Below are 51,313 nucleotides of genomic sequence, written 5' to 3' on the forward strand. Positions count from 1 at the left end.
ACACCTCTGCATTTGAGCCCGTACTTCGCTCTGCAGATGAGCTAGTACGCCGACACCTGTAAGAGAGCTTGATGACACGCATGCGGTGGACCACCTCGGGGTTCACCGCAGTATCGATCCCGGTCAGCCGCCCCTCAGCTCGTTGACGCCCTATATCCGCCGGAAGCACGATCTCCGTCTTGCGAAGATCGGCAAAGCAGCGCAGGCCTCCAGTCAGATGGTGGTGCTGGTAGGAGACTCGTCGTCAGGCAAGACGCGTGCGCTACAAGCCTTGCTCCTGCTTCGCGAGCTCGCAGAATGGCGACTGTGGCAGCCGCATTCGCCTGAGCGGCTCCTTGAGGCGTACCGGCGGCAGGAGATCGCCCCGCAGACCGTGCTCTGGCTGAACGAGACACAGCGCTATCTCACGGGCCCTCTAGGGGAGGAAGTAGCTTGCGTGCTGCGGGTGTTGCTGACCGATCCGCGGTGTTCGCCGATCCTCGTGCTGGGAACGCTGTGGCATGAGCACCATTCCCTGCTGACTGTGCGGCCCCCGCCAAGGGAGCCCGACTCGCATGCGCAGGCGCGTGACCTCCTGGACGGGCGATGTATCACGGTCCCGGATGCTTTCACTGACGAAGATCTGGAGCACCTGGCCCAGCTCGCCCCGCATGACCGGCGGTTGGGCCTCGCTCTCGAACGTGGCGGCCGGCATATCACTCAGTTCCTTGCCGGGGCTCGCGAACTCGTGCAGCGATTCGAGACGGCTCCGGCCGAGGCCCGAGCCGTGATCCTGGCGGCAATGGACGCCCGCCGCCTTGGGCACAACTCGCTGCTGAGCACAGACCTCCTACGGGCGGTTGCTCCTGGCTATCTCAGTGAGCAGCAATGGCAGCTGGTCGCCGACGACTGGTTCGACCAAGCACTCGACTATGCGCGCCAACCATGTAAGGGAGTTCCCGGTCCACTGACACCATGGCGGCCCCGCCCTGGGGAGACCGCTTCGACGAAGCCCGTCCTACACCTCGCCGACTACCTAGAGCAATACGGGCGGGACACGCGCCGCTACACCGTGCCTCCGGCCGCCTTCTGGGATGCGGTCAGAGGCCACTCGGGCACGGGCGCTGACCTGATGGAGCTCGCCGCCGCAGCCCAGGACCGTCTGCTGCTGCGCCACGCCTCGCTCCTCTACCGGGCTGCCGCCGATGCAGGCCTGCCAGATGCTTGGACTGACCTAGGTAGCGTGTATACGCGTGTCGGCCATATCTCCGCGGCTGTCCGCTGTTTCCAAGCAGCTGCCGACGCTGGTGAGGTCGAAGGGCTCATCCGCCTCGCTCACATGCGCAACGAGTCCGGGGATGCCACTGAGGCCCTGCGGTTGTACAGGTCGGCGGCTTTGCAGGCCGAGGCCATCGAGGAGCCTGTGCCAGATCCGCCGCGCTTCGTCTTCCTCGTGGCCCAGCCTCTGGTGGATGCGGGAGACTCAGATGCAGCTGAGCGGCTGTGCCGGGCGCTGACCGAAGCGGGAAACGACCACGCGTGGCTGTGGGCCTATCTCGCTAAGTTACGGATGCGCGTTGGGGACTTGGAAGGTGCCGAGCCGTACTCTCGCCGAGCGGCTCAGCACGGCGACTACAACGGAATGATGGACTTGGTCGAAGCGTGGCGAGCAGCTGGTGATGGAGCCCGCGCTGATCTTCTGTTCGAGCAGCTGATTGAGATCAGTCCGACGCTGAGTCTTGGAGAGTTGGCTTCCTCACCATCGCGGCTCACTCCAGCGCAGGCCGAACACCTCCATCAGGCAATGGAGGAGCGCGAGGATACCGACGCCTTGTGGTGCAAGGCCACGCAGCTGTACGAGGCCGGAGACTTCGCCCGCGCCGAACCGCTGTACCGAGCATGTGTCGCGGCTGGCGACCTCACAGCCCTCGGGGATCTGGCGGCGCTCCGCATGGGCGTCAAGGATTGGGATGGCGCCGACCAATACGTCCTGCGCGAAGTCGCTGAGACCGGCAGCTGGGCTAGCGGACACGACCTGGCCCTGGCCTACCGTGAGTATGGCGAGCTCGACCGACTGCACGCTCTGTACCAGAACATCGCTGATCAAGGATTCACAGAAGGCATCGTTGGTCTGGCAACGCTGCGCGAGGAGTCCGGTGACCACGCGGAAGCCGAACGTCTCGCCCTCAGGGCCGCAGCGGCCGGGGACGATTCCGCCTTCTGGCAGTTGAGGCAACGTGTCGACGATCCTCGCCGCCATCAACTCCTCCGGTACGGGCTCGAACCAGACGGCGGCATCGCAGACTCCTGGAGCCCCACCCAGCTCTGACAAGGGGCGATGCGAAATGTATCCACGCGCTGCGGGGAGCAGACCAGCCTGGCTTCGCCTCCCTCCCTGCTCGTTCCCAAGACCGAGCTGGAGGCAGCCATCACGCTCCGCACCGTCATTTGGCCCTTCAGCACAGCCGTCGGCGTCGGCTTCCAACCCTCGTTACAGGCTCACCGCAACGAAGGCAGCACCCGCCACGATCGCGCCGACGCAGCCCCCGGTGACGGTCTGAGCAATGGTGTGGGCTCGAAGGACGACGCGGGACCAGGCGATCACGCACACGATGGGGGCCGCGAGCCAGACCAGGGGACCGTACGCGCACGCAAGAATCGCGAGAGAACCAGCCGCAACACTGGTGTGCACGGAGATCTTCCAGAATGCAGTGACCGGCAAGAGCACGGCGAGCGTGCCGAGCATCGCGACGACCAGGGCGAGCATCTGCCGGGGGGCGCCGAGCCAGAGCATGCCGCCGATTCCGATACCGACGGACGTCATGATGACGGGGATCAAGAGGAGGCGTCGTTGGCGGTTCCCGACGTGTCGGTCGGCCCACTTGCCGGACCTGATGCCGTACTTGATGTAGGCGATGGGGATCACCGCGGCGAACAGGATCGCCTCGAAGCCCCAGGCGAGTCCGGTCAACGGCTGGGCCTGAGCCAGCCCGGTCAAGAGGCTCACCGCGATGATGACGTTCTTCGGGTCGAGTCCGTCAGTGATTCGGCGAGCCGTACGTATCCGGCTGGTGTCGATCGGGACGGCTGCATCCTGTAGGGAAGTCACGCTGTTCCTACCTTCTCGTCCACAGTCGTCAGGGCCTTCTCGACGCCGTCCAGTCGAGTGGAGGTGTACACGGCGCCGACTCGGGTCAGCCACCGCGCGTTGGCCTCCTGGTCGTCGCGCAGGGTCAGCAACGGCTCGACGGTTGAGGGGAAGGCGTGCGATTCTCCGTCGACCGCGCGGCGGCGGGCGATGCGCAGACATACGGCCTCGGCGGCAGCTTCTGCGTCGTCGCCGGTGAATCCCTCAGCACGCACAGCGGCCAGTGCACGGGTCGGCAGGTCCTCGTCGACCCACGGCAGCAGCTCGTAGGTGGCGTCCCAGACCTCGACCACGCGTTGGTCGAGCCGGTTGTACATGCTGCACATGCCCCAGCGGTCGCGGATCAGTGAAGTCCCATCGACCAGATGCTTGCGGACGGTATCCGGAGAGAGCACACACACAAGATCGACCCACAAGGGGCGCAGGCCGATCAAGGCTCGGCGGTTGCGCAGTCCGCGGGCGACGATGTCGATGGCGCGGATGCTGGATCCTGCGACGACGGGAAGGATCGTCGCGATCTGAAGGAGGTTGCCGCCCATATCGAACTGGTCCTCGGTTAGGGGGAATTCAGCGCCCGCGAGGCCGTAGCCGAGGTAGGTGAGGCGGTAGAGGGGGTAGGTGACTCCGAGACCGCAGCCCAGGGCCATCATCTGCATGCAGCGGCGGAATGCGCCTGCGGGGCTGCGATTCGCTGCCGCTGCGCACAGGGCAGCGGAAAGGGCCAGTGCAACGCCGATCGGCAGAAGGTAGACGCAGAGGTAGATGGTGCCCCAGCCGTCGCCGAACTGACCGTTGATGAAGTCCGTGTCTCCGTTGGGGGCCAGCCGGGCGGGTGCGGCCCCTGGGAACGTCGCAAGGGCGGCGGTAGCGGCGACGGCGCCGAGGATGAGGCGCGGCTTGAGGTCGGCGAGGCGCCGCCAACGCGGTTCCGGGCTTCGGGCCGGTACTGCGGAATTGACCCATCCCACCAAGAGAAGGCATGCCGTCACGATGGAGAGGTGTTTCGGCAGCACCGCACAGTCGCGCAGTCCCGTGACGGAGGCCAGGGCGTGTTCGAGCGGTGACAGTCTCAGGGTGGTGCCGATGGCCAGTGCGACAAAGGTCCACAGCAACGCGTCCTTGCCCGGATTGGGCTCGGTGTGCCCACGTCGGGCGTTGGCTCGGACAGCGACGACCACCCACAGCGGGATGATCGTCAAAAGGGCTATGTAGTCGTCGGAGGTCAAAGCAAGGAGTTTCTGAGTCGGGGCGGCAGAGAGGGGCTCAGAGCGCCTTGTACAGGCGGTCGAGGAGCGGGTCGCCGCTGTGCTGGTTCTCGCGCGCACGGTCGAGCGCCTGGCGGCGCAGGGCGAACGCGAACTTCTCCGCCTGGTCCTCGACCTTGACGTGCTCAGGGTCGTGAGGTCCGTCTTGGGACCGAGTGCGGCCGATCAGGCAGCCACCGAGGAAGTCGGGGCTGAGGAACTGGTACGGCTCGGGCTCCGGTTCAGGCGGTGTCGAGGGCAGCACGAGGGGTTCGTGCCCGAGCGCTATGTGCCCGGCTTCGTGGGCGAGGGTGTGTACGGCTGCGGCGCCGTTGAGCTCGGGTGCAACCCAGATGGCATCGCTTTCGGCCTCGGGACGGGTCAGCCACAGACCGTTGGCCCGCAGGCCGGCGAGTGGCGGGTCCTCGCGCCACAGGTCAAGAGGGCGCGGGTACCGATCCCGGATGACGTTGAAGAGCGTCTCGACCGTAAGTGGGTCCGGGATCGGGAAGGTCGCGAGGGTGCGGCGTATTTGGCTGTCGGCAGAGTGGATCACCGGAGTCGTGCACCTTGCGTGGGGGGTGTTCGGTCAATCGTGTTTGGGCTGCTTCGTCTCTCCTTCTCCGGCCTCGTGTTCCAGCTCCTCGACTTGCTGAAGTGATTGGGCGTACTTGACGACACGGGCCTGGCCCTGCGGGGACAAACGGCTGGCAGAACGGGCGAGCACGGCCAAGGTCTCGTTTCCGTCCCGCTCTTGGCGCTGGAGTCGCTGATCGAGAAAGTGCTCCAGCTCGGCGATGACTTCGTTCGCGGTCGTGCTCGCCGCTGTGCTGGTCAGGTTGAAGACATCAAGCGGCACTCCGAAGAAGTCCGCCAGCACCGACATGTACGGCGCGGTCGGCTGAGGGCCACCTTCCTTGCGAAGGCGGCGGATGTACTCCGCGGTGATGGTGCCCGCGCCGTGGCGGCGGTTGATCTCGTCTGCCACCTGCTGGTTGGTGTATTCGACGTACCGACCAGGGGTCTCTGCATCTTCCGGTGCGGAAGCCTCGAACAGGAGGTTGAGGCGGGCGGCGAACGTCTGCTGCCCAGGGTTTGGGACTGGGGTCACGGGTAGCGGTCTTTCTCGACGAGTGGTGAGGGCTCCACTGTAGCTGGCGGCCCAACGATCGGTTGACGCCTCCTTCATCTGCAAACAATCGTTTGACTACTGATCGTTTGCAGACTTTCATGGATGCATGCAGGGCGCAGCGATCCGATCGCAGTCGTCCTTCACCCTGCATGCCCTTCACCGATCTGGGCTGCCACCCAAACAGGGAGTTCAACATGCCCTTCCTCGCCGCCAATTCGACAGCTGCGCCCTCAATCAACGCCCGCCCCACCTGTTGCCCACCACGTACAGCAACGAGCCACGACTGATGGCGCGTCAGGACCCTGCTCCCTGACGCTTGGTGTTGACGTTCTCGCGCCAGCGCTCCGCCGTCACCCGGCAAGCATCAGCCAGTCGGTCCGGCGACACGTCATACAGGGCAGACAAGACAGCCCCCCACTCGCCCCTCACGCGCCCGACCCCCAACTCCAATTCCGAGACGTCCGACGCCTGGACCCCCAGCCGCTTGGCGACGTCCTCCTGCCGGAGGCCAGCGCGCGTCCGCAATACAGCGAGGTCCGCGTCCGGGGATAGAGGGAGCAGGAGTTGCGACCGGGGTACTGCGAGCTTCTCGGTCAGGGCGGCGAACAAGCGAGGACTGGGGGCACCCTTACCCCTCACCCATCGACCAACGGTATTCACCGTCACGCCGATGGCCTGCGCCACCTCGGCCTGAGTCAGACGCCGCTCTTCATAGGCGGCGCGGAACCCAGTCGGGCTGAAGTCCTGGACGCTTTTCACGCGGCCAGTATCCCAGCCGCCCCCACCCGTAGATCGCCGAGAAGAGTCAAGAGAAGAAAATGATGGGTCGGAAATGATGGTATAGTGATCATGTTATCGAGACGGGCAACCGTTCAGATGATCTCGATCCGGGGCTGTCGCCAAACAGCTCCGGAGAGCAGATTCGGCCCACCAGTCGGAGCGCCAACTCCAGGCCGGTGAGCCGAACTTGGGAGGCGTAGCCCCCCGAAGAAGCAGTGCGAACCGCACGGGCCTAGTAATCCTCGCGGTCGCACTTCGGCAGTGACACCGGAGCGATGCTTCGCTGTCACCTGATGCAGACGGGGCGATGCCTCGTCTGCTCAAGGAGTGATTGTGTCATGGGACACCCAGCAGGGGCACCTACCGTGAGTACAGCCGCTCATGGCGGCCTTGACCTCCAAGGGCTCACCGCGGTTCTGAGGCTACTCACCGGCGGCGAGGACGTCGATGCTCTTGCGCGTCGGCTCGACACCCTTCACGTCGACTATGCCGAGGCTGCCCGGCGTCTGAATATTCCGGAGAAGTGGCTGCGTGAGCGCATAAGTTCGCTCCCCCACCGGAAGATGGGAAAATTCGTCGGCTTCGCCGAAGAGGATCTCAGGGCGATTTCCGAGATGTATGCCGTCCGGCCTGCTCTCGGCACGCCCGGCACTGGCCACAGTCGCAGCGAAAAGTTTACGGCACTCACGCCGTCACGTCGCTCACGCGTTCGCTCGACCAGCTGACTTCCATCTCGGGACTTTCGCGCACACTGGTGCATTTCCCTGAGTTCCTCCAGGAGTTTCGATGGCAAACCACATCATCTTTGAAGACCTTCCCTCACCTACTCGCAGGTCAGCCACATCCAGCTTCCGGCATTCACAGGCCGCCAACAAGCTCAAAGCAAAACCCCACTCTTGGGCTCGAATTCAAGAGCGCGCAAAGCGGGGCGACGCCGCTACCGCCGCCTACCAGATACGCAGGGGAGTCCTGTCCGCTTTCCGCCCGGCCGGTTCGTTCGAGGCTAAGTCGGTAACTGTGGGCGATAGGTTCTTTGTATATGCGCGGTACGTTGACCCGGGATCGGAAACTCCCGACTTGGCTCCGGACGGCTCCTGATGACGCCGGGCATAGAGGCGGCTGTGCACGCTGCCCTTAGCGGCGATTGGGCCCCTCTTCTGGAAGCGGCATCTGAAACACCGGGAAAGAACTGGGCCGAGAACGCTCGATGCGCCGGACAAAGAGTCGAGATCTTCTTCCCTGACGCAGAGGAACCGTGGAGTGACCCCGATCAGGTTCGACGCACACAGGGAATCGCTCTCAATCGCCCTCTAAACCTCTGCGCAGCCTGCCCATTGGCTGTCGCCGCGCGGTGCCTCATCGAGTCCCTGCGGAACGACGAGGAGTACGGAATCCGGGCGGGGCTGCTGGCATCGGAGCGGTCCGAACTCCTGAGCTGCTGGAAGCGCCGCGTCGACGACACAGCCGTCTCAGCCGCGCTACGTGGTGTCACCACCCTGCTCACCGCCCGAGAACGTGAGGAAGTCGTGGCCCAGTTCGTTGCCGATCCCATGCTCGGCGCTACCCGGGTAGCTCGCGGACTCGGCATTTCGAGCAAGTACTTGTGGCAACTGGCCCGAGAACATCGGCAGCGACACACGCCGGCTGCTGCCCCGTCCTCTGTTTCCGTGGCGAAGGCTGCCTGAGACGTCCCGCCCGGACGGGTACATCCATTCTTCCGCAAGGACTCCCTTGCGTGCGTTTACGGGAGATTCCCCATTCCCAAAAAGCCTTCTTTCCTCATAGCCCAGACAAGTGCCTATGGGGACACCCAAATCCTGGACCATTCAACCGCGCTCGTTCGCGTTCACCCGGCTTCCCAGGGCACTGCCCATTTGTACACCGGCCAATTCTCCCGCCTCCTGGTGGGATACGAGATCGAGCAGGAGATAGCCAGACTAGTCCGTAACTACTTTCCCGATGAAGCGGACTGGCGACGAGCCCATGACTTCCACGCCCCTACGGGTTTTCTGTATCTAGCTCCGGAACCGGACCAGCTGGGATTTATCCCGGAGGACGACGAATCTTTCGGCATCTCCTCTTCTCGGTTCATCGCCGCAACCGAGGACGGCCTTTGTGAGTGACACCGTGACTGATCTGGTATGGAATTCATCGCGGTCGAAACGAGGTGCCTTTACCGTCATGCTTGCTCTTGCACGCGAGTCCGACGAACTCGGGAAAACGGCGCTATCCCTGGAAGAGATAGCCGAACTTACCCGCCTCTCTCCGCGGTCGGTGACAACCTGCCTTAGGGACCTGTCGGGTCTCGGAGAGCTGATCTACGTGCCTGGAGGCGGCAGGGGTCACCAGAACCAGTACTCGATACGCCTTGGAAACCTGGCCGAATCGACTTCATGCGACAGTTCCACACCAGCAGATGCAGGAACTGGTTACTCGGAAGTTTCTTCACAAAGCAGGAAGCCCGAAGCGAAAAGCGGGAAGCTCCTGCCACAGAATGCGGAAGTTTCTTCCTCGGACGTACGAGGTGTTATTACTCCCGTAGGGAGTAATAACACCTCTCAAGAGCAAGCTAGCCCGGATCCCTCCCGCGTTGCGTCGAAACAGCAGAGCCTCGAACCCGTCGACGTTCCGGCTGACGCCCAGGAAGTCGTCGCGGCGATGACCCACGCAGGGATGCTCGTGGGCTGGCGGCTCTCGGCGGACGAATGGGATCGGGTAACAGCCTTGTCAGCCCGTTGGGGCACTGAACGGCTGGTGGAGGTCATCGCACGACGGTGGGATCCTGCGCGGCCGCCGCAGTCGGCTCGCTATCTGCTCCGTATCTGGGACGACCTGCCGTCCCATGTCCCCGCTGAGGCCCCGCAGGGCAACGTCGTCCCGCTTCGGCGTGAGTCCAGCGGCTGGAAGCCCTTCCGCAACTCGGCTAAGCCCAGCGCCTACCAGAACGGATTCTGACCATGGCCGAGCCCCAACGCGCAGGTCAGGCCCGGTCAATGGGCGCCATCGAACGAATTCTTGCTGCGAAAGGTCTTCCTCGCGTGTCCAGCTCCGGATCGCTCCCCGACGAAGTGGGCCCTGGGAACCCAGGTTGGCATCACGATGCTCGTGTCGAGTACGCGTTGGCGCGCTGGGAGACTGCTACCCCGCCCCGGTTCCGCACGGCTGAGGCGACGTTCCCGGAAGTCAGGTCGTGGGCGGATCGAGCTCTTGCTGACCCTTCGTCGGCGGGTGCGCTGCTCCTTACCGGCTTGACCGGTACGGGCAAGACACATCAGGCGTACGGGGCCCTCCGCCGTATTGCGACAGGTGGCCCCGACCGGTTCGAGCTGCTCGCCGTGAACAGCGCGGACATGTACGGGCACCTGCGGCCAACGCATGTGGTCGGGTCCTCGGAGCGAGGGCTGAGGCGGTTGTCCACCGTGCAGTACCTGTTCCTCGACGACTTCGGGACGTCCAAGACGTCCGAGTGGACCGAGGAGATCACGTACCGGCTGATCAACTACCGCTACAACCACTGCCTCCCGACGATCATCACGTCCAACCTCCCCGCCCGCGACGCAGACGGCCCGGACCTGACCGACTTCGTGGGTGACCGCGTGGCCAGCCGCCTGGCCGAGATGGTCACAACGCTGGTCCCGATGATCGGGGACGACCGACGCCGGGATCGGGGAGCCGCGTGATGCCGGTCCGCCTCCAGGGCTCCGCTCGTACCGCCTGGAGGTCGCCCGCCTCCTGCATCTACGTCGGCGGGGGCACCCGCTACGCCAACCCCTTCCGGACCGATCATCCAAGTCCCTCCGGATACCGGAGTTCGATGACTGCGCAGGAAGGCGTGCACCTCTTCGACGCCATGCTCCGCGGGCCTGTGGGGCGCTACTACGCCGAGCGGTTCGCCCGCTCCCTCTACGGCCTCGACCTCATGTGCACCTGCCCCCTCGATACCCCCTGCCACGCCGACGTCCTGCTCCGCCTGGCCAACCGCGCCGAACCCCGCCCCGCCACCTGCTCTCTGGAAGGACCTGCTCGATGACACACCCGCTCATGTATGTGGCGGCCAAACGGCACACAACGGTGCGAGAGCAAGCCCTCCGCTCCTGGGCGCCACGCTCGGTCACAGCGGCCTCGCAATACGCCCGCCGTGTCCTCGGAGACGACGCCGCGACCCTCACATGGGAGGCGCTCGGCGTTCTGCGGCTGGAGGAGCACCTCCAGGCGTTCTCGTCGCTGGACACGGCATCCGGTCAGCACCTGGTGCTCCACTACAGCGGGGACGGCGAGGGGGATGAGCGGCTCGTGCTGCGGCGCACCTGTGACTCGTGCACAAGTCAGCAGGCGGACGTCGTGACCTCGCTCGAACAGCTCGGTCTGCTGCTCACGCGCACGGCCGCGTGGGCCGACATCAACGCCCGGAACAACGGTGACCAGGCATGAACATGGAGCACACAGCAGTGGCCCAGGCGACGTTGGCGAGGGGCTCGCGCGAGCTGCGCAGGATGTCCGTCTGGGACCGCGCAGCGATCATTCTGCTCGGTGCGGCTGGCTTCGCCTTCTCCTATGACGCACTGCGGCAGGTGGCCATCGCGATACACGCTCGTCCTTCGCTCTCCTACCTGTTCCCGGTCTTCATCGACGGGTTCATTGCGTATGGCGTGCGGGCGCTCGTGCTGCTTCGTCACAGTGGTTTTGGTGCGCGCATGTACGCCTGGTTCCTTTTCCTGGCGGCCACGGGATCGAGTCTGTGGGCCAACGCGTTGCACGCGATCACGCTCAACCGCGGTCCGCAGTCCGGCTCGTCCGCGCTGCACTTGGAGGACCGTGTTGTCGGTGTCCTTTCGACGCTCGCGCCGCTGGCACTCGCGGGTTCGGTCCACCTCTACATCATCATGGCGCGGACCGCCGAGTCGTCCGTCCCGGACCGTTCGGAGTTCCGTCCGCAGCCGGTCCGCGAAGCCGTCCGGACAGAGCGGACGAGTGCCACGGAGGGCCGGTTCGAGCGTGGCTGGTCCGGCGCTGCACCAGCTTCTGAGTCGGTCGCAGTCCCCGGTCCGTCCGTAGCGGACGGTCGTGATCAAGGTTCAACGGATGGGCAACGAGCCAGTCTGGACATGGGGATCCCGCCCGCCTCGGTCCACCCCAGGGACGCCGAGGGTTGGCCGTCAGCAAGCAGGGAGCATGCGGAAGTTCTCCCGGACGGACGGCGTCGACCCGCCGGTCCCGAAGGTACGTCCGTCCCGGACGGTTCACCGGTCCCCGCTGACCGAGTGGACGATCAATCACCGGACCACGGGACGGCCAACCCCCTCGCGGACGAGGACAAGATCCCCGTCCCGGACGGTGGTGAAGCTTCAGAGGACCGTGAGATCGCGGACGATTGGAAGGAGCGGCTGCTCCCCGTCGCCCGAGAAGCTGCCCAGCGGGCCGGAAAGATCACGCGTGACGCGATCAAGTACGCCGTCCGCGCTCGCGAGCAGGTCGGCAATGACCGGATGGGCGAGCTACTCGCGGCACTACACGAAGAGGCGGAAGCAGCGCAGAATCACGTTCCCACCACTGTCTCCAGCGTCCCGTGACGATCTCACCTCATGATTGATCTCCCTGCGGTCGTCGCGTCGGGTCGGTCCCGAAGCGGCGGCCGCAGGGGCTCGCGCCTTCAGAAAGGAAGTAGCCGTGCGGCGACGCCTGTACGACTCAGCGGACGCAGCCGCCCGAACCGAAGCAGAGCAAGCGGCTGTACGACTCGAAACGCATCTTCAGGCCGGCGGGCGCCTGGACTCGGTTCCCGCTCCTATGCTGGCGCTCGACGCGGACGAGTCGGCATACGCGGACGTGGTGTGCGCGACGGCCCGCTTCTACGGAACCGAGGTCGTCTACCCGCGGGCACCTGCCGGGTACTTCGAGGACCATCCGGCCTTCGGCCGCCGCTGGGTGCCCAACCACCGGCTTGAGGCTCGGCGCCGCCAACAGGCGGAAGCCGATGCAGAAGAACGTTGGCGGGATCACAGCCAGGCGCGCGTCGTACTCACCTCCAGCGGACTCCGCATCAGTCCAGCTGGATCACCCGGCACCTGGCTGCCGTTCGACCACGTCCTCCTCACCGGCATCACGACGGCCGTCGATCGCCGGGAACTGGTGCTGTCGTACAGCGTGTGCGCTCCGCTGCTAGTGGTTGGACCGGCAGCGCCCTGGCTAGGAGTGGCAGTTCGGCATCTAGAGATCATTAATGGTGGAGGTTCTCGGCTGGGTGACGGCTGACGTTGGGTCCGCTATGCCGGAGGTATGAGGTATCCCGATGGTGGCGGGCTGACGGCTGAGGATCGGGCCCGGCGTGAGCAGGTGCGGTTCGCTGCGGCCGAGTTGATCGAGGCTGGCGGCAGTGACCTGGACGTGGCTCGGCGGTTCCGGGTGACGCGGATGTCGGTGAATCGTTGGCGCCGGGCCCTGGCTGCAGGCGGGAGGCAGGCCCTCGTCTCGAAGGGGGCGGGCGGCGCCCGTTGCAAGCTCAGCGCCGCGCAACTGCGGCAGTTGGACGCCGAGTTGTATGCCGGTCCGGCTGGCCATGGCTGGAATGAGGACCAGTCCTGGACGCTGGCCAGGATTGCCGAGGTGATCTACCGCCGGTTCGGGGTCCGGTACACGCTGCCCGGCGTGGATCTGCTGTTGCACCGGATCGGCTGGAGCGTACAGGTGCCCGCACGTTGGGCCACCGAACGGGACGAATCGAAGATCGCAGAGTGGAAGGGCGAGCGGTGGCCCGTCATAAAAGGACGGCGGCAGACCTGGGTGCCTGGGTCTGCTTCGAGGACGAGGCCGGCCAGGGTCTGAGGCCGCCCCGGGGCCGCAGTTGGGGCCGTCGTGGCAAGACGCCCGTCGTGAAGGTCACCGCTGCGGGCACCAAACGCGTCTCCATGGCCGCACTGATCTGCACCAAACCGGGCCACCGACCCCGGCTGATCTACCGCATCCACGTCGATCACGGTCCCGGTCCCGGCAGACGCAAGGGCTTCAACGAGAGCGAGTACGCCCGCCTGCTGGACGCGGCTCACCAGCAGCTCCAAGGCCCGATCGTGATTGTTTGGGACAACTCAACACCCATCTCAGCGCCAGGATGAAGCAACTCGTTGCGGCTCGTTCCTGGCTGACCATCTTCCAACTCCCGCCCTACGCACCCGAACTCAACCCGGTCGAGGGCGTGTGGTCCCACCTCAAGAGATCCCTGGTGAACCTGGCGAAACGGGGTATCGACCAGCTGACCGCTCTGATCAAGACCCGACTCAAGAGGATGCAGTACCGGCCCGGCCTCATCGACGGCTACGTCGCCAAGACCGGACTCGACCTCACACCCTCGTAACCTCCGCCATTAATGATCCCTAGCCCCTGCCGCGCCTTTCTCCTAGGCGCATAGATATGGGAAGTTGATTCCCGGAAGCATCTTCCCCCTTTAGTTTTCATGTGAGTTCTTCCCGCACCCCTGTCAGGATTTCTGCACGGCCCAGCGCCTTAGGTGTTTCGCAGGTCGTGCAGTTTTCGTATTCCCGGAAACTGTCGTTCTCTGGGAGGGGGTGATGCGCCTTGATATGACGCAAGGCGGCTGATGTGAATCCATCAGGATTCGATCCAAGGGCCGCAACGTGACGTCGCCTCGGATAGCAACTACGCCAAGGCTGCGTGGGTTTGCACTGCAAGCCCCTCTTAGCAAGGGGAGCCGGTCCCGAACCAGGGGCGCTGACACCGGCTCCCGCCCCCGAAGCCCCCTCGGCATGTGGGCGGCTTCCGTAAGCAGGAGCACCACTTCATGCGATCACGCATACCAACCCCATCCCGGATTGCCGCCGTCGCCGTGGCCGCCGGAGTGGTGGGCACCCTGGCCTGGGCCCCTTCCGCTACCGCAGCGGACAAGTACGGGCCGGGGTTCGAGGTCCCGGATTCCGAGGGGCACGCAGCGGCCAGTCATATCGGTGCGTACGGTCCGCCTGGCCTTCGGGTGTGGGGCGACTACGAGACGTATTGTGCAGACCCGTCGCGCCGTGGCCCGGATGCGGCTGGCGGATATTTCGGCCCCAGGCCGGTTTCGCGGTGGGCTTCCTCGGAAACTGGACAGCAGGTCCCGGCCGCGAACTTGGCGTACGCCTCGTACATCATTGGCAAGTACGGACAGACCCGCTCGGATTCTCAGGCGGCCGCTGTTGATGCGGCCACGTACGACCTGCTCGCCGGTGGCGCGTACGGGATCCATGGGGCGCGCGGAAAGGCCCGCCTGAACTATCCGAATGTCTCAGCTAACTCCCGAACTCTCGCGCTTGGTTACCTTGCCGAGGCCAAGAAGCTGGCGGGCCCGTACGAGCTGCATGTCCGGCCGAACGCGAAGGAGACCACCGAGGGCACGAAGGTCACGGTGGATGTGGACGTCACGTCCAAGCTGTCCGGCGAGCGAGTGCCGGGGGTCAAGGTGGCTCTCGACTCCAGCTCGGCGCAGGGGAGCGTCACCACCGGCAAGGACGGCCGTGCGTCCTGGACGTTCACCGCGTCGAAGGCAGGCGCCAGCAGGATCAAGGGAACCGCGACCGGCCTGCCGGGCTCGCAGCTCAAGGCCCTGGATCCGCACGACAAGCGCGCTCAGCGCATGCTGCTGGCCGGGGACAAGACGACGGTGCGGGATTCCGCGGCCGTCACCGTCAAGCCCGCCACCGGAGGACTGAAGATCCACAAGAAGGACCCGGAGGGCTCCCGCCTGGCAGGCGTCACCTTTCAGCTCCGGGACTCCTCCGGAAAGGTCGTGAAGGAGGGAAAAACCAATAAGGGGGGTGTCCTGACCTTCGAAGGGCTGGCGGCGGGCAAGTACCGACTGCACGAGACCTCGACAGGTGATGATCTCCACGAACTGGTCGCCGATCAGGACGTGTTGATCGTGGCAGGGCAGTCCGGCTCGGCCAAGCCGATTACGGTAATCGACCCCTTCAAGGACGCCGAACTCGTCCTCAAGAAGGTGGACACGGCCACGGGCAAGCCGCTGGCCAACGCGGTCATCGAGATCGACGCGGACGATGTGGACGCCTCCAGGAAGCACAAGCCGGGCAAGAAGGTCACCGACCTGACCACCGGCAAGGACGGGCTGGCGAAGGTCAAGCTCGGCGTGGACGTGAAGGCGGGAAACGCGTACTGGGCCAAGGAGATCAAGGCCCCGGCGCACTACCAGCTGAACGGCACTCCGAAGCGGTTCACGGCCAAGCCCGGCGCAGTGGTGAACCTGACCCTGACCAACGACCCGATCCCGGCAACCATGCGCGTCCTCAAGACCGACAAGGACACCGGAAAGGTCCTCGGCGGCATGGGCTTCGACGTCTCGACGGTCAAGGTGGACCCGTCCGGCAAAAAGGTCCCGGGTACGAAGGTGGCCTCTGGCGTGACCGGTGCGGACGGCAACTCTGCTCCGATCAAGCTCGATGCCACGGTGGATTCCGGTATCGAGTACCTGCTCAGCGAGACGAAGGCGCCGCAGGGATACGACAAGCTCGCCAAGCCGGTCTCCTTCACCGCACGGGCCGACAGCGAAGTCATCGTCCGGGCGCAGGACAGCAAGACGTCTGTGCCGCCCACGCCGACCCCGAGCCCGTCGAAGCCGGGCTCGACGCCTCCACCGAAGACCGTGGGCGGCGGTACTCCGCCGGAGACGCCCTCATCGGGTTCCCTGGCCAAGACCGGTGCCGAGATGGCGCCCTGGGTTCTGAGCGGGGCCGCCGCTCTGCTCGTCGCTGGTGGCGGAACGGTGTGGTTCACCCGCCGTCGCCAGCAGGCTCCGGCGAACACCGGTAACAGCCCGCAGGAGTAGCACCTCCGCTTGCCCTGCGAAGGGGTGTTGCGGCCCTTCAAGCCTCTGGGCCGCAACACCCGCTCCCTCACTTGAACTTCCTGCCCCAAGGTCGTGTTTCCGCATGCCTCGATCCACTCGCTTTCTGCCGATATCTACCGCATTGTGCGCTGCGGCTTCTCTGGCCGTCCTGGTGTCCGGCTGTGCCAGCTCGACCGGCGACGACTCCGGATCGACCGACTCTCGCCCGAACTCTGTCTCTGCGGGCATCACTGCCACTGCCGCGCCGTCGGCGAGCGCCTCAAGTGCCGCCCCGAGCTCGGCTGTTCCTGCGGACGTGCGCAAGAGCGCGCGAGCCTTCACCACCGCCTACGCGCAGCATGACGCCACCAACGGCGGTGACCGCTCGTACGCCGATGCGGGGGCCCGTGCGGCGAAGTTCGCCACGGGGGAGCTGGTGGAGGTTCTGGCCCAGAAGCGCGCCGGGCAGGACGCTCCTTGGGCAGCGCTGCGGTCCGAGCAGGCCAGGCAGACAGTCAAGATCACCTCTGTTGTCGTGCCGGACGGCGCGCCCGCCGTCACTGCCGCGTCCGCGCTCGTGAGGGTCGGCTACACCCTCACGACCACGCCGAGGTCTGGTCCGGCGCGGCATAGCGGCGAGCAGGTCGCGCTCCGCCTGGAACACACCGCGCACGGCTGGTCGGTCGCCGCGCTGCCGTGGGCGTGACGAGGCCAGGATGAAGAAGGCCATACGCATCACCCTCGGCCTGGCCGTCGCCATGGTCCTTTCCGGCCTCCTGTTGCTGACGGTCTTCGGCGGAGCCGGGGGCGCCTCCGCGGACGAGAGCGGGCCCGGTGGAGGGATCACCTCCGAGTCCCCGGTGCCGGGATGGGTCCGCCCGCTCATCGACAAGCACGCAGGGAAGTGCCCCCAGGTCACAGCCTCGTTGCTCGCCGCCCAGCTCTACACCGAGTCGGGCTTCAACCCGAAGGCCAAGAGTCCCGTGGGCGCGCTGGGGATCGCCCAGTTCATGCCGGGCACCTGGGCCCAGTACGGGATGGACGGCGATGGCGACCACGACAAGGACGTCTTCAACCCTGAGGACGCCATTGCCGCGCAGGCCAACTACGACTGCGTCCTGGCGAAGGAAGTCAAGAACGTCGCCGGTGACTCCACGGACAACATGCTCGCCGCGTACAACGCGGGCGGCGGCGCTGTCATGAAGTACGGCGGCGTCCCGCCCTATCCCGAGACCCGTAACTACGTGAAGAACATCCGGGAGTTGGCCGACAAGTGGGCCGATGCGGTCGGCCCGACCCTGCCCGCTGGAAAGGGCGCCGGAAGAGCCATCGCCGCCGCGAAGACCGCGGTGGGGTCCTGGTACCAGTGGGGCGGCGACTGCGTGGCGCCCTTCAAGGGCCAGAGGGGCTGCGACTGCTCCTCGCTCACCAAGATGGCGTGGGCCGCAGCCGGGGTGAATCTGCCCCGGGTCACGTACGAGCAGGTCCACGCTGGCAAGCCGGTCAAGAGCGTTTCGCAACTTAAGCCTGGTGACCTCCTGTTCAGTGGGCCCGGCCATTCCGGCCCGGAGCACGTGGGGATGTACCTCGGCAATTCCACGGTCATCGACGCTCCGCACAGCGGAGCCACCGTGCGGATCCAGGGGCTCGACGAATGGAAGCCCCGGATCATCGCCATGCGGCATATCGGCTAATTGCCAAACATCGTCATTTATCAACTCATCACGTTCATAAGGAAGTTCCATGCACAACTTGCTTGCTAGTGCCGCTGATCCGTCCCTTCACACCACCCTCGCGGCGGGCGCCGACGTGGTGACCGGCGTCAAGCCGGACTGGGGCCCGTTCAGCAAGTTCGGCGGCACCTCGAAGGTCCTGTTGGGCGTGCTTGCCGCCCTCGCCATGGTTATCGGGGCGGCATGCTTCCTGATCGGGCTTGGCAAGAGCAAGGGCTGGGTCGGTGACGGCCACTCGACCATGGACTCCTCGCGAGGCAAGGGCATGATGGTCGGCGGTCTGGTGACCGTCTTCCTGGTCGCTTCTTTCGGCACGATCTTCGCCGTCACCTACGCCATGGGCGTGTGACCCGTGGCCGCACAGTCCCGACGGGGAGGCAAGTCCTCTTCACCGGGTACGTCCAAGGCGAAGTTCTGGGGCATCGCCGTCGGCGCGGTCGCGGCGCTGACCACCACCGCAATGATCGTGACGCTGGCCACCGGAGACGACTCGGCGCCTACTCACGTCGCTTCGCCGCAGGCCACACCCGAGCCGAAGCCGGGCAAGGCTCGCGGGCAGGTCACCAGTGGCGTGCCCGTCGGCTACCCCCGAACCGAAGCCGGAGCCAAGGCCGCCGCAGCGAACTACACCGTGATCAGCGGCAGCTCGGCATTCCTCACCAGCAAGGACGCACGCCACCGTGCCGTATCGGTCATGTCCGCTGGCAGCAGGACATCAACGGCCACAAAGGAGGCCGACCACGAGGCCAGGCGGGCGAGGGCTGAGCTGAAGGGGGACAAGTCCAAGCTCGCCCCGCGCCACGTCATCGCCCGGACCGGCATCCTCTCCGCCCATACGCTCGGTGCCGATATCCACAAGGCCACAGTGCGCCTGTGGACAACGACGGTGCGAGGCAGCGCCACCGGGCATGCGACGCCGAAGGCGGCGTTCCGTTCGGTGACGGTCAGCCTCGTCTGGGAGCGCAACGACTGGAAGATGTCCGGTAGTTCGTCCAGCAGCGGCCTGGTGGCACCGGTCGATACCCGGCAGGCGACCAACGTCACGAGCGACTTCGCCGATTACGTACCGGCCCGCGCCTCCGATCCCGTCCTGAGCGGCGCCGAGACGAAGGGCGGTCTTCCGGGAGCGTACGAACGTACCGAGCGTGGGGCCCACGCCGCCGCGACGAGTGCGGTGATGCTGCGCGGGGATCCGCGGTTCTTCTCGAACGCGGAGTGGCGGAACAAGATACTGACCGCCACGACGGCCTCCAGCGCCCTGGACACGGCCAAAGCTGACGCCGATTCGATGACCCAGCTCGTCGTCGAAAACCGGTCGCTCGGCGACGACGGCAAGACTGCGGATGGCGGGCTGCTGGTCACGCGGACTGCCGTCCTCGGCTCCCGAGCCGTGGCGTACTCCGAGCAGACGGCGAGCATGGAGCTGTGGACCGCGTCCGTCGGTGGGGTCGCGGGGAAGAACGAGAGCGAGCGCCCGCAGATCGGCTTCATCCGGATGACCGTCGACCTCATCTGGGCTGACGGCACGTGGAAGACGACGGCTGTCACGCCGTCGGAGCCGCTGGTGCCCTCCCCGCCCGCGGCGGAAGAAGCCGCTCCGGCCAGCAGCTTCGCAGATGTCGGAGGTGTCAGCGATGCGCCTTCGCTTGCGTGAGGACGCCCCGGGGCTGCTGGCCATCGAGCGGAGCGGGCCGGGCCGTGGATGGGGGCGGCGCCTTCAGACGGTCGCCTGGATCAACGTGGTCATCGCCTTCATCTTCGTTCCGTCCGCGGTGGCCAACCCGTTCTGCTACATCCCGATGGTCTGCGAGGCCAAGGCGGCCATCGACTTCATCTCGGACCCGCTCGGGTTCCTGCTGCAGAAGCTCACCGAGGCCAACATCTGGTTCCTGCGGAAGATGCTGGAGCTGATCCAGAACACGACCAAGGTCGACCTGACGAGCCCCGGCTTCTTGAAGCAGTACGCGATCATCTTCGCTGCTTCCTCGCTGATCACGGCGGCCCTGTGGCTCGTCGCCGTCGCCAAGCGGGCGGTCCGCGGAGTTGCGCTCACCACCGCTGTCAGCGAGGCGATCGGCTTCCTCGTCCTCCAGTTCTTCGTCAATGCGCTGACCCCCGGTGCCATCGCACTGTTGATGAAGGCGATCGACGAGGTCACGGCCGTGTTCGAGCCGTATGCCGTCAACAACTTCAAACCGTTCCTGGAGAACATCCTCAAGATCATGGCCGCGAGCCCCTCCGATGGGGTGGGTCAGCTGATCGTCGTCAACCTGATCATGATGGCTGGCGCGCTGCTGATGTGGGTCGAGATGCTCATCCGCGGCGCGGCCATCTACGTTGCCGTGGCCCTCGGCCCGGTGGTCAACGCCGGTCTCGTGGACCGGGACTTGTGGGGCAAGAGCAAGAAGTGGTTCGGCGCGCTCTTCGCCATCGGCCTGTCGAAACCGGTGCTGTTCGCCCTGCTCGGGCTGGGTGGAGCGATCCTCAGTGACTCGACCGGCAGCATGTCCGACGCCGTGTCCAAGACGCTGGTCGGCGCGCTGATCCTCCTCCTCGCCGTGTTCGCCTCGGCCACGCTCTACAAGTGGGTGCCCGCTTTCGGCGATGAGATGGCGCAGCTGCACCACGACCGGAAGGCCGCGCAGTCCTCCGGCCCCGCCTCGGTGGTGGACGGCCCAGCCCAGCAGGCCAATCGCGCTCTGAACACGCATATCCAGGACTCGTTGGTCGGCGGCGGGAAGCCCGCCGGTAAGGCCTCGGCTCCGGCGGCCGGTGGAAAGGGTGCCTCCTCGCCGAAGGTCGGTGGTCAGGCCGGGACGGCGAGCGCCAAGGCCTCTTCCGGTTCAGGTGCTGCGGCCAGCGCGGCCGGACCGCTCGGTGCCGCCGGTGCTGCGGTCAAGACCGGTGTCAACGCCGCGAAGAACAAGGCGATGGGATCCCCCGGAGCACAGGGAACCGAGGCCGCGAGCGACGGCGGCGAGCAGTCCCCGGGCGCCAGTGCCTCGGGCACTCCGGTCGCGGCTCGTTCACGCGGGGCAGGTCCGGGCTCGGTCATCGGATCCGGCGCCCAGTCCCCGGGCGCCGGAAGCACTCCCGCCTCCAGCGGTGCTCCCGCTGCGGCACGCGGCCAGGGCCCCCCTTCGGGTCCGGTCGTCGCCCCGAAGGGCACCGCGCCCGCCCCGCCGCCCGCGACCGCGCGCCCCGCATCGCCTCCGTACTCGCCACCCGCGCCCCCGTCCGGCGGCGGAACGCCCCTCAAGCCCCCCACCAGCAAGGACCAGTGATCCATGTCTACGCGTACGTATCAGTTCGGAAAGCACCGGCCGACCGGCCTGGTGGGCCGCCGCGATCTCGGCGAACAGGTTGTACTGGGCTGCGGAGCCGGTAGCGGCATCCTGCTGGGCTTCCTCTCCAGCAGTGCCCCGGTGCTGGCCGTGATCGGCATGGTCGCGCCCATCGCGTTGGCCGTGGTCGTGGTGTACGCGCCGTACCGGCCCAAGGGCAGCTCACAGCGGCGCACGATCTACCGCTGGTGGCGGATCAAGCAGTACCACCGCCGGGCCCTGAACCGCACCGGCGGCGTGTGGGTCTCCCCGGCGGTCGAGGCCGGTGTGCGCCGGGACGGCACTCCGCCGGTCGCGGCGCTGTCCGAGCCCGAGGGCGTCGCCGGGATGACGTGGGTGCCGGTGACCGTGCGCGGTCAGCATGCCGTCGTGGTCCTTCAGCCCGAAGCGGGCTGCGTCACCGCGGCCCTGGAGGTCGCCTCGCCCGGTCTGGGCGGCAAGGAGGTTGGTGAGCAGGTCGTGGCCCTGGAGCGGTGGGGCGAACTGCTCGACGCGTTCGGCAATACGGAGGAGCACCCGGTCAAGCGGATTCAGGTGCTCGCCCGGCAGATGAAGAGCGACCCGCACGCTCACCAGCGGTTCGTCGCCCAGCGCGACGAATCGGCGGCGACGGCCGGGGCGCCGCCGTGGCTCAGGGACTCCTACGACACGTTGGCGAAAGCGGTGTCCACCTCGGCGGAGGAGCACCGGTACTACATCACCGCGCACGCGAAGTTCACCCGGGACCTGGCAGCGGACGGAGCGGCCCGGGGTACCGGGGACGAGGGCGTCGCCGCGGCGATGGCCGCGTACCTGGAAGAGCTGTGGGCCCGCTGCGAGGACGCCGACCTCTCGGTGATCGCTCCGCTCGATGAGGGCCGGATGACCGCACTCATCCGCAACAGCTACGACCCCGATCACGCGATCTGGGACACCGACCTGCCCCGCGCGCACGCCTTCCCCCGCAACGTCGACGTCCGCGACGGCGCGTTCGTCGCCACGCGGGCCGCCGGGGCAACGGACAGCTGGTTCCACGCGACGGCGGCCGTCGTCTCCTGGCCCACCACACCTGTGGGCCCCGACTTCCTCTCGCCCCTGCTCATCGGCATGCCGGACGTGATCCGGACCATCAGCATCACCCAGAACCTGGAGCCGAACGACAAGGCCGTGGAGCGGATGCTGGATGAGGACACCAACAACCAGGCCGAGTTGCACCGCGACCGGCAGCGCGGCAAGAACGTGGACCCCCGCGACATGATCGCCGCCAACGCCACCGGCTCGCGCGGCATGGCCCTGGCCACTTCCGGCGCGGCCGGGTCCGCGGTCGTCGGCTACATCACCATCTCCACGCGCAGCGCCGCCGCACTGGAGAAGACCAAGCGCACGACCGCCTCCCGGGCGCGTAACGCGCACCTGCGGATCGAGTGGCTCGACCTCGAACATGCCCGGGCCTTTGCCACGACGCTCCCCTTCGCCGGGGGCATCAAGTGACCGGTCTGCTCAATCTCAATCCGCTGGCCCCCAGGTACGAGACCGCGCGGCGCCCCCTGTACACCGAGACCACGACCAGCCAGGCCCTCTACCTGCCCATCGCGCCGCCCACGTTGGGCACGGCGGGCGCCGTCATCGGGCGTGAGCTGTACTCGGGCAAGGCGTTCATCTACTGCCCCTTCAGCGCCTTCGGCGATGGCCTGCCCGGCGGCAACATGATCGCGATGGGGGACACCGGCCGCGGCAAGAGCTCGCTCGTCAAGACCTATGCGGCCCGGCAGATCCGTCTGGGCCGCAAGGTCGTCGTGCTCGACACGAAGGAGCAAAAGGAGCGCGAGGAAGGCGAGTGGGCCGCCCTGGGCCGGTCCCTCACCGGCAGGGCCCCGGTGAAGTTCACCCCGGGCGGCGGAGCGAGAGCCTCCTGCATTAATCCGATGGACCCTGCGATCGCGGGCAAGCGGCAGATCGAGCTGGTCCGCACGATCGTGGAACTCGGCTTGGGCAGGCCACTGGGTGAGTTCGCCGGTTCCGCCCTGCGCCTGGCAATCCGCCGGGCCCACCAGCGTGCGACCGCCGATGGCCGCTCTCCGGTGCTGGCCGATGTCGCGGCCGCGCTGCGTTCCCCGGACGCGACGGACGCCGTGGCCAAGAAGCGTTCGGAGGAGGAACTCCTCAACGACGGCCTCGAAGCCTCCTACGTCCTGGACCGGCTGTGCGGGACCGAGCAGGACGCGAGCGGCGACCTGCTCGGCATGCTCGACGGACCGACCAGCCTCAGCGTCGACCTCGACGCCGACATGGTCGTCTTCGACCTGACCAAGGTCCCCTCGGGCGGCGTCGCCATGACGATCCTCGTCGCGGTGATCTCCGTGTTCCTCGAAGAGGTCTGGCTGCGTCCGCTGTGCGAGTGCGGCGCGGAGCCCAGCCAGCACGAGCGCAGGGTCGTGGACACAAGCTCGGGGGCCTGGGAACTCGGCGCGAACCCTGACTCCGGCTGCCGCCGCTACACCCAGCGCAAGCGCATCCTGGTGTGCGAGGAAGCGTGGCACATCCTGGGCACCCCCCAACTCGCCGCGCTGCTAGAGAAGTTCCTCAAGTTCGCCCGTGGCTACGGCCTGAGCTGCATCTTCATCGTGCACCACCTGAGCGACATCGACGACAGCCCCGAGACGCAGGCCGCTTTGAAGATGGCGGACACCGTCGTCGTGTACTCGATGAAGAAGTCCGAAGCCGAGGACACCGTCAGACGGCTCGGACTCCCCGCCTGGACGGCGGAGCACATCATGCGCCTGCGCCGCGGTGTCGCCCTGTGGAAGGTCGGCGAAGTCATCTACCCCGGCGTCCAGCACCTGCTGACCGAAGCAGAGCAGCACCTGTGTTTCTCCAGCGGCTCCATGACGGACCTGACCACCAGCTCCCCGGATCTCGAATGAGTACGTCCGCGCAGCCCAGCCCCAACGCCACCGGCCCCGAGACGGAACACACCCCTGCCATGACGACCCTCGCCCTCGACCCCGCCGTGCTGCCGACATATGGCCGCTCCTTCCGGGACGACATCGACCAACTGCACGCCGACTACCTCGGCCTCGCCCAGCGCACTGCCCGGCTCGCCGCCCTGCTCGACCACGGCGACTACTGCGCCGCGGGCGGTCGCGCACGGGCAGCGGTCGGCGCCGCCTGGCGCGGTGCGGAGGAACTCCACGCCGCCTTCCACACCGCTCCGCCGCGCTGTTCTGGGCCGGACGCCTCGCTCGCCCGGCTGTGCGGCCGGCGGATGCGCTACCTCGCTGCCCGCATCGCGCGGAGGGCCGAGTAATGGCCTTCGCCTCGGACGCTCTATCCCTCGCCCTCTACGCCGTCGTCGCGGTCTGCGGGCTCACCCTGCTGGCGTTGCGGCACACATCGAACCGCAGTCGACGCAACGCCGGGTTCGCCTCGAAAGCCCAGCTCAAGCGCCAGTTGTCGGCCAAGTCGGCCCTGCGGGCATCCGAGATCCGGCCGTCCCTGGCCGACCGTGACACCCGGTCCCGCCCGACCGCGGATCTCTCCAAACGCCCGCGCTCCCGCGCGTCCTGACCTCCTCCCCCCCTCGTTCCGGAGCCCCACATGCACCACACGCTCGACCCGCTCGACTTCGGCTACTCGCTGGGCGTCTCCCAGCGCCCCAAGGGCATCCCCCTGTACTCGCGGGCCGACAAGGCAACCCGGGTCATCGGCCCCATGGGCAGCGGCAAGACGCTGCGGTTCTTCGCCCCGCTCATCCGGCGGTGGCAAGGCCCGGTCCTGGCCACCTCGACCAAGCCGGACCTGGTGGAACTCACCCTGGACGCACGACGTCGTGCCGACCGCCCGGTCCTGGTCTTCGACCCGCAGAACATCGCGCCCTCGCTTCCCCGCTTCCGCTGGCTCCCGATCACGGGCTCGCAGGACACGGAGGTCGCGATGATGCGGGCCAAGGCCCTCGTTGCCGGATCGCGCACTCCCGGCTCTGCCGCCCAGTCCTCCGAGGGCAGCGCCTTCTACAAGGGGCAGGCCGCCAAGGTGCTTGCCGCGCTCCTGCACGCAGCGGCGCTCGATGGCGCCAGCCTCGACCAATTCCTGAAGTGGGCCCGGAAGTTCGCTGATCCGGCGCCGCTCGGCATCCTCACCGCGCACCCTGGCGCCGGTCCGGGCTGGGCGGACATGCTCCGCACCTCCACCACAGGTGACAGCCGTACCGTCGGCAACACCGCGGTCACCTTGGACGCGGCCCTGGAACCCTTCATGCACCAAGCCGTGATCGAGTCACTCCAGGGCAAGAGGGGCGAGGCGCCCACGGACTTCCGCGAGTTCCTCGACGCGGGCGGCACCATCTACCTCCTGGGCAAGGACTCCGAGGTCAACTCGGTCGCCCCGCTGACCACGGCGGTCACGGAAGACCTGCTGGACATCGCAGAAGCTCACGCCATCGCCTCTCCTGCCGGGCGCCTGGACCCGCCACTCCTGGCGGCTCTCGACGAGGCGCCGAACATCGCGCCGATCCCCTCGCTCCGTCAGCGCGTAGCCGACGGCCGGGGACGCGGCATCACGGTCGTCTACGGCCTCCAGGGCTGGGCGAGCGCCCGGGCCCGCTTCGGCGAGGACACCGCCAACGAACTGGCGAGCTTCACCAACAACGTCGTCGTGTTCGGCGGGGCCAAGGACCCCGACTTCCTCAAGGAGATGTCCGAACTCTGCGGGCAAGTCGAACGGCTGCGTACGACGCGGACCACCACCAGCGGTGACCGTGGCGGCGGGTCGACCGCGACGCACGCAGTGCTGGAATCCGTCCTGCGCAGTGACGAGATCAAGGGCCTCGACGAAGGGTGCGCGCTCGTCCTCGCAGACAACCTGCCGCCGGTCATCACACGCCTCGACGGCATGTGGACCTGGGACTCATGGACGGAGATCGAAGGCCGCACACGGGACCTGCGCCAGGCGAACGAGACGGAGCGGCTACGACAGCAAGAAGCGAAGAGCCGACAGGCTGAGGCGCATGCGGCTGCCTGGGCGGATCGTCAGGACGTGTCGGCATGACCAATCCCTTGGCCCGCTTCGCGCCCTTCCCCGAGCCGCCCGCGCTGATCGCGGACTACCTCGCCGAAAGGAGCGCGGACGAGTCGGTCGCGGACGGCCCGGCGCCGTGGGACATCGGCGCTCTGACGGCCGAACTGCTCGCACCGCTGCCGGACTGGCTCGATGAGGTGTGCCGCTGGCTGAACCAGACGTACGCATGGCAGCCACAGCACGTCATCCCGCCCTGCTGGATGGATCACGAGCAACTGGCGTACGAGATCGCGGCGTTCACCTTCGCCCGTGTCGATGCCTACGACGATGCCGGGTCGGTGATTCTCTGGCACGAGCAGTACGACCGCTTCCTAACCCGGATGAACAACGCGCTCGGCACGGCCGGTGATGACTGCCGCGTGGGCAAGCACGACCCTCGCCCCGCACGGTTCGCGCTCGCAGCCTGGCCCCCTCAGGCCGAGACCGTCACGACCCCGGATGCACCCGCACACGCCGAACTCCGCGGGGAAATAGCCTGATGCAACCCGAGCCACATGTGACCTTCGCACCGGATGCCCGCCACGGCCTGGTGGCCAGGAGCGGGTGGGAGCAGTCGGAAGCCCGGACCGTCCTGCGGGACCTCGGGTGGGAGTGGGAGGAGCACCTTCATGCACTGGCGCCACCAGACGATGTTGCTCCCGTCGATGCCGGGGTTCAAGCAGCCCTCGAACTCCACCGGCATGGGCACCGGACGGGCTACCTTCAGGGCCCTTACGGCTCGATGCGCCTTCGGCTGGGAGAGGCAAGCCAGGTCTTCACCAGGATGACCACCGCCCAATCGTCATCATCCACGACTGTGCACTCGCCTGCTTCCGAAGTGATCACTCCGACCAAAGAAGCGACGGCTCCGCCCTACGCCGAGCGATACGGCGATCACGTTGAGCACAGCGCTCGGAGTCCTGACACAGGGCTGGGAGCACCCCTCTAAGAGGCAGCTCCAGCCCCTTGACCCCCGAATCGAGTCATCGATCGTGCGCCGGAGCCCGTGCTGCGAGCACAGGGATGGACGCGATCTTGTCCGCGTCCAGATGCGCCCACACCAGTCCGGACGGTCGGTGGGGCGCAGGACAGGAGATGACTTCGTCGGGGGTGACGATCAGGTCTACACCGAAGTCGTGCTCAGTGGCTGGCAACTCCTCGTCGAGTACTTGGAGGGAGTGGACCGTCGACACGACGACAGTCCCGTCGCTGATGAGACCTGCTTCCATCAGGAAGGCGAACTCCAGATCCGAATAGCCCGCGCCCTTTCCGATGCGTACGCCCTGACGATTCACCGCAACGCTTCCGACAACAACCATGTCCACGGGGCCCAGTGCCGAGACACCCACTCGCGGCGCCACACTGGCAGCCACCTTGCTCGATGCTGCCTCGTTCGGCGATACGGACAGCTTCGCCGGATCGAGAAGGTAGAACGGCCGTGCGTCGGCGAGCTTCGGAACGGCCATGAACACCGTCTTGCCCTCGGCAAGAGCACGCGCCCGTGCGGGCAACTGCGCCTTGTCAGGCACTGCTTTGATGACTCGCGCGTCGCGCCAGGCCGAAAGTTCAGCGAGACGGTCCGCTGCGGCCTGCGAGCCGATGAAGTTCGGGATCCGCCCGTGCGTGGTGTCGTCGAGGGCTGCACCCCTCGCATCGAGCGTCTGCCAGACACGCTCGCGAACTCGTTGCTTCTCGGCATCCACCTGTGTGCGCACGTCGGGCTCCTTCATGCGGTGGTCACGTCGCTTCCATCAACGCCATGAGCTGATCCTGGGCTTCCTGAACCGTCAGCTCGTTGCGCCACGGACGCAGCTCTCGGGCGGCACGGAAGACAACGTTCATCCCACCACCTCCGCGGGTGCTGTGCAGTTCGTTTACGGCAGTACTGAATGCGACGAGCGCCGCGTCGAGTTCGCCCTGCCGGATCCTGGCCAGGGCCAGATTGCCTAGGACGATAGCCCGCGACTTCCGCCGGTCGTGCAGCTCGTCCGCGGTCTGGGCCAGCAGCCGTTCGGCTCGGCGAAAGTCGCCCAGTGACAGGTAGCAAGATCCGGCGAGGCGGCTGATGTGCGTGGGCGAGAACAACTCGTGGGCGGCATCGGTGTCGTGACTCCGCTCCAAGTGCTTCTCGGCATCCACAAGGGCATGCTCGCAATCCCGTGCTTCGCCCAAGTACGCGTGCGCTTCTGCCGCGTGCAAGAGCGATAGTCCGGTGATGACGTGACTCGTACGTCGAGACGTGCGTGCGGCTTGGCGCGCTAGGCCGAGACCCTCCCGGTAGTTCGCCGCTCCGTAGAGGGCGACATAGGAGATACGCAAGAGCGCGTGCCCCTCTGCGTTGGGGTCCCGCAGATGGCGCGCGACCTCCGCGCCCTCCATGTAGTACGTCTTAGCTGTCTCGTGGTCATGTCGCTGGGAGGCGTCCCAGACGAGCTGCCCCATGAAGGTCGCGGCGTCCGCCTGGAGGCTTCGCATCTCTCTCTGGACTCGACCCGCAGGTGCGTCTCCGGCAATGAACCCGACGGCGCTGGCGTGCTCAGCCGCGCTGGCCAGAAGCACGGCTGACGGCTCACGGTCATAGCGCTCACCAAGCTTTTGCATGTCATCTCGCAGCTCGGCGACAGTGGCGAGGTCGACGCTCGACGGATGCCGCATGGCGTACTGAGTTCGCTCGCCGACCGGTTGATCGTCGTCTGACGTGATGGCGAGAAGGTCGTCCAGTTCCTCAACGGTCACTTGGAGCAACTGCGCGAGGCGCGGCCTCATATAGGGGCGAGGCGCGGATTTTCCGGCAGCCCATCGCACGACAGTGGACCGCTCCACATGCAGTTCGTCCGCCAGGGCTTCGTGGGTGAAACCCACTGCTTTACGTCGGCGCTCCAGGCGGTGTCGTTTCAACGCCATGGGCTGGATCTCCCCGCCTTGTTCCTCAAGATGTCCGCTGTCACAGCATCACAGGTCATGCCCCAAGACGCCCCAGAGATGCCACATCCTCGCGCCATCTCTGCTCTGGCACCGAGATCCGCTTGGCGGTTCCGTGGACCCTCACACGGAGACAAGACCCCACGCGCACCAAGCGCGGACGGAGAACGTCATGTCAGCAACTCCACCTGAACTGCCTCAATTTGCCCCACAGCAAAGAACGTTCAGCCCCCATTCCGCATCTGTGGGTATGGCGCGGACGTTTGTCCTGAAGACGCTTACGGAATGGGGCGTGGAAGGTCGGTCCGAGGATGTGCAGTACTGCGTCTCGGAGCTTGCGACGAACGCCTTGATTCACGGATCCAGCGCAGCAGGGTTCTCGGTTCAACTGAACATCGGTGACGACCTGATCCGGATAGAAGTAGGCGATCTCAGCGCGGAGGTGCCGCAGACCGCCACCCCGGACTGCGAGAGCGACGGCGGTCGAGGACTACTCCTCGTCGCCTCCTTCGCTGACATGTGGGGGGTGGAACCGGACCCACGGGGCGGCAAGACCGTTTGGACCGAGTTCAAGGTTGCCGGTCTTCAACGTGTGCCGAGTGGAGCGGCTCTGTGACGTCTTGGAGGCAGACACGAGCGCCGGGCGCTGCGGCCCCGCCGACTGCTGGCCTTCCCGCTTCGATGGCCACGTGGTTCTGGGTCGAGCCCGCGCAGGACGGCAACGTCGCCTTCTTGCTATTCGCTTACCGGCTAGAGCGACAGGCAGACGGGGCAGCGACCTGGCGCGTCCTCGCGGTCCCCGCAAGGCGGTCACGATGACTCTCTCCGCACAGGCCTGCACCGAGCTGATGATCCGGCCGTACACCGTTGAGGACACCGTGGCGGGCCGACTGCTTGTGGGGCTACGACGCTCCAAGGCCAGGGACGGTGTGGACGCCGACGCGCTGTACAACGATCTGAACACCGTGCTCGATGAACAACATCGGCCCACCTCGGCGGAGATCAGTCGCCTGGCCGACCGGTTCCGTCAGGTAACGCTCGTGCTGATCGAGCTCGTGCCGCTCACGGTCACGCCGTACCCGGTGGACGCGATGCAGCTCCTGATCGAACTGCGCGCGAACCAGCCGTGCCCCCAGCGCTCGCACCGACACATCCTGCGCTTCGCCCTGGCCATCGTCGATGTCCTCGACCTGATGGGAGATGACGCGCCATGAGACACGCCTCACTCCTCAGGCGTGCCTGTCGCCTCGGCTACATGGTCCACGACCTGCTGGCAGAACCGATCACGGCCTTACGGAACGGCGAATGATGCATGACCTCGGGACCAAAGATCACCCGCCTGCGAACGCTGTCGTGATGGCTCCGCGGGAGGCGTACGACTTCGACTACTACGCGCGGCGGATCGCGGACCCGGAACTGTTGGTGAAGAGCGTGGCGGTGCGCATGGTTCGCATGCCGCTGCTTGCGGTCCCGGTCGGTGGGACACGCCGTGGGGGGTACTTCCCGGTGCCATGTTTCTGCCTGGGGCTGGCGGTGCGTGACGTGCTCCAAGGCCAGCCGGGCTTTTGGGACTTGCGGTTGGGTTCGGCGTTGTACCCGGAGGGCGAAGCCGTCGAGTGGGGTGAGCGCCCGCCGGAGTTCCCTCCGTGCCCTGACGCCGATGCGGATTCCGCCTTGGGGCGCTTCTACGGCTACAGCGACGCTGCCATCCAGCAGTACACCGCGGCCCGGCGCGCTCGGGCGCTGATCACTCCCGCCTCCTGCTCAGTGTTCTCGTTCTCGCCCGAGCAGCCCCCTGTCTGAGCACGTCCGAGAGGAAGCACGGATGTCTGTGTACAAGTTCCCCAGGGCTGGCCTTGGTGCGGCCGACCGCGACGTCGGCTCGGAGCGTCCCTGGGGGCTGAGCCAGCGGCTGCGCACCGTTGTGGGACGGCGAGCTCGGCGGCCGTCTCTACGTCCCACTCCCCGGCTTGAGGTCGGTGGCCCCGCACCGGTTAGCCCACAGGGCAGGAGTCGCGTCGGAGGCGCAACGCGGAGGCTGATCCCCTACATCACGGCCCGCGAGGGCGAGGTGGACGAGTCCCTCGTCGACTTACGCGCTTCCTTCACCAGTGCCGGGGGAAGCCGCCTCAGCTACGCGGACGAGCGGCCCGAGGACCGTGACGTCCAGGGCGCTCTGTGGGCGCGGGTCTCCCAGTCCCTCGACGAGCACGGGGTGCTGACGGGCGCGCCACTCTGGCGGATGGTCAACCCCATCCGGCAGCGCGAGACGATGCTGCGGCTGCGGTGCCAGTTCTGCCGCGAGCCCGCCAGGACCCAGGACGGGATCCTGTTCGTCCTGAGCGCCGAGGAGTGCGTACCCGAGGCCACCACCACGGTCCGCACCGCCCAGCCGCCGTTCTGCCTCAAGCACGCACGCATGGCCCCTCGGCGGTGTTCCCACCTCGCCGACCACGGATACGTCGCGCTGCTGGCGCAGAGCGCGCCCCTGTACGGCGTCATCGGCACGCCACACCGATATGCCGCCGCCGATCGCAGCATCCACGTCCTGGCGAGCGACGGCGTCCCGGTGCCCTACGGGGCCGCCGCCCTGGACTGGATGGTCGCCGCCCAACTGGTGCGCACACTGCGGGCGTTCAAGGTCATCAACCTGGACGACCTGTAGCGGCGCACGCCCGTCCCAGACGGCCGCTCGGTGAGCCGGAGGTACACACCCGGCACATCGAGCGGCACACCACCCCAACACCAAGAGAGAGGACTGAGGTGACCGCCAACACCACGATCTCGTTCACCACCCGCGAGAGAGAGGTCGTCCAAGGACTCGCCGAGGGCAGGTACGTCTACGAGATCGCGCATCTCCTTCGCCTCAAGGAGAACACGGTCAAGCACTACATCACCGTCGCCTCGCGGACGCTGGGCGTGAGGGGGCGGACGGTTGTCGTCGACCGCGCCTACGAGCTGGGACTCATTCGGCAGCCTGACCGCGAGCAGGGCACGCTCACCCTGATGCCCCGGCATCTGGAGGTGCTGCCTCTGCTCGCGCAGAGCCTGACCAGGGTCCAAATCGGCCTGCTGACAGGCCGATCGAAGGAGCAGGTCACCAGGGACATCAACGGCCTGATGGCGGAATTGGGGGCTCGGACCCGGCCCCACGTGGTGACCCTAGCCCGGATGTACGGCCTGCCGACGGCGGCGCACGACCCAAGCGCCGCCCGCACCTAGCTTCCCCCGACTGGGCTTCCTCCAGGTCTAGTGGATCGCCATGCCCCCCGCTGGCGGACCCGAGGCCACGTCGAGTGGAGGAAGCGGCGCTCCCGCACCGCGGCCCCGCGGGAGCGCCCCGGCCGCCGTCGTTCCGTGGGGGGAACGCGGCGGCCGGCCACCCGCCCCCTCTCCACCAGCGTGCTGGATCTCCCTCCAATCGCTGGTGGAGAGGGCACCCCACACCCCTTCTGCGCAATCACCGGAAAACCCCCAATACCCCAGATAGGCCCAACTACAATGTGTCAGCACATGCCGCCGTGCCCGACGGCGGACGCCTCCGACCGGGAAGCCGCGCTCCTCATAGCGAGCCACCCGGAACAGGGCTGGAGCCTGCTCTGCAACGGCATCCTGCTCTTCGAGGACACCGGCGAGCTCCTGCCCAACGGCGCGATCATCGCCCCCCACCGGCCCCCCGCCGACGCGAGCGTGGCCGCGTGACGAACCCGCTCACCCCCAGCAGGCCGCCCGTCCTGCTGCACGGCGCGGCAGCACGCCGGGCCCTGCGCCACGCCATCGCACTGCTGCTGCTCGCGTCCATCGTCCCTGTGGCCAACGCGGCAGTCTCGCTCGGCTATTTGTACGGGGTGACCTGGCCGCCGCGGACAGGTCACTACATCGGCGTGATGCGTGTCTGCGTCGCCATCGTTCTCTTCTTCTGGCTGCCCTGGGTGGTGATAGGCCGGACCACCCTGGACCGGGTCACCCCGCGACGGCGCCTGGCCCAGCGCGGCGCGGCAGTCGCCTGCGGCTCGGCGGCCCTCTTCGCAGCCGACCCCTCGGTGGCTTTCACCCCCCTGGCGATGATCATTTTCTGGGGCACGTTCGCGTGGCTCACGCTGGAGGTGTGCCGCTCCCACGGCATCGTCCTGGAACACCCCCGCGGTGAGACGGATCCGCGGCACAGGCGGGCACACACATGGGCGCTCTCGCAGAGCGCCTTCAACTACTGTGCGGCAGGCCCGTTCGTGGCCTTCCTGGGCATGCAGGTCTTGCGCGTCCTCGACGTGGATGTACTGCCCGTCATGGGCGATCAACTCGCCGTACTCGGCATCAAAGGCGACCTCGGGCTCACCCTCGGGGCGGTGACATCGACCGTGGTCCTGGAGGACATCGTCATCGTGGCGGCGGTCGCAGCCCTGATGACGGCCGCACGACGGCCCGTCTGGCAGATCTACACCACGATCTGCGTGGTCGAAGTCCTGGTCCACGCCTACTTCGGGCTTCCTGCCCTCGCCATGGCCATCTTCGCCGCAGGCCGTTTGCAGATCTTCCTGTACTACGGCCGCGTCGTTCCGCTGATGATCGCCCACGCGACCTTCGACCTGATAGGCACCCTCCTCAAGCCGGTCCCGCTCCCCTACCGCATCGCGGCGGCCTGTGTGCTCGCTATCGCGCTCCCGATGATCGAGAAGCGTTCGACAGGGGCGGCTGATGCAGAGGAGCAGGCCGATCCGAACCCAGCGGCCCACCCGGACGAGCCGCCAGCCCGGGACCGCGCCAACTCGGTCAGTTCTCCCGCGAATGACTCGTGATCGTAAATTGTGGCCGTTCGGTGCACGCCCCGGGGCGAGGGCTGCGCGGACCCTGTGTGCTCAATACACTCGGCGATCGCGCCCATCGCGGCGCACACTCGCATATCGGGGGACGAACGATGAGCAACTGGAACCCGGGCGGACAGCCGCCCCAGGGGCCGCAGCCCTACCAGCCGCAGCCACCTCAGCCCTATCCGCCCCAGCCCTACGTGCCGCCACAGCCCCAGCCGCCCTACCCGGGGCCGCCGGTGCCGCCGCCGGGCGGGCCGATCACCCGGCTGCGGCGGCGGATCGGCCCCATCCACACCGCGCGCAGGGTCTTCACCCCGTCACGGCCGGGCATCGTCTCGGATCCTGAGGTGGCGCGGATGCGGAGGATCAGGACCCTTGTCGGCGTGGGCGCGTTCCTGTGGATGTCCTACGCCTACAAGCTCGCCCCCAAGCTCAGCGATGCGGCGGACGAGCAGGTCGACAAGTCGTGGACCAGCGCCCTCGTGCTGGCGGCGACCCTCCCGGTCGTCGTCGGCGTCCTGTACGGCCTGGCCGCTCCGGCGGCGCGACGGGACCTGCTGCGCCGGGCGGGGCGGTGCTTCGGCGCGATCGTGGCCATGATGGCGGCGGCCTCTGTCTTCCCGATCATCGTGCTCTCAGGGTTCTTCGAGGGCCAGGAACCTCTCGTGGAGGGCCACTTCACCGTGACGAAGGGCCTCATCCTCGTGTTCACCCTCTTCGTCCTTTTCTGGGTGACGCCGTTCGTCGTATGGGGCGTGGGACTCGCCGTCCAGCATGTGTTCCGCACCGCGGACATCCACGAGACGGTGCCGTCGCTGCTGATCATGGCGTTGGCGTGGGAGATGGCACTGATCGACATGTTCACCGGCGCCCACGAGGGCGTGCCGACGGTGATCCGGTACGTGTTCATCCTGGGCGCCCCGCTCTCCGTGACGGCGGTGGGCCTGTGGGAGCTGCACCGGCTGCGCGTGCACTACGGGCTGGGGATGCGGGGACTGCTGATGCGCTAGGAACGGCGCCTCGCAGGACGTACTCGTGATCTGGTTTTGAGGTCATGGATCGCCACATGAGGCGTCCCCTCTTTCAGATTCCGGCGTGCTGCTGCGGTGGGTAGCGCGCTCGCGCTGTGCTGCGTGGATGGGCGATACCCGGCTGGAACCTGTGGTGTTGTCGAAGGCCGAGCGGCTGACGCTGGAGAGCTGGGCCAAGCGCCGCTCGACCGCCCAGGGATTGGCCGTTCGCGCACGCATCCGCGACTTCCTCGACGAGATCGACTACCAGACCGATGTGGATCAAGGTCTGGAACAACGATGCCAGGCCCTTCATCTGGGCCAAGACCGCCGACCAGATCCTCGACCGCATCTCCCGCTACTGCGACAGGATCTCCGAACCAGATCACTAGGCGACCGCCTGGAGCCCGGATGCGCCGGGCCGAACTGCCGGGCGGTTTACCACCTCGTCGCGGGGCTGTCGCCTCGTCCCTGACACGCGACCGGCCCGACGGAAGAAGGACAGCAGTTCGGTGACACCTCCCCGAATCGCTGGATACGGGAAGACGCCGGAAGCCCGTCGCTACGGATGGCGGCGGGCTTCTGGTTGAGAAACTAGGCATGACGAACACCGTGGGCTCACTCCCCTGGCCGGGGTTTGCGGTGCCGCCCTCGTCCCGCCTGGAGCGGCTGAGGCTGGGGTGCCGACACAGTCGGATGCTCCTCGTCACGCGGGTGCAAGAGCCGCTGGGCCTCAGCGAGATTCGCCGCGAACCCGTGCGGCTCCCAGGCGTACCCGTTCCACCGCTGGATGGCACGCGGCGCGTCGGGGTTGAGATGTGATCCCTTCGGGCCGTCGCCTGGCACCAGCGGGACGGCTCGAAGGCGTCCGATCTTCGCGTCCCGGCGTTCCGCCCAGTCCGACAGCGGCTCGTCGTCCATCGTGCTTCCCTCTGCTCCGGCAGCTCCTGGCCCAGCAGAGTAGTGCGCTGCGCCGGGTGATCGCGTTCGGTCGGTCAGATGAGGTCGTGCTGCCAGCGGAGCGCGGGGTGGCCGTCGATCCAGTAGGTGTGGGCCTTCTTCGTGACGCGGAGCCGTACCTCGGTGATGTCGGGGCGGTCCGCGTCCTGCCAGGCGGTGAGGGCCTGCTCGATCGTGTCCCACAGCGCCGCGGGTCCGCCCTGGCGGACCGTCCAGGTGCCGTCGTTCTCCGTGAAGGAGGCGAAGGACTCGCGGTCCGGGTCGAAGAGGTGCAGCAGCCGGTTGCCCTCTAGCGATGTAGCGCGGGTGAAGCGCGCCCCCGGGGCGGCGAGCTGGGCGAGGAACGCCGGCATCCAGTCCTCCAGCAGCAGCGGGGACACCTTGGTTTCGCGCTCGCTGTCGGCGTAGGCGGTGCGGGCCGACAGGTCGCCGCCGATGGGTACTTCCGCCTGGGACCGGGCCTGCATGAAGGAGCTGCGGCCGATGATCTGGCCCTCGGCGGTGCCGTCGTCGGCGACGGTGACCTTCGCCAGCCCGGTGCCGTAGTGCCAGGAGCCACCGACCGTGGTGAGGACGATGCCGCCCGGCTTGGTCTGTCTGATCCAGGTGTAGGGGATGCGACGTACGGCGCAGGTGGCGATGACGCGGTCGTAGGGGGCGCGGCGGGGGTGGCCGAGGAGTCCGTCTCCGGTGAGGGTCCAGGTGGAGTATCCGGCGGTCTCCAAGGCGGCGTCGGCGCGGGCCGAGACGTCCGGGTCCACCTCGATGGTGGTGATGTTGTCCTCGCCGAGGCGGAAGCACATCAGGGCGGAGGAGTAGCCGGTTCCCGTGCCGATCTCCAGGACCTGGTGGCCGTCCTCCACTTCCAGCTTCTCCAGCATGTCCACGACGGTGACCGGGGTGGTGGAGGAGGAGGTAGGGGAGCCGGTCACGGGGCCGCTGGCCTGGTCGGCGGTGAGGTGGCCGTCAAGCTGGGTGGTCAGGGACTCGTCGCGGTACGCGATCTGTACCCACTGGGTCGGGTCGGTGCCGTCCGCGGTCACTGGCTGCCACCGGCCCCCCTCCGCGGGCAGGAAGACGCCGGGGTTCAGGAACAGCTCGCGGGGAACGGCCTCCACCGCCGCCCGCCAGCGGGGGCTGGAGAGGACGCCCGCCTTCGTCAGGCGGTCGGCGAGGGCGCGCCGCTCATGGGCGGTGTCGGTCATGGCGCAACTCCTTGCGTCAGCAGGTCAGCGAATGCGGCGGACATCGGGAGGTCGGTGGATTCTTCCAGCCACCCCCACTGTCCGTTCGGGTTCAGCTCCAGCCACCAGAGATCACCGGCCTTGTCCATGGCGAGGTCGAAGCTCCCCGACACCAGTCCGAAGTGCTCCAGGTAGGCGAGGAGCGCCTTCTCCACCCGGCCGGGCAGGTCCACCGCGCGGTAGGACAGGGCCGAGTAGTCCTTGCGCCAGTCCAGCGTCCCGGACTCGATCCGTACGGCGAACACCTCGCGGCCGACGACCAGCACGCGAAGGTCGGCCACCTTGTCGACCACGGCTTGGAACAGGTGCGGCACTACAGCGACGCTCTCGTTGATCTCGGTCGCGGTGACCGGGTCGGCCCACCCGGTAACGGGAACGCCGTCGCGCTGGTAGGGCGTCCACCGGAGCGTCTTGAAGATCACCTGATCGTGGCTGCCGACGAAGGCCCGCGCCTCGTGCGGGTCGTTGGTGACGAGCGTCGGCGGCACGGTCAGTCCGAGGCGCTGGGCGACGGCGAGCTGGGCGGGCTTGTAGTCGGCGGCGGCGTTGTGCAGTGGGTGGTTGACCCACAGCGGCCCGTCGAGGGCGTACAGGGTGCCGCCGAGCCCGTAGCGGGTCTGGGCCGCCGCGAACCGCGCGTCGTCCGGGCCGAGGTGGCCGAAGGCGGGCCACACCGGGCGGCGCCAGTACACCGACCGAACCTGGGACAGGTCCACGGTCCGCGATGGGGTGCGGAGTTGCCCGGCCACGGGGGCCGGGCAGCTTCCGAACTGAACGGAGACCGTCAGGGCCGCCCCGATGTCGGCGGGGTTGAACCTGGTCACCGGCACGCCTCGCCGGTTCAGCTCGGTGATCACCATGTCGGCGGTGAGATCATCCGCCTCGGTGGCCACGAGCACCGGCCTCTCGTCGGTCATTGGTCAGTCCTGCTCGGAGTCCTGGTCGTGCCCCTGGTCGGGCGCGGAGTCCGAGTTCGTGGTCGTGTTCGACTCGGTGCCCTTACTGGTGCCGTGCTTGCCCATCTCGATCACCGTGCCGACGTGGTCGGTGAAGACGCCGAGCTGGGAGTCGGGGTCGAGCGTGACCGTGGTGTGCGGGCGGTGCGTGACGGTCGGGTACGGGGCGAGCCGATCGGCTCCCCAGGGACGCACGCGGGGCTCAACTGCGGTGGACATCCTGGCCTCCTTGATGGCGATGGCTGCTGCCGAATCAGAAGCTACGGTCACCGTGGATGCAGTAGGACTGACTGTGGGTACGGGTTAGACGGACCGAGGGCACAGGGGGCGGCATGGCCGCGAAGGAAGTGACCCGCAGACGCGCGACCGCGGGCACGATCGCCGGGTTCGTCCTGCGCGTCGCCCGGGAGAGTACGAGCATCCGCACACAGGTCGGCATGGCCGAAGCGATCGGCGTCGATCTCGCCACCTGGCAAGGATGGGAGACCGGACGACGACCGCTCGCCAACGTGAAGGCCGGGGCCCTCCTCAACATCCGGCGCCGGTTACTCGCGCTCGGCGCGGACCCCCATGTCCTTCACCTTCTCGACCCGGCGATGGACGCGGACCGCGTCATCACCTCCACGATCCATCCGGAGATCAACGACCTTCACCCTCTCGCGAGTTGGGTGCACACCCGAGATACGGCCCACATGATCGCCTGGGCGCTGAACGGGACCGCTCCACGCGCTCTCGTTCGCAGCGCGACGACGGGACGTCGCGGCCCCGTCGCCAAGGCCCCGCTCTTACCCACGTCCGACCGCGACGTGTTCTTCGCGCACCTCCGGGAGACCGCCGAATCCGCGTTGCGCGCCGGAGACGGCGGTTTGCTACTGCACCGCCAGACCCTCTACCTCTGCTCCTACGACCGAGGCTCCGAGGCGACGTCGTGGATGGTGCACGCGCTACACGGCCGCCGCGACCTGATCTCCGCCCGCGGCTGGACCCCGCACTGGGCCACCGCAAGGTCAACAGCCGCCGCGCTGGTACGGCTCGGTGACCGTCAACCGCTGCTCGACTTCATCGAGCGAGGCTTGGCGGACGACGACTCCGCGGAGATCGCGAACCTCAACTACTGGGCCTACTGGCTCGGTTCGATCCGCGAGCCGCAGCCGGACGACGGCTTCATGCGGCGCGGCCCAACCAACTGGGAGCCCGTACGGCTCCTTCGGGGCCTCGCCGCCGGTCTTCAGCAGGCTCCGGCGTACATGGACCTCTACGTCCACTCGCTCTGGGCCCTGCTTACTACCAACCGGTGGCTACCCCTGGCAGACCCCGTCCTCGCGGACAAGCTCGCTGCGCACACCGCCCGGCTCCTCGATCACGACGGGATCTCCCCGCGAGCCAGGCGGGAACTCAGTTCGGTGCATTACGTTCTACGCGAGAACCGCACATGACACATCGGAGGACGCATCTCATGGCGGACACAGAGCAGGAGCAGGCAAAGGGCACCACGGGCTTCCTGCTGGAGATGGGGATGCTCAAGCGTGCCAAGCGGTCCGGCTGGTGGATCGCCGGGGTCAAGGACCCCGAGACCATCGCCGAGCACAGCTTCAGGGTCGCGCTCATCGGCTCCGTGCTCGCCATGATGGAGGGCGCCGACCCAGCGAAGACCGCCCTCCTCGGTCTGTGGCACGACACCCAGGAGACCCGCGTCAGCGACATCCCCCACATCGGCCGCCGCTACCTCGAAGCCGCCAGCAACGAGAAGGTCACCGCCGACCAAGTATCGGCCGCGCACCCGGCGGTGAAGGCCGGGGCCCAACGGATCGTGGAGGAGTACGAGAACGGCGACTCCCTCGAAGTCATCTGCGCGCACGACGCCGACAAACTCGAATGCCTCCTCCAAGCCGTCGAGTACCGCGAACAGGGCTGCTCGAACGTCCAGCCCTGGATCGACAGCAGCGTCGCCAAGCTCAAGACCGCCTCCGCACAGTCCCTCGCCGGCGCCGCGCTCACCATGACCTCGATCGAGTGGCAGCAGACGTATCTCCGCTGAAGGGAGATTGGCCCGGTGCACCGTTCCTCCCCAGGGCGAGCACCGGGCTCGACCTCATCACGACGTCGCTACACGGGCGGTGCGTCGTGAGCGCTGTCCGGCGGTGCGGGCTGTGTGTGGCCCATCGCGGTTCGGTTGGCGTACGAGGAGTCGGGTTTCGGAGATGAGGGCGCCGCGGCCTCTTCGGCGTCGACGTGCTGACGCCCGTGCTCAGCTCGCAGACTCACCTCCTTCTGGAGGCCGGACATGCGGTGGTCTGCGCCGTGAGCAGTGCTGCGAGCCTTGATGGCCTCGGCCCGGAGCTGCTTGGCTGCCTCGTTGTCCTTGGCCTTGGCCCGCCGAAGCAGCGCGGCCTTTTCCTGCTGCGTCATGTCCGCTTCCCTCAGCACAGCTTCGTACTCGTTGACGGGTCCGGCCTGCCGGGTAACGTCCTGGAGCCGCGTGTCCATCTGCTCCAGCTCCTGGACGGTCTCCTCACGGGTACGAAGGAGTGCTTCCCGGTCTGCCACGACCGCAGCACGCTCGTCACCACGGAGTGCCGCCCGGCCGAAACGGCCCGTCGCGGCCAGCTGCTGTTCAAGACCTTCTATACGGGCTTCTGTGCCGTTCAGTTGAGCGGTGCGTTCCGTGATCGTGGCGTCCAGCAACCGGACTTCGCGGATGGCCACGGCCCGTTCGGCAACGTCCTGATGACGGCGTTGGAGCGCGAGCGACTTGGGGCCTGCACCGGCAGCAGCCTCCTGTTCGGCACGGTCGGCGGCGGCTTCCGCCTTGTCGGCCGCCGTCGTTGTGGCGCGGGCGGCGATGGCGGCCTTGCGCACGGCGTCACGCAGTGCCGAGTTGCCGAGGTGAGCGTATGGGCGGTCAGCCGTCGGCGCGGGTTCCGAAGGTGTGGCCGGTGCCGGGATGGGTGCGGCGTTCGCCGTGGCGGGTCGGTCCTCGTGCTCCGGAGCCTCTTCGGGAGTGTCAGCGTCGTGGTGTTCGTCGGCGCCGGGGGCGCGCGGGATCGGGAGGTCCGCTACGGCTTGCCGGACGTGGGCGGGGACCGCGTTCTTGGGGAGTTCGGTGAGGATCATGCGTTCCTCTGTGCCGTTCTCGATCTCGCGGATGAGGCCCGCGACGGCGCGGTCAAGCTGTTCCTGGTCGGTGAGTGCGTCGCCGTGGCGGGCGCGGTCGGCGTCGGTCTCGTAGACGGAGAGCGGCAGGAAGAGGTGGGACTCGGCCTTGTCCCTCGACATCATGGTGTAGAGGGCGTTCGCCTGAGCGCCGGGTCCGTAGACCAGAGCCTCTTGGACCGTGAGGCCCTGCGACTTGTGGCCGGTGATCGCGTATCCGAGGCTGAGTCCGCCCTGTGCGATGTAGTCGGCGTCCACCCATTCGGCAACGTCGCGGTGGCCGTCCTCGGTCTTCTCTCGCCACTCGACCAGCACCCGGCGTTCCTCGTCCACGTCGCGCACGATTCCGCGGTAGCCGTTCAGGACGTCTTCGTTATGGCCCCGGCTCTTCTTGCCCCGGTAGTCGTTGACCCGAAGGAGGACCTGGTCACCGACGGACAGGGTCAGCTCGCCGCCACCGGGCAGTGCGTATGCGTGCTCGGGGCCGGTGAGGTCGCCGTTCTCCTTCCGCAGTGCGCGGGCGCCGGTGTTCAGCTCTTCCACGATCTCGTTGGTGGCGGCAAGCATGAGGAGCTGTTGCACGGCGGTGTGGTCGTCGTTGTGCGCGGCCCGCTTGTCGGCCCAGACGGTGAGCATCGCGGCGAGGGTGGCGCCCTTGTCCGCGAGAGCGTGCACGCGGCCGGTCCCGGCAAAGGTACGGAGGGATTCCACGCGGTTGTCGTCGCGCCACAGCTCCAGGGCCCGGCGCTCGACCATGTCCTTCTGGCGGAAATTCTGGCTGAGGGTGAGCCCGCCAACGAGGTGGTGCACGGCAGCGAAGGAACCACCGATGCCGGGCGAGTGGAGTTGCTTGGGATCTCCGATACCGACGACCTTCGTGCCGGTTTCCGCGGCGTGGGTGAGGAGTTCGGCGACGTCGCGGTCATCGCACATCGCGGCCTCGTCCACGACCAACACGTCCACGCCGGTGAGGCCGGAGCCTCCGTTGCGGATGCCGGTCAACCAGGACGCGAGGGTGCGGGACTCGATGCCCGCCTCGGCCTTCAGGTTCGCGGCGGCGACGGCGGCCGTGCTCGCGCCGGCGATGACGAGACCGTGCGCCTCCCACGCCTGCCGCGCGGTGTCCATGATCGTGGTCTTGCCCGCTCCGGCGATGCCCACGACGGCGTCGATTCCGTGCCCGGCTGTGAGCAGCCGTTCGAGGACGGCACGTTGTTCGTCGGAGAACGTGAAGCTGCCACCGTGCTGGGCCTCGACGGTGGACAGCGTCATGTCGACCGTGTCGCTGCTGACGACGGCGGCCTGAGTCCCGAGCCGGTTCGTGGCTTCGGAGACGATCAGCGCTTCGGCCGCCACGACATCCGCCGTGGTGTACCGGTCGGCGTGCGCGAAGTGCTGGGCGCCCTTCGGGTTGAGCTGGACCGCGTATCCGACGTGCCGGAGTACGGAGTTGGTGAGCTGTTCGGCCTCGGCGGCGTCCGCGACGCCGTACGGGAGGGCGTCCAGCACGGCGGCGATGGCGGCGGCGTGCGTGAACTCCTTGGAGTGGCTGGTCAAACCGGTCTTCGGGTCGAAGACCTGGGCGCACAGCTCGTCCAGGGTGGGGTTCTGGTCTGCTCGGTCCTGTTCCATCGCGCTGGCTGCGATGGCGTCGGGGTCGTCTCCGGCCGCCCGGCCCTCGGCCTGCCAGTAGGCGCGGAGAACATCGTCCCCGACCCCGGTGGCCTCGCCGTTCTTCGCGGCCTTGGACGCGGTGGAGGCGGCGGTGCGCTCGCGGGTCGTGGCGCTGTCGTAGTCGATGCCGAGTTTCGTCAGCAGGTCCCGGACCTGGCTGTCGCGCTTGCTGAACAGCCGGATCGTGGCCTCGGGAATCGCTGCGATCTCCCAGGCTCCGGTCCGCTCCTCACGACGGAAGCTGATGCCGAACGTGTCGGTCAGCTCGCGGCGGATGCGGGCGTTCATGAGGGACTGGGTCGCGCGGGTGTGCCGGTGGAGGTCGCGGCCCCCGCTGGCCATCGTGGACCACTTGCCGTCGGTGCCCTTGACCATGTTGGCGAGGGTGAAGTGCAGGTGGAAGTGGGGGTCCCCGTACGGGGCTCCGTCGACGGGGCGGGCGGCGCGGTGGACCATCATCCAGCCGGAGAACCCGCTCGTCTTCACGATCTCCGCTTCTTCGCCGTCGCCGTGGTGGCCGCGCATGGCGTACGCGGTCCACCGCTCCAGCGCACCGATGGACTCGCGGCCAGCGGCTGTGTAGATGCCCTCGATCTGGGCGGCGATCTCCTCGGGTGCGTAGGCGAGGAACGCGGACTTCGACTTCGCCAGGTCCAAGGTGACGTCGGCACCGCGGTTGCCGACCTGCACGCGGCCTTCGAGGAGGGCGGCCTTGATCTCCTCGGCGTCCCACACGTTCTCGGGCGTGAGCCCTGCCGCCTTGGCCATCGCGACGGCTTCGCGGACATCCATCGGCAGGTCCCGGAGACGACGGCCACCTTCGCCTTCGGTCTGGGCGTATCGGCGCTTCATGGACGCGGCGTCGAACAGGTCGGCGGGCTGCTGTCCGGTCTCGGCGGCGCGGGCCTCGACCGCGCGCAGTAGTGCACGGGCGTCCAGGTGACCGCCCGCCTCGGCGGCGGCGGCCTTCTCCACCGTGTCCTCGCCGTAGAGGTCGACGGCGTTGATGCCGACGGCGTCGGCGAGCTTCAGCACCGTCGAGACGGGGACGCGGTGCGTCTCGCCGAATCGCTTGAGCTGGCTCTCCATCCGGCGGAAGGCGTCCTGCTTGCGCTTGGAATCGAGCAGGGAGGTCGGGTTCACGCTGCGTTCGGCGGCGGCGCGGCGGATGGCGCGGGCCAGTGGGGCGGCGGGGAGTTTGGCGGCCGGGGCGATGGCCAGCTTGGGTTCCACGCGGGTCTGCCCGGTCCGGGGGTCTTCCCCGAGCATGAGGCGCCGGGCGGCCGGGAACTGCTCGGGGACGAGGGTGCTGCCGGGCGTGATGTCGAACTCGGTGAGCCCGCCGCCGATCCAGACCAGGGGCCTTTCGCTGGCGTCCAGGTGGTAGTCCACCTGTCCGTCCGCGGGCCGAGCGGGGAGGGCCTGTTCGCCATAGAGGTCGCGGGCGTCGAGCCCGGCTGCGGCGGCGACTTCAACGGCGTCGAAACCGGTGAACCGCGCAGCGCCCTTGCTGCGGAGGAGTCCGCGGGCACGGAAGAAGGCGCGCTTGGCCTCGCGGTTCGCGAGCAGGGAGGCGACGGGGGCACCGGCGGCTTCGGCCTTCGCCTCGATGGCGGCAATGAGGGGTGCGGCGTCGACCGCGACGGACTTCCCGCATCCGTGGCCGCCGGTGAGGCGGTACTCAACCTGCTCGTCGGAGGGGCCGATCATGGTCACCCATCCCATCGGCCCGCTCAACCCCCGCTCTCATTCGGTCAGTTTCGGTCGTCTTGGCTGATTGTATCGTCACGAAGTGACGATACCTTGGTCCTCTCAAATCAAGATCATGATCAGCGAGGGGGAACCTCGGGCACTCGGAGTGGCCTGGTAGCTCCTTCGAATCAGGCGCCTGGGGCCTGATGTCCTGTTGAGCTGTTACCTCGGCCTCGTGGGGTCGGTAGGCGGAGGATCTGCGAACGGCGCTGGTCAGACCGGCGGGGAAATGAAGGCAGGCCCAGCATCGCTGCACCCCCTGGGTCTCCCCTGTTAGGGCCCGCCCCGTAAGGTGCCGGGACCGATTGAGGTTCAGAACGTGCACGTACGGGAGTGCCTGGTGACGGAGACGGCCTTTCCGCCTGAGCCCGAGTGGCTTCGTAAGAGGACGATGCCCGTCGAGCAATGGGCACGCGGCCACTCCTCCGACTGGCAAGCCGCGGTGGGAACTCTGGTGGCGTTTCCTATGCCGATCCTGGTCGTCGTGATGGTGATGCTCGACCGCCCCACGGGCGGGATGATCGCAACCTTGCTGTGTGGGCCCACAGCACTGCTCGCCGGCTGGCTGCTCTTCCCCTACTTCCAGGAGCTTCCGCGGAAGTCCCAAAGTCGGATCGTTCTCGCGCCCGTGCTGGGCTACATCGGCCTCGTCGTGCTCTTCACCGCTTGTTCTCTCTTGCTCGGTGCGGCGGATCGAGGTCAGGCGGCGATGCTGCTGTTCCTCGTCTGGATCTATCACGCGTTCACCGGGACTCGACTCGAACCATCTCGGTTCCCCTACGAGCACCTTCGCTTCCGCCTGCTCCGTGCCGCCCCGATGAGGGTGTTCACCATGTGGTGCGCGCTCATTGGCCTGCTGTGGCTGATTCAGTACGCACGGGGGCAGGAGCTGTACAAGGTTGCCCTGTTCGGCGCCACGGTCACCCTCGGCGGGACGGGCGTCGCTGCCACATTTCGTCTGTTGGCGCGCGCTCGGCGGCTGCGGACAGACCTGGACAAGCAGTCGGCGGAGTTGATGACCGTGTTGGAGGAGCTTCGCACTCTGCCGGATGAGGACAAGGCGAAGCAGAAGTTCGCGGTGCAAAGGGCCTGGAAAACGCTCCAGCAGACGCTTGCGAACCGAGTCGACACGGGAGTCAGCATCTCGGGGGTCTTCGTGTTGCCGAGCGCGGCACTCCTAGAGCTGGAGAAACTGGTGCTGGAGCTCCAGCGGTCGCAAGGAACGAACGATCAGGCGTACCGCGCGGCTATGGCGCGGCTGCGCATGATCTGTAGGGCGTGCGCAGGCAAGACGGACACCCTGGCGTAGAAGTGATCGTGGGTGCGACGGACGTTGCCCGTCGCACCCACGATCTGAACTATGAGGGCCAGTCCCCAAATGGGACCGGCGTCTTTCCGGTGGCTTGGCGAACGGCTTCGTCGGTGCCGCACGTCGTGCAGATGAGGACTTCCCGGTCGGTGGTCAGCCGGGAGCATGCGGGTCGTTCACCGAGTGGGCCGCCGCAGCGTGGACAGCGGGTGTCGGGCACGGGTCACTCCTCGGGGTGCTCGCGGGCGGACTTGATGATGTTGTTCCAGGTCGGGCGGGAGTAGGTCTTATCCGTCTGCCCCTGGAGCTGGGGGATCAGGTCGGCGTTCTTCGCGCCGGGGTTCGCCGCGATGGCCCGCCGTGCGAGGGTCAGTCGCTCATCTCCCTGGTAGGGGTAGGCCAGTCCGCGGCGGCCGGTGGGCCGCCCGCCTGCGTGACCGCGGCCCTTGCGGTCCGCGAGGTACTGCCACAGCCTCCAGCGCTTCCACTTCGGGCGCCGCCGGGTCGGTAGCTCGTCCCAGTCGTCGGGCGCGGGCCACCCCTCGGGCGGGTTCTTGACGTAGTGGGAGACGGTTGTGGAGTCGGCGAACCCGCAGACCTTTGCCGCTTCGGCGGGGCCAACCATCTCTTCAGGGTCTCCGTCGAGTTTCGGCGGGTTGGTGGTGCTCTTGGCGGCGCGCGTCCGTTGAAGCTCGTGGTGCCACGTCGCCCATGCGTCGCCGTCCCAGTGCATGACGCCGTCGATGGTGTCCGCGACGGGCGGGTGCCCGTTGTTCTCCCGGTCGGTCCAGAGGTTCTGAAGCGTCGGCTCGCTGATGCCGTGGACCTTGCGCAGGTCCGCGCGTGAGTAGAGCGTGCGGCCGGTCTTGCGGGGCACGGTCGCCTCCTGTTCTTGTTGGGGTTCGTGAGCGCTTGGCCCGGTCACTGGATGTCGCCCGGGTCCGGGGTCGGCGCCCATGTGCGGCTGCCCGCCGGTTCGAGCCGGGTGAGGGTGGCTATGTCGGCCAGGGGGACGGCGGCGGCCCAGTCGGCGCGGCCGGGGTGGTCGGCGGGCAGGTTGAGCACGAGGTGTCGGCGGGTCGGGGGGAAGTCCTCGACGATGACGAAGCAGTCGGTGGGATCGGCGTCGATGCTGTTACCCATCGTGAGCTGGGCGATGTCGCCGGGCTGGGGACAGTCGGGGCGGCGGTCGAATAGCATGGGGAGGTTCTTTCTGGTGAGAGAACACTGACGGCCAGCGCCTTGTTGCCCTTGTGCGCTGGCCGTCGTCTGTTGTCTGGGGTGCGTGGCACCCGGTGGGGCGCACGGCCGGTCGGAGGTTGCCCGCTCCGCTGACGGCGGAGTAATTAAACCACCTTTGGGTTAAGCGGGGTGGGGCCCTGATCCGGACGACGGCGGTCATCAGAAGAGGGCGCCCTGATCTGCGGGGCGCCGGTCCCGGTCGATGGGTGGCCGGGTGACGCGCAGTTCGTAGCGGGGGCGTCCCACGTGCGGGGGAGCGTGAGCTTCGCGGCGGTACCGTCGCCAGGCCACGACGGGGGCGCCCTGGTCGATCCAGTCCGCCGGGTAGCGGGCGGTGAGCTGGGTCCAGCGGCTCCGGCTCCGCGGCACTGCCCATCGGTCCTCGAAGGTGGTGATCGGCGGCAGCGTCCTCCAGCCGGGGAACGCATGGTCGTGCGCGTCCTGCACCGCCTCGTTGTAACCGTCCCCGTCCCCGAACCCGTCGCGGCAGCGCACGGGTCCTTCCCATTCGCACGCGAGACACCCGCCGCGGAACTCCTGCTTCTCCCCCCGGCGGCCGGTCGGCCGGGTGCGGGAGAGCAGGGTCGGGGTGTGGTGTGCGGGCGGGTCCAGTTCGTGTCCGAGGTCGCTGTACGCGCCGCCGGGGTGTCCGGGCTGGATGTGCCATGCCCGCCCGGCGCTCTCGGGGCGGTGGCGTGTCCGTGCGTTGCGCACTCGCCAGTAGTGCGTCTGCCGTGCTCGTGCTCCGGTCGGCTCGGCGACGGTGGCGGTCACGGTGTCCTGCTTCCGGCGGCGAGCACTTCGCGGAGAGGGTCCGCGAGTACGGCTTGTTCGTCGGGGGCGTCGAGGAACCGTGGCCCGTACGCGCGGCGCACGGCGCGGCGGGCGTCCTGGTGGCGGTTGAGCTCGGGGTAGTACGGCGAGCGGTCGAGCACGTCGTAGCCGTGCTGGGTGAGCACGTCGGCGATGATCGACCGGACCTGTACGGGGTCGAGGGCGGAGAGGTCGGTTTCCCCGGGGGCCGCGAGGAGTACGCGGATCAGCTCGGTCGCGCTGAGCCGGGGGCGGAGGGGAACGCTGAGTCGGTGGACGCCGTCCCGGCTGGGAGTGGCGGCTCCTCGGCGGCTCGGCGTCCTGGTGGTGCTGCGGTCTTCTGTCGTCTCGTCCATCGTGTGGGCCTTCGGTGGCTCGGGATGCTGGCGGGTTTCGGGGTTCAGAACAGGGAATGTTCGGCGCGGGCGGCGGCAGTGCGGAACGCGCGGGCGGCGTCGGCGGCGGTACGTCCGGGCTCGGCGCTCCACCGGTCGATGACCTCGCGGTGCAGGGTCTTGGCGGCGGTGGGCACGTCGGCGTCGGCGGGGTGCCCGGCGAGGGTTTCCGCGAGGATGGCGAACGCCTGGTCGAGGGCGTGGTTGATGCGGTCCCAGTCGTACGTCCGGCCAGCGGCTCCCCGGCCGTGGCCGACGGCGACTTCGAGGGCGCCGCGCAGCCAGCACGGCAACGTGGCCGTGCGGCCCGGACCGGCGAACAGACGGGGACCCCGATGGACCCCCACATGCTCGATGTGGCGCGCGGCCCATTCCAAGATCGCGGCTGAGGTGTCCGCGATGACGATGCTCTCGGGGTATGTGGCGAGTCGGCACGGTGCTGTCCTTGGGGAGGCGGGGGCGGCGGCGCGCTGGGCAAGGAGGTCGAGTCGCACAGTGTGAGACACGTCCGCCACCCCCGATGGGCTGCTAGTGGTAGGCGGGGATCAGTCGGCGGACCTTGTCCTCTCCGATGCACCCGCCCTTGTGGCGGCGCGCGCTCGGCGGCTCTCCGTTGCGCCCGCGCAGGTGTGACCAGAACTTCGGGCCCTCCCACGGGCACAGTTCACAGCTGAGGAACCAGTGGTTGTCGCTGCCGGGGAAGCCGGTGAGGACTGCCCGCCAGTGGTGGGCCGCGAGTCCGGCGAACGCGATCTGCGCGCCTTCGATGTTGCGATCGTTGACCGGCATCCGCGGGTGCAGGAGGGGTACCGGCCCGCACAACGGCGTCGGGGCCTCGGCGATCACCTGTTCCAGGGGCACGGTGCCGATCCGCCCGGCGGCGTACTCCTCGGCGAGATGGGCGGCGGCCATGTCGGTGCCGGGGGTTCCCTTGGGCGGGCGGCGGAGGTTGCGTTCGCCCACGGTGGTGAGGACGAGCCAATCCCGGTGCCACCGGTAGGCGCGGCCGATGACCTGGTCTTCGCCAACGATCACGGGGTATCGGCACTGAATGTCGGGGGTGCCGACGCGGTACGTCGAGACGGTGGTGCTGCCCTCCGTCGCGGGGACGATGAGCCTGCCCGCTTCGGTGTCGGGGACGGTGATGGTCGCGGGTCGTTCGTGGAGTTGCGTGGTCATGGTGGTGCCCTGTTCTGGTGAGCGAGGGGCCCGCCCCGGTGCGCTCGGCCGCCGGGGCGGGCGGGGCGGGCGGGGCGGGCGGGGCGGGCGGGGCGTGTTTACGCGGCCTCGGCCGGGGCCTGCGGGACAGTGGCCCACTCACGGCGCGGGGTGATGCCCAGCTCGTCCAGGACCGGGGCGTGGCTGCCGTTGTCCGGGACCCACTCCCAGTCGGCGCCCTCGGTGCCGGGCTGTTCGGTCCAGGTGAGCATGTAGGAGCGGCCGGAGGTGCGGGGGTCGCCGCACACTGCCTGTGCCTCGCGGCGGGTCATCGCCCACAAGGCTCGCTTGCGACGGCGCGGGGAGTTCTTCGAGGCGATCAGCACCAGCGCCATGCCGTCCAGCCAGCTCGCACCCGGGGCGGGGGCCGCTGCGGCGGTCGGCTCCTCGACTCGTACCGGTTCCTCGACCGCCGGGGACTGCTCGGCTGGCGACTGCGGTTCAGTGGCCGGAGCCTGGGGCGGCTGCTGCATCTCGTCGGCGCTCTTACGTCCGGATACGCCGTCGTAGGGGGCGGTCCATGTCGAGTTGTCGTGCTGGTTGCCGGTGGCGCGGACGATGCGCTTGCCGGTGCCGTTGTGGATGTGCGGGATGGTCACGGACTTCGGGTTGACCCGGAGGACCTCGTACCAGGTGCCTCGGTAGAGAACGAAGTCCCCGCGGGTGAAGTCGGCGCGCGACCAGATCTTGAAGCCTTCGGCTTCGGCGTCCTTGATGACCTTCTCCCAGTGGGCGATCTCCTCGGTCAGCTCCTGGTGCTCGATCTCCAGCTCCGGGTCTGCCGGGTTCCGGGAGAACCCCTTGGCGGACTGGCCGCGCTGCCACTTCTCCACCGCGCGGAGGTCGGCCCGCAGCTTGTCGAGACGGCGGAGCGTGCGGCCGGGGTCCTTCTTGAACTGCTGGTAATTCGCGGCGGCTTGTGCCCGGCCGGTCCAGTGGGCGGCGCGGTCGCGCTCGCCGATGCTCTTGCGCATCGCGTCGTCCATCCGCGCGTGATCGCGGCGAGCGCGGCCCTCCGAGTGGTGACCGATGAGGATCGGTTGCCCCCCGGCGAACCGCTCGGATATGTCGTGGCTCTTCTTCCACGCGGCCTCGGAATTCCGGGCGGCAGCGTCGGCGTATCCGGCGAACCGATCGGCGCGGCCCTCGGCCCGCTCGACGCGGTCTTGCTCGGCCTCGGCGAAGCTGCGGCGGTCGGTGCCGTCGATGGTGACGGTGACCTCGAACCCCTCTGCGCGGAGCCGTTCGGCTAGGGCTTCCAGCATCGGCGGGGAGGTGCGCTTGTCGCGGCTGTAGGGGAGGTACCAGCACCCGAGGTTGCGCGACCACTTGGCGAGCGTGGTGTATCCGGATGCGTAGTGGCGGGTCCGGAGGACTTCCTTCGATCCGTCGTTGCGGCTCGTGCCCTCGATGAGGGTGCCTTCGCGGCGGGTGTGGGTGATCTCGATAGTCACTGAACTGGTCTTTTCTGGTGAGAGTTTGTGGTCCGGCCGCAGGGCGGACCGTGCGTTGGCAGCGGCGCTGCACCACCGGCGCGGGCCGTGAGGGACGATCGGCTCGCGGGTCGTCGCGCCTGCGCGGCGACAGGGGCTGTCGCGCCCCCGCGGGGCGCGTCCGCTGCGGTCCGGTGCCCGTCG

Annotated in this window: 54 protein-coding genes; 35 read left to right on the top strand and 19 right to left on the bottom strand. The window is 67.8% G+C overall.

The features are described 5' to 3' along the window. The first annotated feature begins 85 nt into the window (after positions 1-85). Positions 86-2,308: a tetratricopeptide repeat protein gene (locus ACFWZ2_RS37195; protein ID WP_384553489.1), complete on the top strand. Its 2,223-nt coding sequence runs from the start codon at positions 86-88 to the stop codon at positions 2,306-2,308. 162 nt (positions 2,309-2,470) lie between these two features. Here the strand turns inward: ACFWZ2_RS37195 and ACFWZ2_RS37200 are convergent, their stop codons facing one another. The 5 genes from ACFWZ2_RS37200 to ACFWZ2_RS37220 all read right to left on the bottom strand — a co-directional run bounded on the left by ACFWZ2_RS37200 (position 2,471) and on the right by ACFWZ2_RS37220 (position 6,262). After that, complete coding sequence (locus tag ACFWZ2_RS37200) at positions 2,471-2,986, bottom strand: hypothetical protein (RefSeq protein WP_384553491.1); 516 nt, start codon at positions 2,984-2,986, stop codon at positions 2,471-2,473. A gap of 98 nt (positions 2,987-3,084) precedes the next feature. Beyond that, positions 3,085-4,353: an MAB_1171c family putative transporter gene (locus ACFWZ2_RS37205; RefSeq protein ID WP_384553493.1), complete on the bottom strand. Its 1,269-nt coding sequence runs from the start codon at positions 4,351-4,353 to the stop codon at positions 3,085-3,087. A gap of 37 nt (positions 4,354-4,390) precedes the next feature. Continuing rightward, positions 4,391-4,927 carry a hypothetical protein gene (locus ACFWZ2_RS37210; protein ID WP_384553495.1) on the bottom strand — a complete coding sequence of 179 codons (537 nt, stop codon included), beginning with the start codon at positions 4,925-4,927 and terminating at the stop codon, positions 4,391-4,393. Positions 4,928-4,960: 33 nt separating this feature from the next. Next, entirely contained in the window at positions 4,961-5,482 is a 522-nt protein-coding gene (locus ACFWZ2_RS37215) for a hypothetical protein (RefSeq protein ID WP_384553497.1), read from the bottom strand. A 315-nt stretch (positions 5,483-5,797) separates the two neighbouring features. Further along, positions 5,798-6,262, bottom strand: a complete 465-nt coding sequence (locus ACFWZ2_RS37220; protein WP_384553499.1) for a helix-turn-helix domain-containing protein — start codon at positions 6,260-6,262, stop codon at positions 5,798-5,800. A 386-nt stretch (positions 6,263-6,648) separates the two neighbouring features. On the opposite strand from ACFWZ2_RS37220, the gene ACFWZ2_RS37225 reads away from it, so the two are divergent. From ACFWZ2_RS37225 to ACFWZ2_RS37335, 23 genes are all read left to right on the top strand, one after another. Next, complete coding sequence (locus ACFWZ2_RS37225; RefSeq protein WP_384553501.1) at positions 6,649-7,008, top strand: hypothetical protein; 360 nt, start codon at positions 6,649-6,651, stop codon at positions 7,006-7,008. Positions 7,009-7,380: 372 nt separating this feature from the next. Further along, positions 7,381-7,968 (top strand): WhiB family transcriptional regulator, encoded by a 588-nt coding sequence (locus tag ACFWZ2_RS37230; protein ID WP_384553503.1) that lies wholly within the window; start codon positions 7,381-7,383, stop codon positions 7,966-7,968. A 430-nt stretch (positions 7,969-8,398) separates the two neighbouring features. After that, a complete protein-coding gene (locus ACFWZ2_RS37235; RefSeq protein WP_384553505.1) occupies positions 8,399-9,238 on the top strand; it encodes a hypothetical protein in 840 nt (279 codons plus the stop codon). A 38-nt stretch (positions 9,239-9,276) separates the two neighbouring features. Then, on the top strand, positions 9,277-9,963 hold the full coding sequence (locus tag ACFWZ2_RS37240) for an ATP-binding protein (protein WP_384553589.1): 687 nt from the start codon (positions 9,277-9,279) through the stop codon (positions 9,961-9,963). Next, positions 9,963-10,313 carry a DUF4326 domain-containing protein gene (locus ACFWZ2_RS37245; protein ID WP_384553507.1) on the top strand — a complete coding sequence of 117 codons (351 nt, stop codon included), beginning with the start codon at positions 9,963-9,965 and terminating at the stop codon, positions 10,311-10,313. The genes ACFWZ2_RS37240 and ACFWZ2_RS37245 overlap by 1 nt, the downstream gene beginning before the upstream one ends. Further along, a complete protein-coding gene (locus ACFWZ2_RS37250; RefSeq protein WP_384553509.1) occupies positions 10,310-10,714 on the top strand; it encodes a DUF6195 family protein in 405 nt (134 codons plus the stop codon). The genes ACFWZ2_RS37245 and ACFWZ2_RS37250 overlap by 4 nt, the downstream gene beginning before the upstream one ends. Continuing rightward, complete coding sequence (locus ACFWZ2_RS37255) at positions 10,711-11,853, top strand: DUF2637 domain-containing protein (RefSeq protein ID WP_384553511.1); 1,143 nt, start codon at positions 10,711-10,713, stop codon at positions 11,851-11,853. The genes ACFWZ2_RS37250 and ACFWZ2_RS37255 overlap by 4 nt, the downstream gene beginning before the upstream one ends. A 97-nt stretch (positions 11,854-11,950) precedes the next feature. Next, positions 11,951-12,535: a hypothetical protein gene (locus ACFWZ2_RS37260; RefSeq protein ID WP_384553513.1), complete on the top strand. Its 585-nt coding sequence runs from the start codon at positions 11,951-11,953 to the stop codon at positions 12,533-12,535. Between the two features lie 24 nt (positions 12,536-12,559). After that, a complete protein-coding gene (locus ACFWZ2_RS37265) occupies positions 12,560-13,105 on the top strand; it encodes a winged helix-turn-helix domain-containing protein (RefSeq protein ID WP_384553515.1) in 546 nt (181 codons plus the stop codon). Between the two features lie 47 nt (positions 13,106-13,152). After that, the gene (locus ACFWZ2_RS37270) at positions 13,153-13,392 is read left to right on the top strand and encodes a transposase (RefSeq protein ID WP_384553517.1); all 240 of its coding nucleotides are present in this window, start codon (positions 13,153-13,155) and stop codon (positions 13,390-13,392) included. Further along, entirely contained in the window at positions 13,389-13,631 is a 243-nt protein-coding gene (locus ACFWZ2_RS37275) for a transposase (RefSeq protein WP_384553519.1), read from the top strand. The genes ACFWZ2_RS37270 and ACFWZ2_RS37275 overlap by 4 nt, the downstream gene beginning before the upstream one ends. 444 nt (positions 13,632-14,075) lie before the next feature. Continuing rightward, the gene (locus ACFWZ2_RS37280; RefSeq protein WP_384553521.1) at positions 14,076-16,109 is read left to right on the top strand and encodes a SpaA isopeptide-forming pilin-related protein; all 2,034 of its coding nucleotides are present in this window, start codon (positions 14,076-14,078) and stop codon (positions 16,107-16,109) included. Positions 16,110-16,425: 316 nt separating this feature from the next. Then, positions 16,426-16,815 (top strand): hypothetical protein, encoded by a 390-nt coding sequence (locus ACFWZ2_RS37285; RefSeq protein WP_384553522.1) that lies wholly within the window; start codon positions 16,426-16,428, stop codon positions 16,813-16,815. Between the two features lie 10 nt (positions 16,816-16,825). After that, on the top strand, positions 16,826-17,803 hold the full coding sequence (locus ACFWZ2_RS37290; RefSeq protein WP_384553524.1) for an NlpC/P60 family protein: 978 nt from the start codon (positions 16,826-16,828) through the stop codon (positions 17,801-17,803). A 49-nt stretch (positions 17,804-17,852) separates the two neighbouring features. Beyond that, the gene (locus ACFWZ2_RS37295; RefSeq protein WP_384553526.1) at positions 17,853-18,191 is read left to right on the top strand and encodes a hypothetical protein; all 339 of its coding nucleotides are present in this window, start codon (positions 17,853-17,855) and stop codon (positions 18,189-18,191) included. Between the two features lie 3 nt (positions 18,192-18,194). Then, the gene (locus ACFWZ2_RS37300) at positions 18,195-19,496 is read left to right on the top strand and encodes a hypothetical protein (RefSeq protein ID WP_384553528.1); all 1,302 of its coding nucleotides are present in this window, start codon (positions 18,195-18,197) and stop codon (positions 19,494-19,496) included. Beyond that, positions 19,477-21,126 carry a hypothetical protein gene (locus tag ACFWZ2_RS37305; protein WP_384553530.1) on the top strand — a complete coding sequence of 550 codons (1,650 nt, stop codon included), beginning with the start codon at positions 19,477-19,479 and terminating at the stop codon, positions 21,124-21,126. The genes ACFWZ2_RS37300 and ACFWZ2_RS37305 overlap by 20 nt, the downstream gene beginning before the upstream one ends. Before the next feature lie 3 nt (positions 21,127-21,129). Further along, entirely contained in the window at positions 21,130-22,656 is a 1,527-nt protein-coding gene (locus ACFWZ2_RS37310) for an SCO6880 family protein (protein WP_384553532.1), read from the top strand. Beyond that, positions 22,653-24,089 carry an ATP/GTP-binding protein gene (locus ACFWZ2_RS37315; protein ID WP_384553533.1) on the top strand — a complete coding sequence of 479 codons (1,437 nt, stop codon included), beginning with the start codon at positions 22,653-22,655 and terminating at the stop codon, positions 24,087-24,089. Before ACFWZ2_RS37310 ends, ACFWZ2_RS37315 begins: the two co-directional genes overlap by 4 nt. Continuing rightward, complete coding sequence (locus ACFWZ2_RS37320) at positions 24,086-24,472, top strand: hypothetical protein (protein ID WP_384553535.1); 387 nt, start codon at positions 24,086-24,088, stop codon at positions 24,470-24,472. Before ACFWZ2_RS37315 ends, ACFWZ2_RS37320 begins: the two co-directional genes overlap by 4 nt. Next, a complete protein-coding gene (locus ACFWZ2_RS37325) occupies positions 24,472-24,732 on the top strand; it encodes a hypothetical protein (RefSeq protein ID WP_384553537.1) in 261 nt (86 codons plus the stop codon). Before ACFWZ2_RS37320 ends, ACFWZ2_RS37325 begins: the two co-directional genes overlap by 1 nt. 30 nt (positions 24,733-24,762) lie before the next feature. Further along, complete coding sequence (locus ACFWZ2_RS37330; RefSeq protein ID WP_384553539.1) at positions 24,763-26,211, top strand: type IV secretory system conjugative DNA transfer family protein; 1,449 nt, start codon at positions 24,763-24,765, stop codon at positions 26,209-26,211. Next, the gene (locus ACFWZ2_RS37335; protein WP_384553540.1) at positions 26,208-26,720 is read left to right on the top strand and encodes a hypothetical protein; all 513 of its coding nucleotides are present in this window, start codon (positions 26,208-26,210) and stop codon (positions 26,718-26,720) included. The genes ACFWZ2_RS37330 and ACFWZ2_RS37335 overlap by 4 nt, the downstream gene beginning before the upstream one ends. Before the next feature lie 483 nt (positions 26,721-27,203). Here the strand turns inward: ACFWZ2_RS37335 and ACFWZ2_RS37340 are convergent, their stop codons facing one another. Further along, a complete protein-coding gene (locus ACFWZ2_RS37340; protein ID WP_384553542.1) occupies positions 27,204-27,935 on the bottom strand; it encodes a 5-formyltetrahydrofolate cyclo-ligase in 732 nt (243 codons plus the stop codon). A 22-nt stretch (positions 27,936-27,957) separates the two neighbouring features. Further along, the gene (locus ACFWZ2_RS37345) at positions 27,958-29,124 is read right to left on the bottom strand and encodes a helix-turn-helix transcriptional regulator (protein WP_384553544.1); all 1,167 of its coding nucleotides are present in this window, start codon (positions 29,122-29,124) and stop codon (positions 27,958-27,960) included. A 190-nt stretch (positions 29,125-29,314) separates the two neighbouring features. On the opposite strand from ACFWZ2_RS37345, the gene ACFWZ2_RS37350 reads away from it, so the two are divergent. The 8 genes from ACFWZ2_RS37350 (at position 29,315) to ACFWZ2_RS37385 (ending at position 34,960) form a co-directional block, all read left to right on the top strand. Then, positions 29,315-29,758 (top strand): ATP-binding protein, encoded by a 444-nt coding sequence (locus tag ACFWZ2_RS37350; protein ID WP_384553546.1) that lies wholly within the window; start codon positions 29,315-29,317, stop codon positions 29,756-29,758. A 199-nt stretch (positions 29,759-29,957) separates the two neighbouring features. Next, the gene (locus ACFWZ2_RS37355) at positions 29,958-30,356 is read left to right on the top strand and encodes a hypothetical protein (protein WP_384553547.1); all 399 of its coding nucleotides are present in this window, start codon (positions 29,958-29,960) and stop codon (positions 30,354-30,356) included. Between the two features lie 91 nt (positions 30,357-30,447). After that, entirely contained in the window at positions 30,448-30,945 is a 498-nt protein-coding gene (locus ACFWZ2_RS37360; protein WP_384553549.1) for a DUF6302 family protein, read from the top strand. Between the two features lie 268 nt (positions 30,946-31,213). Further along, positions 31,214-31,807, top strand: a complete 594-nt coding sequence (locus tag ACFWZ2_RS37365; RefSeq protein WP_384553551.1) for a hypothetical protein — start codon at positions 31,214-31,216, stop codon at positions 31,805-31,807. Positions 31,808-31,905: 98 nt separating this feature from the next. Continuing rightward, positions 31,906-32,364 carry a LuxR C-terminal-related transcriptional regulator gene (locus tag ACFWZ2_RS37370; RefSeq protein WP_384553553.1) on the top strand — a complete coding sequence of 153 codons (459 nt, stop codon included), beginning with the start codon at positions 31,906-31,908 and terminating at the stop codon, positions 32,362-32,364. 279 nt (positions 32,365-32,643) lie between these two features. Further along, positions 32,644-32,844 carry a DUF5999 family protein gene (locus ACFWZ2_RS37375; protein ID WP_384553555.1) on the top strand — a complete coding sequence of 67 codons (201 nt, stop codon included), beginning with the start codon at positions 32,644-32,646 and terminating at the stop codon, positions 32,842-32,844. Then, on the top strand, positions 32,841-33,938 hold the full coding sequence (locus ACFWZ2_RS37380; protein ID WP_384553557.1) for a hypothetical protein: 1,098 nt from the start codon (positions 32,841-32,843) through the stop codon (positions 33,936-33,938). The genes ACFWZ2_RS37375 and ACFWZ2_RS37380 overlap by 4 nt, the downstream gene beginning before the upstream one ends. A gap of 119 nt (positions 33,939-34,057) precedes the next feature. After that, positions 34,058-34,960: a hypothetical protein gene (locus tag ACFWZ2_RS37385; RefSeq protein ID WP_384553558.1), complete on the top strand. Its 903-nt coding sequence runs from the start codon at positions 34,058-34,060 to the stop codon at positions 34,958-34,960. A 618-nt stretch (positions 34,961-35,578) separates the two neighbouring features. Here the strand turns inward: ACFWZ2_RS37385 and ACFWZ2_RS37390 are convergent. The 4 genes from ACFWZ2_RS37390 to tgmA form a co-directional block, all read right to left on the bottom strand. After that, positions 35,579-35,881: a DUF6087 family protein gene (locus tag ACFWZ2_RS37390; protein ID WP_384553559.1), complete on the bottom strand. Its 303-nt coding sequence runs from the start codon at positions 35,879-35,881 to the stop codon at positions 35,579-35,581. A 74-nt stretch (positions 35,882-35,955) separates the two neighbouring features. Beyond that, entirely contained in the window at positions 35,956-37,125 is a 1,170-nt protein-coding gene (tgmC, locus tag ACFWZ2_RS37395; RefSeq protein WP_384553561.1) for an ATP-grasp peptide maturase system methyltransferase, read from the bottom strand. Next, a complete protein-coding gene (gene tgmB / locus ACFWZ2_RS37400; protein WP_384553563.1) occupies positions 37,122-38,081 on the bottom strand; it encodes an ATP-grasp ribosomal peptide maturase in 960 nt (319 codons plus the stop codon). The genes tgmC and tgmB overlap by 4 nt, the downstream gene beginning before the upstream one ends. 3 nt (positions 38,082-38,084) lie before the next feature. After that, a complete protein-coding gene (gene tgmA / locus ACFWZ2_RS37405; RefSeq protein ID WP_384553565.1) occupies positions 38,085-38,339 on the bottom strand; it encodes a putative ATP-grasp-modified RiPP in 255 nt (84 codons plus the stop codon). Positions 38,340-38,452: 113 nt separating this feature from the next. On the opposite strand from tgmA, the gene ACFWZ2_RS37410 reads away from it, so the two are divergent. Continuing rightward, positions 38,453-39,556: an XRE family transcriptional regulator gene (locus ACFWZ2_RS37410; protein WP_384553567.1), complete on the top strand. Its 1,104-nt coding sequence runs from the start codon at positions 38,453-38,455 to the stop codon at positions 39,554-39,556. A gap of 20 nt (positions 39,557-39,576) precedes the next feature. Next, entirely contained in the window at positions 39,577-40,158 is a 582-nt protein-coding gene (locus tag ACFWZ2_RS37415; RefSeq protein WP_384553569.1) for an HD family hydrolase, read from the top strand. Positions 40,159-40,226: 68 nt separating this feature from the next. On the opposite strand, the gene mobF is transcribed toward ACFWZ2_RS37415, so the two are convergent. Then, positions 40,227-44,672 carry a MobF family relaxase gene (gene mobF, locus ACFWZ2_RS37420; protein WP_384553571.1) on the bottom strand — a complete coding sequence of 1,482 codons (4,446 nt, stop codon included), beginning with the start codon at positions 44,670-44,672 and terminating at the stop codon, positions 40,227-40,229. Between the two features lie 367 nt (positions 44,673-45,039). Between mobF and ACFWZ2_RS37425 the strand changes: the two genes are divergently transcribed. After that, entirely contained in the window at positions 45,040-46,008 is a 969-nt protein-coding gene (locus ACFWZ2_RS37425) for a hypothetical protein (RefSeq protein ID WP_384553573.1), read from the top strand. Positions 46,009-46,231: 223 nt separating this feature from the next. Here ACFWZ2_RS37425 and ACFWZ2_RS37430 read toward each other — a convergent pair whose 3' ends face one another. From ACFWZ2_RS37430 to ACFWZ2_RS37460, 7 genes are all read right to left on the bottom strand, one after another. After that, a complete protein-coding gene (locus tag ACFWZ2_RS37430; protein ID WP_384553575.1) occupies positions 46,232-46,885 on the bottom strand; it encodes a hypothetical protein in 654 nt (217 codons plus the stop codon). 44 nt (positions 46,886-46,929) lie between these two features. After that, positions 46,930-47,208 carry a DUF6211 family protein gene (locus ACFWZ2_RS37435; RefSeq protein ID WP_384553577.1) on the bottom strand — a complete coding sequence of 93 codons (279 nt, stop codon included), beginning with the start codon at positions 47,206-47,208 and terminating at the stop codon, positions 46,930-46,932. Positions 47,209-47,409: 201 nt separating this feature from the next. Beyond that, positions 47,410-48,024, bottom strand: coding sequence for a DUF6349 family protein (locus tag ACFWZ2_RS37440; protein WP_384553579.1), 615 nt, complete (start codon positions 48,022-48,024; stop codon positions 47,410-47,412). Then, positions 48,021-48,419: a DUF6181 family protein gene (locus ACFWZ2_RS37445; RefSeq protein ID WP_384553581.1), complete on the bottom strand. Its 399-nt coding sequence runs from the start codon at positions 48,417-48,419 to the stop codon at positions 48,021-48,023. Before ACFWZ2_RS37445 ends, ACFWZ2_RS37440 begins: the two co-directional genes overlap by 4 nt. 44 nt (positions 48,420-48,463) lie before the next feature. Further along, positions 48,464-48,964 (bottom strand): DUF6197 family protein, encoded by a 501-nt coding sequence (locus ACFWZ2_RS37450; protein WP_384553583.1) that lies wholly within the window; start codon positions 48,962-48,964, stop codon positions 48,464-48,466. A gap of 22 nt (positions 48,965-48,986) precedes the next feature. Beyond that, positions 48,987-49,637 (bottom strand): hypothetical protein, encoded by a 651-nt coding sequence (locus ACFWZ2_RS37455; RefSeq protein WP_384553585.1) that lies wholly within the window; start codon positions 49,635-49,637, stop codon positions 48,987-48,989. A 98-nt stretch (positions 49,638-49,735) separates the two neighbouring features. Further along, positions 49,736-51,130 (bottom strand): DUF3560 domain-containing protein, encoded by a 1,395-nt coding sequence (locus tag ACFWZ2_RS37460; protein WP_384553587.1) that lies wholly within the window; start codon positions 51,128-51,130, stop codon positions 49,736-49,738. Between the last annotated feature and the right edge of the window lie 183 nt (positions 51,131-51,313).

It is taken from the genome of Streptomyces sp. NPDC059002 (assembly GCF_042740435.1).
In the GTDB taxonomy this organism is placed as follows: domain Bacteria; phylum Actinomycetota; class Actinomycetes; order Streptomycetales; family Streptomycetaceae; genus Streptomyces.

Coding starts and splice junctions, on each gene's coding strand:
- ACFWZ2_RS37310 (WP_384553532.1), top strand. CDS start 21,130: ATGTCTACGCGTACGTATCAGTTCGGAAAGCACCGGCCGACCGGCCTG.
- tgmB (WP_384553563.1), bottom strand. CDS start 38,081: ATGACCGACGAGAGGCCGGTGCTCGTGGCCACCGAGGCGGATGATCTC.
- ACFWZ2_RS37355 (WP_384553547.1), top strand. CDS start 29,958: ATGACTCTCTCCGCACAGGCCTGCACCGAGCTGATGATCCGGCCGTAC.
- ACFWZ2_RS37330 (WP_384553539.1), top strand. CDS start 24,763: ATGCACCACACGCTCGACCCGCTCGACTTCGGCTACTCGCTGGGCGTC.
- ACFWZ2_RS37335 (WP_384553540.1), top strand. CDS start 26,208: ATGACCAATCCCTTGGCCCGCTTCGCGCCCTTCCCCGAGCCGCCCGCG.
- ACFWZ2_RS37280 (WP_384553521.1), top strand. CDS start 14,076: ATGCGATCACGCATACCAACCCCATCCCGGATTGCCGCCGTCGCCGTG.
- ACFWZ2_RS37390 (WP_384553559.1), bottom strand. CDS start 35,881: ATGGACGACGAGCCGCTGTCGGACTGGGCGGAACGCCGGGACGCGAAG.
- ACFWZ2_RS37410 (WP_384553567.1), top strand. CDS start 38,453: ATGGCCGCGAAGGAAGTGACCCGCAGACGCGCGACCGCGGGCACGATC.
- ACFWZ2_RS37240 (WP_384553589.1), top strand. CDS start 9,277: ATGGGCGCCATCGAACGAATTCTTGCTGCGAAAGGTCTTCCTCGCGTG.
- ACFWZ2_RS37455 (WP_384553585.1), bottom strand. CDS start 49,637: ATGACCACGCAACTCCACGAACGACCCGCGACCATCACCGTCCCCGAC.
- ACFWZ2_RS37290 (WP_384553524.1), top strand. CDS start 16,826: ATGAAGAAGGCCATACGCATCACCCTCGGCCTGGCCGTCGCCATGGTC.
- ACFWZ2_RS37305 (WP_384553530.1), top strand. CDS start 19,477: ATGCGCCTTCGCTTGCGTGAGGACGCCCCGGGGCTGCTGGCCATCGAG.
- ACFWZ2_RS37375 (WP_384553555.1), top strand. CDS start 32,644: ATGTGTCAGCACATGCCGCCGTGCCCGACGGCGGACGCCTCCGACCGG.
- ACFWZ2_RS37275 (WP_384553519.1), top strand. CDS start 13,389: ATGAAGCAACTCGTTGCGGCTCGTTCCTGGCTGACCATCTTCCAACTC.
- ACFWZ2_RS37265 (WP_384553515.1), top strand. CDS start 12,560: ATGAGGTATCCCGATGGTGGCGGGCTGACGGCTGAGGATCGGGCCCGG.
- ACFWZ2_RS37325 (WP_384553537.1), top strand. CDS start 24,472: ATGGCCTTCGCCTCGGACGCTCTATCCCTCGCCCTCTACGCCGTCGTC.
- ACFWZ2_RS37345 (WP_384553544.1), bottom strand. CDS start 29,124: ATGGCGTTGAAACGACACCGCCTGGAGCGCCGACGTAAAGCAGTGGGT.
- ACFWZ2_RS37245 (WP_384553507.1), top strand. CDS start 9,963: ATGCCGGTCCGCCTCCAGGGCTCCGCTCGTACCGCCTGGAGGTCGCCC.
- ACFWZ2_RS37435 (WP_384553577.1), bottom strand. CDS start 47,208: ATGCTATTCGACCGCCGCCCCGACTGTCCCCAGCCCGGCGACATCGCC.
- ACFWZ2_RS37255 (WP_384553511.1), top strand. CDS start 10,711: ATGAACATGGAGCACACAGCAGTGGCCCAGGCGACGTTGGCGAGGGGC.
- ACFWZ2_RS37230 (WP_384553503.1), top strand. CDS start 7,381: ATGACGCCGGGCATAGAGGCGGCTGTGCACGCTGCCCTTAGCGGCGAT.
- ACFWZ2_RS37445 (WP_384553581.1), bottom strand. CDS start 48,419: ATGGACGAGACGACAGAAGACCGCAGCACCACCAGGACGCCGAGCCGC.
- ACFWZ2_RS37320 (WP_384553535.1), top strand. CDS start 24,086: ATGAGTACGTCCGCGCAGCCCAGCCCCAACGCCACCGGCCCCGAGACG.
- ACFWZ2_RS37350 (WP_384553546.1), top strand. CDS start 29,315: ATGTCAGCAACTCCACCTGAACTGCCTCAATTTGCCCCACAGCAAAGA.
- ACFWZ2_RS37360 (WP_384553549.1), top strand. CDS start 30,448: ATGATGCATGACCTCGGGACCAAAGATCACCCGCCTGCGAACGCTGTC.
- ACFWZ2_RS37415 (WP_384553569.1), top strand. CDS start 39,577: ATGGCGGACACAGAGCAGGAGCAGGCAAAGGGCACCACGGGCTTCCTG.
- mobF (WP_384553571.1), bottom strand. CDS start 44,672: ATGGGATGGGTGACCATGATCGGCCCCTCCGACGAGCAGGTTGAGTAC.
- tgmA (WP_384553565.1), bottom strand. CDS start 38,339: ATGTCCACCGCAGTTGAGCCCCGCGTGCGTCCCTGGGGAGCCGATCGG.
- ACFWZ2_RS37295 (WP_384553526.1), top strand. CDS start 17,853: ATGCACAACTTGCTTGCTAGTGCCGCTGATCCGTCCCTTCACACCACC.
- ACFWZ2_RS37385 (WP_384553558.1), top strand. CDS start 34,058: ATGAGCAACTGGAACCCGGGCGGACAGCCGCCCCAGGGGCCGCAGCCC.
- tgmC (WP_384553561.1), bottom strand. CDS start 37,125: ATGACCGACACCGCCCATGAGCGGCGCGCCCTCGCCGACCGCCTGACG.
- ACFWZ2_RS37250 (WP_384553509.1), top strand. CDS start 10,310: ATGACACACCCGCTCATGTATGTGGCGGCCAAACGGCACACAACGGTG.